Source organism: Massilia sp. AB1 (genome assembly GCF_018119385.1).
Classification (GTDB): domain Bacteria; phylum Pseudomonadota; class Gammaproteobacteria; order Burkholderiales; family Burkholderiaceae_D; genus Telluria.
Map to the genome: position 1 here is coordinate 1 of NZ_JAGKSG010000024.1, position 57671 is coordinate 57671.

Consider the following 57671-nt stretch of genomic DNA (forward strand, 5'->3'; position numbering starts at 1 on the left):
CGCCCCGCCGGGGGGGGGGCCTGGGGGGCGGGCGCGCTGCTGCCGGCGCCGGTCTTGCCCGGCCTGGTGCTGGCCTGCGTCGCGTTCTGGGGCGTGTTCATCAGCGACACCGCGACGCGCGACTTCGCGGCAGGCTGCGACGACCTGGGCGCCGCCGTGCCGGGCGGCGCCCGGCGCCGCTTCCTGCGCCAGTTCCTGGCCGCCGCCGTGCTGGGCTGGATGTTCATGGGCATTGCCGCACTGCGCTGGCTGCCGGATGCGCCCGAGCGGGCGGCCGCGGTCGTGGGCGGCGTGGCGGCGCTCGCCGCCTTCGCCTCGCTGCTGGGCCTGCTGAGCCGCACGCCGCGCCTGTTCCTCGGCCTGTTCCTGTTCGGCCTGTACGTGGCGGTGAACGCACGCGGGATGCCGATGCTGGACGTGGTCGGCTTCAATGGCGCAGCGACGGCGCAGTCGGCAGGGACGATCCTGGCGGCGGGGCTGGCGGCCCTCGGCTTGGGCTACGCGTGGAGCCGGCGCAGCGCGTAAGCCGTTTGCGCAAGCCCGCGTCGCGGCCAAAACGACTTCACTATACTGGCACCTCGCGCATGGCAGAGGGGGCAATGCAATGTGGAAATCGAGCTGGGCAAGGTGGGCGGCGGCGCTGGGCTTCGCGCTCGGCGGCTTCTTCGACGGCATCCTGCTGCACCAGATCCTGCAGTGGCATCACCTGCTCAGCCTGGTGCGCGGGATCGACGACCTGCGCACCCAGGTGCTGTGGGACGGCTACTTCCACCTCCTGATGTATGCGGTCGCGCTGGCCGGCCTCTGGGGCCTGTGGCGCGCGCGCCAAAGCACGGGCGTGGCCTGGGGCTGGCCACTGGTGGGGGCGGTGCTGGCCGGCTTCGGCGCCTGGCACCTGGTCGACGCGGTGCTGTCGCACTGGCTGCTCGGCATCCACCGCATCCGTGTCGACAGCGACGATCCCTTGCTGTGGGACCTGGCCTGGCTGGCCGTGTTCGGCGTGCTGCCGCTGCTGGCTGGCTGGAAGCTGATGCGCCGGGGCGGGCCGGAGCTGCGCGGCTCGGCGGCCGCCATGCTGCTGCTCAGCGCGGCCACCGGCGGCGCCGGCGCCTGGGCCCTGCAGCCGCCTGACGGCCTGGGTTCAAGCGCCACCGTGGTCTTCCGTCCCGGCGCGACGCCGCGGGAAGTGTTCGCCGCACTCGACGCCGTCGACGGCCGCCTGGTCTGGAGCGACCGGAAGATGGCCGTGGTCGTGGCGGCGGTGCCGCACGCGCGGCGCTGGGAACTGTACCGGCATGGGGCCATGCTGGTGAGCGGCGCCGCCGTGCCGGCCGGCTGTTTCAACTTCAGCCGGCCCGGCTGATCACCAGACCGGCGTCGTGTGGCGCCAGGCCGGCAGTTCCTGCACCCGCGCGAACCACGCCAGGAGGTTGGGATAGGTCTCCAGCGGCAGGCGCGCCTGCACCAGGTACATCAGCGGGGCCGCCACCGCGTAGTCGGCCAGGGTCACCGTGTCGCCGACCAGCCAGCGGCGCTGCGCCAGATGGGCATCGGCCACCGCCGCCGCGCGGTGCAGGTCGGCGGCGCCGCGCGCCAGCTCGACCGGGTCCGGCTGGCCGCCTTCGACGATCCGTTTCCACACGTTTTCCCAGGTGAGCACGCCCACCGCCGGCGAGAAATGCTGGCAGGCCCAGAACATCCAGCGGTGCACGTCCGCACGCGCCACCGGCGCTTGCGGGTAGATGGTCTGTCCCGGCGTCCGGTCGGCCAGGTACTGCATGATTGCGCACGACTCCCACAGCACGAGGTCCTGGTCCACCAGCACAGGGACTTTGCTGTTGGGATTCATCTCCTCGAGGCGGCGGCGGTCGCCCTCGTTGCCCAGGTTGATCTCGACCAGGTCGAGGGCGAGGCCCAGGTGCTCGGCCGCCATGGTGACGCGGCGCGAATTGGACGACAAGGGATGGTAGTAGAGCTGCATTGCTGTCTCCTTCAGGTTGGATGCAGCAATGCTAAGCAAAGGCGCTGACAGATCCTGTCAGGAGTGTTCCTCGATGCCGCACTCCTGGCGCCACTGGCGCAGCAACTGGTGGCGCGGCGTCGGATAGCGTTCTCCGCTCGGCTCGGCCTGCACGATGCGGTCGATGCGGAAGTGGCGGATCGCGCCGCGCAGTTCGCACCACGCGGCCAGCACCCGGCGTCCCTGGAAGAAGGCCAGGGCGAAGGGCCAGACGATGCGCTGCGAGGCCGCGGCCTGCTCGTCGCGGTAGTCGATGCGCAGCTTGCACTGGTGGCGGATCGCTTCGCGCGCGGGCTGGATGAAGGGATCGGGTCCGGTCGGCTCCGGCCCGGCGGGCACCCACAGGCTGGTGTCGGCCATGTGGTCGCGCAGGTCGCGCGGGGTGGCGGTGGCGATCTTGGCCAGCGCGCGTTCGGCGGCGGTGCTCAGCGCGGCGTCGCCCTGGTGGCGCACCCAGCGCGCGCCCAGCACCAGGGCTTCGAGTTCGTCGCTGTCGAACATCAGCGGCGGCAGGAAGAAGCCGGTGCGCAGCATGTAGCCGACGCCGGCCGAGCCCTCCACGGGAGCGCCGAGCTGGGCCAGGGCCTTGATGTCGCGGTAGATGGTGCGCTCGGACACGCCGAGCTGCTCGGCCAGCGCGCCCGCCGTCACGGGGCGCCGGTTGCCGCGCAGCGCGTCCATCAATTGGAAAAGGCGTCCTGTGCGGCTCATCGTGCTCCTGTGCGTGGCGGGGAGCGAAGATGATATCGGTCTCGCCGCGGCTGGGCAAGAACTCAGCAGCGTAGAGCCAGGTGCCGGTCGATGAGTGGCGCCACCTGCGCGGCGAAAGCGCAGCCGACATCGTGTTCGCCATGGGGAAAGACCTGCAGTTCCGCCTGCGGCAGCAGGGAGGCCAGGCGCTCGCCGGCCCGAAGGGGACTGATCGGATCGGCGTCGCCCCACAGCAGCAGGGTCGGAATGCGCAGCTCGGGCAAGCTGGCGCTGAGATCCTGCCGGTAGCTGGCGAACCAGTCCGGCAAGCCGGGATGGGCGGCGCGGATGGCAGGGCGCCAGTCCTGGGCGCCCAGGGAGTCCATCGGCAAGCCGCCGGACGTCGCGGTCAGCACCAGGTGGGTGATGAGCTCTGGCTTGCGCAGGCTTGCCAGCAGGGCGACGACGCCGCCCATCGATTGCGCGACCAGCGCGCTGGGTCCGTCGATCCGGTCCAGCAGCCTGGAGGCCAGGTCGTCGAGGCCGCGAATGCCTGGGTCGGTTGGCGCGCCGCCGAAGCCGGGCCAGCTCACGTGCACCTGTCGCGCGGGGTGGGTCAGCAAGCTTGACGCGGGGCGCCAGAACTCCGTCCGGCCGAGCGCGCCCGGCAGGAAATACAGCGTGGAGGGCGCGCCCACTCAGCCGGCCAGGCGGCCGAACACTTCGCGCGCCGCCAGGCCGCCGCCGCCGATCAGCAAGGCGAAATACAGGATGGTGAGGACATTGCTGATGTGGCCCAGCAGCACGCAGACGCCGTCGCGCTGCAGCAGGCCGATGGCGAAGAACAGCAATGCCACGGCCGGGAAGGTGTTGCTGAACGGGATCAGCCCGAAAGGCATCATCAGCAGGACCGCGCCCAGGATCAGGGCCAGGTTGTTCAGGTGCTGGATGGGACCGTCCTTCACCAGCCAATGGATGCGGTCGGGGCGGCTCACCTTTTCCAGCTTGTACAGCAGGGGCAGGGCCTTGCGCAGCACCGGGCGCAGCTTCTTGGTGGCGATATGGCGGTGCTTCAGGCTGGACGGAATCCACAGCTCGCGCCCGAACAGGCGGCTCACGCCGATCAGGAGGATGGCGGCCCCAAACACCGTGCTCACGCCGGGAATGGAAATCGGGATCAGGAACACCAGGGTCAGCAGGGCGGTCAGGATCAGCAGGCCTTCGCTGCCGACACGGTGGATCAGGTCGCTCAGGGTGATGCCGGTGGGCGGGAGGGAGCGGACCAGGGAGCGGAGCTTCTGGGAAAGCGGTTCAGCGTGCATTGCGTGGACTTCCGTCGTGCTTTATCGGGTTCATGGGGCCGGCCATTGCCGGGGCGTGCGCGCTCCGGATTGCCGGCCGACAGTATAGTGGAGCAGGGCCCGGCAGCGTGCGTACGCTTGGCCACGGCGTCACGAAAACCACACAAACGCTGTCAAACAGGACAGGGGCCGTCACTGCCACAGCGAGCGCCACCAGCTGGTCTTGCCGCGCAAGTCCTTCAGGGTCTCGAAGGGCGTGGCCTCGAAGCGTGTGTCGTCCTCGTCGTGGCGGTAGCCGGAGAATTCCTTGGCGAGGATGAGCGGGATGTCCATATGATAATGGCCCTCGAAGTTCTCGCTGTCCATCGGCTCCACCTGCGCCAGCAATTCGTGCACGCGCGCCGGCACTTGCCCCTTGCAGAAGATGTTCTCGGGATCGTCGTCGCTCTCGTAGCGCACTTCCCACACCTGGCGGCCGTCCTCCCACAGCGCGCTGGCGACGAAGCCGGCGTGTTCCTCGATGTCGCAGGACAGGGCCTGGCAGGCGGCGGACAGCCTGGCCATGCTGTCGGCCCGGACGATGCGGTGCCCGCAGCCGCGCGCCGCAACCAGGAAGGCGCCGTCCGGCAGCGGATGGGCGACGACGCCGTCGAAGGGATAGCTGCTTTCTTCGTCCGTATGCGCCAGCTCCAGCCGGGACAGGACCTCGTCCGGCTCCAGCCCCTTTACGGCGACCCAGGACAAGGCGATGCCCATCAGGCGCGCCCCTGCTGCGCCCGCAGGCCGGCGGGTGTCGCGGCACGCAGGAAGGCCGCCACGAAGCCGATCCCTGCGCAGCCCCACACCAGGGCGGCGCCGATCTCGAAGGCCGTGCGCAGTTCCGGGTGGCGCAGAGCCAGCGGCACCAGCACCAGCGCGCGCAGCAGGCAGACCGCCGCGATCCCGGCCAGGACGGGGCGCAGCCAGGGCAGGCGCCGCACGACGCCGAGCGCCGAGCAGGCATAGGCGGCGCACACGCCCATCAGGGCGGCGATGGCGGCGGCGCTGGCCGGGGCCAGCCAGGTGCCTGCGCGCGCGGATGCGACGATCACGGGGGGCGCCCCGAACCAGGCGTACCAGGACGGTCCTCCCGCGATCGCGGCCAGGTGGATGGCCACGCCCAGCGTGGCGATCGCCGCCGCCAGGCTAGGCCAAAAGACGGATGTTGTTTTCATCGCTACAGCATAGCGAATCCCGCGCACCGGAAAATACGCGGTTTGTCACGCCTACTGGGCCGCGATCTGCTGGAGCAGGTAGAGGCGCTGGTACAGCCCGCCCTCGATCCGCATCAGTTCCTCGTGCGGACCCGCTTCCGCGATCCGGCCGTGGTTCAGCACGATGATGCGGTCCGCCTCGCGGATGGTGGACAGGCGGTGCGCGATCGCGATGATGGTCACCTTGCCGCGCAATTCTTCCAGCGCCTGCTGGACGACCTGCTCGGTGGCGCTGTCGATGCGCGAGGTGGCTTCGTCCAGCAGCAGGATGCGCGGCTCGCCGGCCAGCGCCCGCGCGATCGCCACCAGCTGCTTCTGGCCCGAGGACAGGCGCGAGCCGCCCTCGCCCAGCTGGGTTTCGTAGCCCTGTTCCAGCGCCGCGATGAAGCCGTGCGCATGGGCGGCGCGCGCCGCCGCCTCGATGCGCGCCATCGGCAGGCCGCGGCCCATGTCGATGTTCTCGCGCGCGCTGGCGGCCAGGATGAAGGGGTCCTGGGGCACCAGGCCGACTTCGTTGCGGAAGCGCTCGTTGCCGATGCTGGCCAGCGGCAGGCCGCCGATCTCGATGCTGCCCTGGTCCGCGGTGTAGTAGCGCAGCAGCAGCGAGAGCAGGGTCGACTTGCCGCTGCCGGTATGGCCGACGATGCCGAAGAAGGCGCCTTGCGGGATGTCCAGCGACAGGTCGTGCAGCACCGGCTGGCCCGGCACGTAGGCGAAGCCCAGGTGGCGCACCCGCACCGCGGGCGCGTGCGGGTCGGCCGAGGCCTGGGTGCCGGCGCGTCCGGGCGCATGTTCCGGCGCGCCTTCCTCGTCGAGCAGGGCGGCCACGCGCGAGGTCGCGACCACGGCCTGCTGCAGGCCGCTGAACTGCATGGTGATCTGGATCAGCGGCTCGACCACGCGCGCGATGTAGCTGATGAAGGCGTACAGCACGCCGACTTCCACCGCGTTCATCTGGCGCTGGCCGAAGCCGTAGATGACCACAGCCAGCAGCACCACGTTGAGCAGGTCGAGCGCGGGACGCAGCAGCAGGGCGTTGGCGCGCAGCTCGGCCAGGCGCGCGGTGTAGTGGGCGCGGTTGGTGCCCAGGAAGCGCTCGCCGAAGCGCGCCTCGGCATTGCTGGCTTGCAGGACGCTCATGCCGCCGATCGACTCGGCCATCTGGCCGTTGATGTCGCTGCGCAGCGCGCGCGCCTTCGTCACCGCCGGCGCCGACAGGCGCTGGTAGAGCCAGACGATGCCCAGCACCGCCGGCACCAGGGTCAGCACGATCAGCATCAGGCGCCAGTCCAGCCAGGCCATCGCGATCATGGTGCCGACCAGGACGATGCTGCTGTCGAGGATCACGAACAGCACCTGGATGTACAGGGTCTTGACCGCCTCGGTGTCGTTGGTCACGCGGCTGACCAGCTGGCCGGTGATGGCGCGGTCGAAGAAGGCCATCGGCAGGCGCAGCACGTGGCCATAAACCCATTCGCGCAGGCGCTGCACCGAGCGCATGGCCACGCCCGAGAGGCGGATCAATTGCAGGTAGCGGATCCAGGACGACAGCCAGCCGGTCACCACCAGGCCGCCCAGCAGCAGGGCCATGCGCGGCCAGTCCAGCGCGCGCGGCAGCAGGTGGTCGTCGATCAGGGCCTTGCCCATGATCGGGCCGACCACTTCGAGCAGGGCCGCCAGGGACAGCCACAGCACGGCCCAATACAAGTGGCGGCGCTCCGGGTCGGCCGCGCGGCGCAGCAGCCCGAAGGCGCGCCTGGCCTGCACGCGCATGTCGGTCGCTTTCGTGTCAGCTGGCTTCAAGGCTGGCCTCCAGTTGCTGGTAGCGCCACTGGCTGGCATACCAGCCATCCAATGCGAGCAGTTCGTCGTGGGTCCCGGCTTCGACGATGCGGCCGTCGCGCAGGACGATGATGCGGTCGGCCCCGACCACGGCCGACAGGCGGTGGCTGGCGATGATCGCCGCCCGCTCCGGCCTGGCCTGGCGCAGTTCGGCCAGGTGCTCGAGGATGCGGGTCTCGGTGCCGGTGTCCACCGCCGACAGGGCGTCGTCGAGCAGCAGCAGGGCGCTGTCGGCCAGCAGCGAGCGCGCGATCGCCACGCGCTGGCGCTGCCCGCCGGAGAGGGTGATGCCCTTTTCGCCGACCGGGGTGTCGTAGCCCTGCGGGAAGCGCAGGATGTCGTCGTGGATCGCGGCCATCTTCGCGGCCTGCTCGATCTCCGCGCGTGAAGCGCCGGGCCGGGCCAGCGCGATGTTCTCGGCGATGGTGGCCGAGAACAGGAAGGATTCCTGCGGCACCCAGCTGGTGGCCGCACGCAGCGCATTCAAACGATACGCCTCCAGGGGCTGGCCGGCCCAGGTGACGCGGCCCGCCTGCGGCGTGGCCTGGCGCAGCAGCACCCGCAGCAGGGTCGACTTGCCGGCGCCGGTCGGGCCGACCAGGCCCAGGGTCTGGCCCGGTTCCAGCGTGACCGAGACCTTGTCCAGCGCCGGCTTCTCCTGTTCGTGATAGGCGAAGCTCACCTGGTCCAGTTTCAGGGCGCCCTTGCCGACTTCCTCCAGCGTCCCCTTGTCCTCGACCGTGAGCGGAGCGTCGAGCAGGGGCTGCAGGCGCGCCAGGCCGGCGCGTCCGCGCTCGACCAGGGACAGCACCCAGCCGGCCGCGAACATCGGCCAGATCAGCTGGCCCAGGTACATCGTGAAGCTGGTGAGCGCGCCCACCGTCAGTTCGTTCTGCCACACCAGGTAGCCGCCCAGGCCGAGGGTCAGGCCGGTGGCGGCGGTGAGGGTCAGGCCCACCGCCGGCTCGTAGGCCGCTTCCCATTTCTTGGCTTCCAGGCTGGCGGCCGAGGCGTGGCCGGCCAGCTCGGCGAACTGCTGGGCGCTGCGCTGTTCCAGGCCGAGCGCGCGCAGGGTGCGCACGCCGGACAGCGATTCCTGCACGTGGTCGTTGAGGCTGGAAAAGCGCTTGAGGGCGTCGGCTTCGGCGGTGTGGATGTGGCTCGAGATGCGCCAGAAGGCATAGGCCATCAGCGGGAAGGGCAGCAGGGCGATGGCGGCCAGGCGCCAGTCGACGCCCAGGGTCATGATCCCCAGCACCATGAGCAGGGTCAGGGTGCCGTCGAAGCCGGCCAGCATGGCTTCGCCGGCCGCCATCTCGATGGCGTCGATGTCGTTGGTGGCCAGGGCCATCAGGTCGCCGGTGCGCTGGCGCTGGTAGAAGGCTGGGCCCTGGCTGGACAGGCGCGCGTACAGGCGGGTGCGCAGCTCCACGCCCAGCTTGTAGGCGGCCGAATACAGGCGGATGCGCCAGCTCACGCGCAGCACGTAGATCGCGACACCCAGGCCGAGCAGCTGGGCCAGGCCCACCAGCAGCGCGTGCTGGTCCAGGCTGTGCGCGGCCAGGCCGTCGATCAGGGCGCCCACCTTGCGCGGAATGAGGATCGTGCACAGGGCCACGCCCGCCAGCATCACCGCCGACGAGGCATAGGATTGCCAGTGCCGGCGCACGAAGTCGCCGATCAGCCTTGCCAGACTCATTGAAATTCCTAGAATGCTGCCCGAAAAACAAAAGCGGGCCGAAGCCCGCTAGTGTAGTAGGTTTGCAAGAGCGCTGCAGCGCCGGTCGCGTCCGCTTTTACTTGCGGCGCTTGCCGCCCTGGGCAGGCGCCGGCTCGATCTTCGGCAGCTCGACGGCGTCGTTCTCGGGGACCGGCGCGGACAGCGGATGCGGCACCACGGCGGCCTTCGGCACACCCTTGCCGGCCGCCTTGGCGATCGGCTTCGGTTCGGCCACCGGCGCCGGTTCGTCGACCACGTCAATGGTCTCGGCGACCACGGCCGGTTCCTTCGATTCGATGTGTTCCTGGACGTAGGCGGCCAGCTCTTGCGCCTCCGCCTTGACCGGTTCGGGGATGGTCTCGGCGACGGCCGGGGCTTCCTGAGCTTCCGGCACTGGGGCGGGCAGGGCCGCGGGAGCCTGCGTACCGCGCACGGCATAGGACTGGGCGCCGCTGGCAATGCTGAACAGTTCGCGGCCATAGGTGAACAGGCTGCGGAACTGTTCTTCGGCGTGGCTGCGCAGGGCCTGCTGCAAGGTCGGCAAATCCTGCGGGCTGGTGGCGGTGAACAGCTCGCGCACGGCTTGCGAGGAGCGCTCGACCGAGTCGCGCGAGGTGGAGATGTTCAGGGCAAGGACCCGGCTGGCGTTGTCGAGGGCTTGCTTGGTCACGGAACGGAACAGGGCAAATTGCGCCTCCAGCTGGGCGGTGCGTGCTGCGGTCAATTGCTCGGGAAGTGAAGTCATGTGATTTCCTTGTCGGTCAAATTATGGCGCACTGCAATATATCTAGTGTATCCACGATTTGGCGGTGTTGCAACGCACAATATCAAGGTATTTGCTATGGGTAATATTGCGAAGCAGCATGTATTTTTCATATGCATTAAATCAGCTTCAGCTCTGCTGCAAAATCGCTACAATCGGCTATCCCAAGAGAAGGAGTGAGCATGGATCTCGTGATTCGCAACGCTACCTTGCCGGACGGCAGGACTGGTATCGACATCGGCATCGACCAGGGCCGTATCGCCGTCCTGGAAGCCCGGCTTCCCGCCAAAGGCGCCAGCGAGATCGACGCCGAGGGCGACCTGGTCAGCCCGCCTTTCGTGGACGCCCACTTCCACATGGATGCCGTGCTCAGCTACGGCCTGCCGCGCGTGAACCGCAGCGGCACCCTGCTCGAAGGGATCCAGCTATGGGGCGAACTCAAGCCCCAGCTGACCCAGGAGGCGCTGGTCGAGCGCGCCATGCGCTATTGCGACTGGGCCGTCGCGCGCGGCCTGCTGGCGATCCGCACCCACGTCGACATCTGCGACGACCGCCTGCTGGCGGTGGAAGCCCTGCTGGAAGTGCGCCGCCGCGTCGCGCCCTACCTCGACCTGCAGCTGGTGGCCTTTCCCCAGGACGGCGTCCTGCGCAGCCCCACCGCCTTCGCCAACCTGCGCCGCGCCATCGCCATGGGCGTGGACGTGGTGGGCGGCATCCCGCACTTCGAGCGCACCATGGCGCAGGGCGCGGAGTCGGTGCGCCTGCTGTGCGAGTTCGCGGCCGAGCAGGGCTTGCGCGTGGACATGCATTGCGACGAGAGCGACGATCCGCTGTCGCGCCACATCGAGACGCTGGCCCAAGAAACCCTGCGCCTGGGCCTGCAGGGCAGGGTGGCGGGCTCGCACCTGACCTCGATGCACTCGATGGACAACTACTACGTGAGCAAGCTGCTGCCCCTGATCGCGGAAAGCGGCGTGGCCGCGATCGCCAATCCGCTCATCAACATCACCTTGCAGGGCCGGCACGATACCTATCCCAAAAGAAGGGGGATGACGCGGGTGCCGGAACTGCTGGCCGCAGGGGTTGACGTTGCCTTTGGTCATGACTGCGTCCTCGATCCCTGGTACGGCATGGGTTCGGGGGACATGCTGGAGGTGGCGCACATGGGCCTGCACGTAGCCCAGATGACGGGGCTGGAGGCAATGCAGCAGTGTTTCCTGGCGGTGACCGAGACGCCGGCCCGTATTCTCGGTCTTGAAAACTATGGCTTACGGCCGGGTTGCCATGCCGACCTGGTCGTGCTCGATGCGGGCTCGACAGTGGAGGCGATCCGGCTGCGGGCGGCCCGTCGCCTGGTGCTGCGGCGCGGCCGGGTGGTGGCGGAAGGGCCGCGCGCGCACTCGCGCCTGATCTTGCCAGAAAGGCCAGGACTTGTCGATTTCCGCCAGGAATCACGATCTGCGCACGATACGTGAAATTCCCGGCAGTTTGGTGCAGAATAGGCGGCTTTCCTGTTCGGTAACCTCCGCTGACTGCCGTGAAAGACATCCAGATCCGTCCCGCCCAAGAAGCCGATTTCGAGGCGATGTGGAGCATCTTCTGCGCCCACGTCGCCCAAGGTGAAAGCTATACGTTTACGACCGCCACGTCGCGCGAAGCCGGGCATAATTACTGGCTCGGGCCGGGCGTGCAAAGCTATGTGGCCTCCCTCAACAATACGCGCTTGCTGGGCATGTACCGGCTCGTGCCGAACCAGGCCGGGCGCGGCCATCACGTGGCCAACGCCTCGTACATGGTGAGCCCGTCGGCGCAAGGCGTCGGCGTGGGGCGCATGCTGGGCCAGCACAGCCTGGACGAGGCGCGCCGCCAGGGTTACCTGGCGATGCAGTTCAACCATGTGGTGAGCACGAATACCGCCGCCATCCGCTTGTGGAAGCGGCTGGGGTTTTCGATCGTCGGCACCTTGCCCAAGGCGTTCCGCCACAAGCGGCTGGGCTATGTCGACGCCTATGTGATGTACCAGTTGCTCCAGGACCCGGACCACTGGCCGACAGCAGACGAATAATGGAAATACTGCGCACCGAACGCTTGCGCCTGCGCACCATGCAGGAAGACGACGCGAATTTCTACCTGGAATTGGTCAACGATCCCGATTTCATCGCGCACATCGGCGACCGCGGCCTGCGCACCGTGGACGACGCCCGGCGTGCCTTGCGCGAGGGGCCGCTCGCCATGCACGCGCTGCGCGGGCACTCGCTGTATGTGGTTGAGAGGCTCGAGGATGGCGCGCCGGTCGGGCTGAGCGGCCTGATCAAGCGTGACAGCCTGGAAGACGTCGACATCGGCTACGCCTTCCTGCCGCGCTGGCGCGGCCAGGGCTATGCGCTGGAAGCGGGGCGCGGCGTGGTGGGCCATGCGCGCGCCCTCGGCATCCGGCGCCTGGTGGCCATCACCTCGCCGGCCAATGCGGCCTCGATCGGCCTGCTGCTCAAGCTCGGCCTGCGCTTCGATCGCCAGGCCAGCCTGGCGCCCAGCGAGCCCGCGGTCAACGTCTACCTGGCCCAGCTGGCGCCGCTGGACGCATAAAAGCCTGCGCCGGCGTCCAATGCGGCGATGTTAGGATGGCGCTGTCGTCAACCATCGCATGCACAGGAACCGATGCCGATCGCCGAGCCCGCTCCCAACGCGCCTTTCTTTATCGTCCTCAATGCCGGTTCGGGCCATTCCGAAACCGAGCTGCGCCGTTCGACGATCGAGGACGTGATCGGCGGCGCAGGACGCGTCTGCCACCTGGAAGTGGTCGACGAGCCCGAGCGCCTGCACGACATCGCGCGCGCCATGGCGGCGCGGGCCCAGGCGGCGGGCGGCATCCTGGTGGCGGCGGGCGGCGACGGCACCATCAACACGGTGGCGCACGAAGCCGTGCTGGCCGGCTGCCCTTTCGGCGTGCTGCCGCAGGGCACCTTCAACTATTTCGGCCGCACCCACGGCATTCCCGAAGACCTGGCGGAAGCCGTCTACGCGCTGCTGCGTGCGAGTGTGGAATCGGTGCAGATCGGCGTGGTCAACAACAAGATTTTCCTCGTCAACGCCAGCGTCGGGCTCTACCCCAGGCTGCTGGAAGAACGCGAGCACGACAAGCGCCAGTTCGGGCGCAGCCGGGTCGTCGCTTTCTTTTCGGCGATCAAGACCGCGCTGCGTCCCTACCGCCACCTGCGCATCGAACTGGAACTGGAAGGGCAGGTCAAGCGCCTGCGCACCACCACCCTGTTCGTGGGAAATAACCGCCTGCAGCTGGAACAGGTGGGCATGGAAGGATTGACCGAGGCGGTGGAGGAGGGGCAGCTGGTGGCGCTGGCGCCCAAGCCCATGGGCAAGCTGGGACTGCTGGCGCTCCTGGTGCGCGGCCTGTTCGGCAAGCTCGGCAGCGGCGACGTGGTGGCCTTCGCCTTCAAGCGCATGAGCGTGCGCACGCCCCGGCTGTACGGGCGCAAGCGCATGAAGGTGGCGACCGACGGTGAAGTGACGAAGATGCCGATGCCGCTGGAGTTCCGCGCCGTCGAAGGCAAGCTGGCCTTGCTGGTGCCGGGACGGTCGCGCGCGGCGACACGTCCCGTGGCGGGTGAGGCCGCGGTTACCTGACCCGGATCAGACGCAGCCCGTAGATGTCGAAGCGGTTGGACGGCCCTTGCGTGCCGCCCGCCGCGCTGAAGCTGCGGTTGCTCTCCAAATAGCTCATGTTGTAGAAGTCGCTCAGCTCGGCGCGGTAGCTGCCCTTGGCGAGAGTGGCCCCGAGCGGCGTCGAATACACCGTCGGCGTATTCGCCTTGGCCAGCGGCGCATGCGGCAGCTGGATGACGCCCTGGGCGACGATCTTGCCGCGCGCATCCTTCACGGCCAGCCACTTCACCCCGCCGCTGATGCCCAGGTTCACCTGGTTGGCCGCGTTGTGGTAGCGGACCTGGACCTGGTACAGGCCCGGCCGCGTGACCCTGATGCGGTCGACGGCGAAGCGGTCTCCGGGCTGGCCCCAGTTCGCCAGGTGCGGCGCGGCGAAGCGCGCGTTCGGCGGGCTGGGTCGCAGATTGGACTGGATGCGCGCATCCGGCACCTTGATCTCGATGCCGGAATCGACGCAGCGCGGGACGCTGTGGTGGCTGGCATTGCCCGAATCCGGGAAGCGCGCTTCGACCGCATAGCAGGACGTGGCGCCGGCTTGCCGGTCCACCCAACTGCCGGCCGGCAGATCGCTCGCAACGAGCTGGCCGTCGCGGTAGACGCTGTAACGCGCTTCGCCGCTGCCGCCGAAACGGAGGGTGGCGTGTCCGCCCCTGGCCTGCAGGCTGGCGATGACCGGATCTTTCGGCGCGAAGGTGGCGCTGGTTTCCGCATACGGATCGGCATTCACGCGGCGGATGCCGCCCTGGCCCGGCACCAGCCCGCCCAACACGATCTCGATTTGATTCGTCTCCTGCAGCTCCGCCAGGCGCAGCGTGTTCGCGGCGGGCTTGCCGTTCACCAGGATGCGTTCGACCGCGTAGTGGCCGTCTTCGCGGCTCGCGGGCGGCAGCTGCAGGCGCACGTCGATACGGCGGCCATGCAGGCGCAGCTCGCGCAGTGCGATCTCGCTGGAGGCGCCGAACATCTCGCGGCGCAGCTTGGCCGTCACGAAGGGCTGGAGTGCGATGCCTTCGTCCGTGGCCGACACGCCGAACACGTTCTGCACCACCATGCCCAGGTAGGCGCCCACCGACCAGAGCTGGCGCCGGGAATTGATGACCGGTCCGATCAGGGAAGGGTTCTTTTCGTCCAGCAGCAGCGGCTGGCCGGAGAGCCATTCCAGGTTCTCCATGTTCGACATGTTCAGGGCCGCGCCGCGCATCAGCGAATCGTAGGCCGCATCGGCCACCGCGGCATTGCCGCCCTGGACCGCCGCACGCAAGCCGTAGGCCGTCACGAAAGGCCACAGCGCGCGGTTGTGGTAGACCGGCATGCCTTGCTGCTGGGGCCAGATCACGGGCGCGCCCATCGGGCCGTGCGGATAGCGCGCCAGGATCGATTGCGCGCGGCGTTCGTCCGCCACGCCGCTGACGATGGCTAGCGCCTGGCCGAGCCAGTCGAACTTGTGCATCGGCGCGCCGTCGAAGTGGGCGGCGGTGAGGCTGCTGTACATGCCCGCGTCTTCCAGCCACAGGCGCTCGTTGATCGCGCGCTTGAGCGCATCGGCCCAGCCGTCGTAGCGCTGGCCGCGCGCCGCGTCGCCGTGCTCGCGCGCCAGGCGCGCGGCCAGGCGCAGGGCCTGGTAGTGGCCCACGTTGGTCGACAATGCCTTGGCGCTGGCCATGGAGGCCAGGTCGTTCGGGATCCACGCGGCATAGCTCTGGTCGCGCCAGTCGAGGAAAGATTGCTCGCCCGTGTACAGGCCGGTGGCCGCGTCGAAGGCGGCCAGGCGGTCGTTCTCCAGGGTGTTGACGAGGGCCTTGAGCGCCTTCTGCGCAAAGGCGGGACGCTCGGCGGCGGGCAGGGTGCGCAGCACCTCTTCGGCCGCGAAGGCCCAGGTGACGCGGTCGGTGCTGACCGGCCAGCTGCCGCCGCTGCCGGTGTCCTGCACGATCTGCAGGCCGTCAGGGCTGCCGGCCACCTGCGGCGCCTTCGCTACCCCGGCGCGCCAGCCCGAGAGCTTGAAATCGAGCGAGTTGCGCACCCGCTGCGGGTCGAGCAGGGCCAGGCCCAGGTCGGCCGCATACGAGAGGTCGCGGGTCCACACGTAATGCCATTTCTCGCCGGTCTCGAAGCATTCGCAGGGGACCGGGGCGCCGCCGTTGTAGTTGCCGTCCTTGATCTGGCTGACCGAATCCAGGCGCATCTCGGCGCCGGCCAGTGCGAACAGGGCGTCGAAGGCCAGGTTCCCGCTGCGCACGCGCGGCAGGCCGGCCTGTTCGCTGTATTCGCTGGATTGCGGGCCGGGGTCGCGCAGGCTCATGGTGGTCGAGTGGGCGTAGCGGCGCAGCGGCGCACCGGCGTCGGGCGTCGAGAAGCGCGCGCTTTCCTGCTTGCCGTCCCAGGTCGGCCAGGTGAGCGCCGCCACCGCTTCGCGGCCCGCGTGCGGATCGGCCGCGGGACCTGCCTGCGCGGTCTCCAGGCGCTCGACGCGCAGCTTGGGCGCCTTTGCATCCGAGGCGTCGACGATGAAGCGGTAGGTGCCGGTCCGGCGCACGAACAGGTAGTCCTCGGGACCCGGCTGGGTCTCCAGCACATAGGCCGTGCCGGGAGCGACGGTCACGCTTTTGCCGGCGTCCGCCACCCATTCCGCGCTCCAGTCGCCGCTGCCGACCTTGAAAGCGTGGTTGCCGGGACTGACCAGGATATCGGCCTGGTAGATGCCATTGCCCTTGTGGACCAGGGCGTTGTCGGTGCCCCAGCCGTTGAAGGCGCCGCGGATGTACAGCTCGCGCGGCGCATCGGCCAGGGCGCCGCAGGAGGCAGGCAGGGCGGCCAGCAGGGCGGCAAGCGCAAGGATATGCCGTTTCATGGGGCGCCTTTCAATTCCAGGATCACGGCCGCGCGGGCCGGCAGGCGCAGCTCGCTGCGCAGGTCGAACACCTTGCCCGTCAGGACGTCCGTGCCCGAGGCGACGCCGTGCAGCATCTCGCGGAAACGCTCCACGCCGAGCACCATCTCCTTCGGGTTGTTGTTGAGGGCGACCAGCACTTTCCTGCTGTCGTCGTAGCGGAACCAAACGTAGGTATTGTCGCGCGGGCCGTAATGCATCATCTTCCCGTGATGGATCACCGGCTGGCCCTTGCGCCAGTTGACCAGCTTGCGCACGAAGTCCTGCGCCTCGCGCTGCCGCGGCGTGAGACCCTTGCCGGAGAAAGCGTCGATCCTGTCGCCCGCCCACCCGCCCGGGAAGTCGGTGCGGTAGCTGGCGTCGTTGCGCTCCTTGGTGGCGCTGGTCTTCAGGATCTCGTCGCCGCTGTAAAACTGCGGGATGCGCGGCATGGTCATGGTGAACACCAGGTCCATCTTGACCTTGTCCAGGTCTTCGCCGACCACGCTGTACAGGCGCGCCAGGTCGTGGTTGCCGGCGAACAGGACCAGGTTGCCCGGTTCCGGATACAGGTAGTCGAGCGAGAGGGTCTCGTAGACCTCGTTGAAGACATTGTGGCCGTCCTTGCCGGCGAGCGCGCCGCGCATGGCTTCGGCCACCGGGAAGTCCATCAGGCTCGGGGTGGAGGCGGTGTAGCCGTCGAAGTTGGCCTTGCCGCGCTGCCAGCGCGCCACCACCGGCACCTTGGTGCTCCATTCCTCGCCCACCAGGTTCAGGTTCGGGTATTCCGCCATCACGCGTTTCGTGTACTCGCTCAGGAAGGCGCTGTCGGAATAGCCGAAGGTGTCGATGCGCAGGCCCGACAAGCCGGCATACTCGATCCACCAGATGTTGTTCTGGATGAGGTAGTTGGCCACCAGGGGATTCGACTGGTTCAGGTCCGGCATGGACTCGACGAACCAGCCGCGCGTGAAGTTGTCGGCGTCTTCCTTCGCGGCGTAAGGGTCCTGCACGGCGGTGCGGTGGTGCGCGGTGGGCACGAACTTGCCGCCGTAGTTGACCCAGTCCGGCGTCGGCAGGTCCTTCATCCACCAGTGGTGGCTGCCGATGTGGGACAGCACCACGTCCTGGATCAGGCCGATGCCGCGCTGCTTCGCTTCGCGCGACAGGCGCACGAAGTCTTCGTTGCTGCCGTAGCGCGGGTCGATGCGGTAATGGTCGGTGGCGGCATAGCCGTGGTAGGAGTAGGCCGGCATGGCGTTCTCCACCAGGGGTGTCGGCCACAGCTGGGTGAAGCCCAGGCCGGCAACGTAATCCAGCTGCCTGATCATGCCCGCGATGTCGCCGCCGTGGCGTCCGCCGCCGTTCTTGCGGTCCAGCTTGTCGGCCAGGCCGGCCACGCTGTCGTTGGCCGGGTCGCCGTTGGCGAAGCGGTCCGGCATCACCTGGTAGATCGCATCCTTGCTGCTGAAGCCCTGGCGGGTGCGGGAGCCCGGCTCGCGCGCCAGCAGGCGGTAGGTATAGCTCGCCGTGCGGCCGGCGCCCTTGAGCGCGATGTCGAAGCTGCCGGGGCGGGCGTCCTCGCTCACCACCAGGTCGATGAACAGGTAGTTCCGGTTCGGGACCCGGGTCACCTGGGCGATGCGCACGCCGGGATAGGAGAGGGCGGGTTCCAGGTCGGCGATGCGTTCGCCGTGGACCATCAGCTGCAGCTGCTGGTTGTGCATGCCGGCCCACCAGAAGGGCGGTTCGATGCGGTCGATTGCGGGGGATTGGGCGTGGGCGGCAAAGGATGCGCCGAGGAGGAGGGTGGCGAGAAGCTGTCTCATGATGAGGGGGCTTCCATCCCGGCATGTCGCACCGCTTCAGTAGTCAGACTACAACAGCAGGGCAGGCAAATGAAGGAATGAGAGAGCCGCGCGTTGTTGTGTTGCTATGAGAATACTATAGAAACCGCGCCTCTCAAACCCGTTGAGTGACAAGAGATCTAGTCAAAGTACATGTCTTCTTAACAAAATCGGCAAGGCGAACGGCTTGTTTAGGGATTTTGACGAAACAGATGCACCGAAGCGGTGCAAAAAGATAACAAAATGCAACTAAATCGTGCGTTTGTAGTCGTACTACAGCCGTCTGCATGCCCCGTTGTAGCCCAAATACAACGATCAACCCCCTATTTTCAGGCGTATTTTTGAAAAACATGCCAATATCGTAGTAACAAGCAACTCCCGTTGACAGTGCATCTAGTTTTAATACACAATCGTTATCAGAACGACTAAAGCCGTTTGCTTGAGGCTGCCGTGCTGGTAACTGTCGCGCTGTAGTTTCGGGAAAAAAATTATTGGTTCTGATCAGTGAGGGGACAATGAAGATTTTCGCAACCAAGCGTGCCGCCTCGGCCCGCTCCGCATTCCAGCTCAGCCCGGTTGCCGCCGGCTGCGCCGTATTCTTGTCCGCGCTCGCGGGCAGCGTCTACGCACAAGAGACCACCGGCACCACCAACACTGCCCCGGCAGCCGCTCCGGTTGTCGACCAGGCAGCTCCGGCCGAGCCGGTTGCAAAGGGTGTGTCGACCGTGACCGTGACCGGTATCCGCCAGGGTATCGAAGCGGCCATCTCCATCAAGAAGAATTCCACCTCGATCGTCGAAGCCATCTCGGCCGAAGACATCGGCAAACTGCCTGACCAGAGCGTCGCCGAGTCGATCTCGCGCCTGCCGGGCGTGTCGGTCCAGCGTGGCCGCAACTCGGGCAAGGCCGCCGACATCTCGGTGCGCGGCCTGTCGCCGAGCTTCAACGGCACCCTGCTGAACGGCCGCGAAATGGCCTCGACCGGCAACGCCCGTTCGCCTGAGTTCGACCTGTTCCCGGCCGAACTGATGGGTTCCATCGTCATCTACAAGACCCCGGACGCCGCAGTCGTCGGCCAGGGCCTGGCGTCGACCATCGACCTGCGCACCGTCCAGCCGCTGGACTTCGGCAAGCGCGTCATCGCCGCCAACTACAAGAAGAGCCGCCTGGGCGTGAAGCAGCGCGACGGCCTGCCGGAAGGCGACGGCAAGCGTCTGTCCTTCTCGTACATCGACCAGTTCGCGAACCGCACCATCGGCGTGGCCTTCGGCGTGACCTCGTACGAGGAAACCGGCGGCGCCCAGTCGAAGTTCAACTCGTGGGGCGGCTGGGCCGCCGACTTCCAGGATCCGCGCGATCCGGCCAACCCGAACGCCAAGGTCAAGACCCCGGGCGGCTTCGGCTTCGACACGGAAGTCAACAGCCATGAGCGCGACGGCGCCTTCGCCTCGCTGCAGTTCCGTCCGAACCGCAACTTCAAGTCGACCGTCGACATGTTCTACTCGGCCGGCGAGACCGCCCAGAAGAAGACCGGTATCGAAGCGGCCGTCGGCGGCAACAGCGCCGGCACCTACGACCCGAACGGCGTGATGACCAACTACGTCATCAACAACGGCGTCGCCACCAGCGCCACCATCAGCAACTGGGTCGGCGTGGTGCGTAACCACTCGGAAGGCGCGGAAGACGACCTGAAGAGCATCGGCTGGAACAACGAGCTGAAGATCGGCGACTGGACCACCGCGGCCGACCTGAACTGGTCGAAGGCCACCAAGCAGGCTTCGCGCTACGAAACCTATGCCGGTATCCCGGGCAACGCCGCCAAGGACACCATCAGCTACAGCGGCTTCGACGGCGCCAACTTCACCGACGTGAAGTACACCCCGGGCATGAACTACGCCGACCGCAGCGTCGCACGTCTGACCGACGTGATGGGCTGGTCGGGCGGCGTCACGTCGCCGCAGGCCGGCTACCTGGCCATGCCGTACGTGGAAGACGAAGTCAAGGCACTGCGCCTGAGCGCCGGCCGCGACGTCGAGTGGGGCCCGATGGTGCGCACCACCTACGGCTTCAACCACAGCGCACGCGACAAGTCGCGTTCGGGCGACGAAGGTCGCCTGGTGATCAAGGGCGGCGATCCGTACGGCGCGGCCACCATGCCGGGCAGCGGCACCACCATGGCCGGCAGCTCGGGCATCATGGTCGCCTCGTGGGATCCGCGCGGCTCGCTGGGCAGCATCTATGAGCTGGCCAACAAGGTCGACGCCGACATCTACAACAAGTTCTGGGATGTGAAGGAACGCATCAACACCGCCTACTTCAAGGGCGATGTCGAGGGCGAACTGTTCGGCCTGTCCTACCGCGGCAACGTCGGCATCCAGGCGATCCACACCGAGCAGACCGGCGGCGGCTATGCCATCGACCGCGCTCGCTGCACCGGCAACACCGCGGCGACCTGCCCGGCCCAGCGCGTCGAGGAAACCGACAAGTACTGGGATGTCCTGCCGAGCATGAACCTGTCGTTCGACCTGAAGAACGACCAGGTGCTGCGCCTCGGCCTGGCCAAGGTGGTCTCGCGTCCGAACCTGGACGACCTGCGCGCCGGCCAGAACTTCGCGCTGAACACCACCGGTCCGTTCCAGATCATGACCGGCAGCGGCGGCAACCCGTTCCTGAAGCCGTTCCGCGCCAAGCAGCTCGACCTGTCGTACGAGAAGTACTTCGGCAAGAAGGGCTACATCAGCGCCGCCGGTTTCTACAAGAAGCTCGACACCTACATCTACCGCGCTCCGCGTGCGTATGACTTCGGTCCGTTCATCACCCCGACCACCCCGCTGCCGGTCGGCGGTCCGTTCGCCGGTTCGGCCATGGGCCTGATGACCCAGCCGATGAACGGCGACGGCGGCAACATCTACGGCTACGAGCTGGCCGTGAACGTGCCGTTCGAGATGCTGACCAAGTACCTGGACGGCTTCGGTATCATGGTCAACCACTCGGATACCCGCAGCGGCATCGACCTGCCGGAGATCGGCTTCGAGAACGTGAACGGCGACATGGTCAGCATCCCGCTGCCGGGTCTGTCGCGCAAGGTGACCAACCTGCGCCTGTACTACGAGAAGAACGGCTTCCAGATCGCCGCCGCGGCGCGCAAGCGTTCGAACTTCCTGGGTCAGGTGTCGGACTACCAGGACAACGCGCAGCTGACCTTCATCAAGGGCGAGACCATCGTCGACCTGCAGGCATCGTACGAGTTCCAGACCGGCTGGCTGAAGGGCGCAAGCCTGTATGTCCAGGCGCAGAACTGGAACAACGCACCGTTCCTGGAGTACACCGACAATCCGGAAAAGCCGACCAACCGTGTGGATTACGGCCGTACCTACCACTTCGGCGTGAACTACAAGTTCTAAGCTAAACGCGGTACAGTAACAACCCCTGCCGGGCCTCGCGCCTGCCAGGGGTTGTTTTTCTTGAATCCTGGGGCAGGAACATGCAGAACCAAGCAATCAAGGACATTGTCATCGTCGGCGGCGGCACCGCCGGCTGGATGACCGCGGCGGCGCTTTCCACGGTCCTGAATGGCCGCTACAACATCCGCCTGGTCGAGTCGGACGAGATCGGCATCGTCGGCGTCGGCGAAGCGACCATCCCGATGATCCAGCGCTTCAACCGCGTGGTCGGTATCGACGAGAACGAATTCATGCGCGAGACGATGGGCAGCTTCAAGCTGGGCATCGAGTTCGTCAACTGGGGCAAGCTGGGCGACCGCTACATGCACGGCTTCGGGCGCCTGGGTCAGGACCTGGCGACGGTGCCTTTCGACCAGTACTGGCACAAGATGCGCCGCCTCGGCAAGGCCGCGCCGCTCGGGGAATACTCGATCACGCGCATGGCCGCCAACGCCAACCGCTTCATGCCGGCGCGCTTCGACGTGCCGAATTCGCCGCTGCGCGACATCACCTACGCCTACCACTTCGACGCCAGCCTGTACGCGAAATACCTGCGCAAGCTGTCGGAGGCGCGCGGCGTGGTCCGCATCGAAGGCAAGATCAGGCGCGCCACCGTGCGCGAGCCGGACGGCCACATCGACGCGGTGGAGCTGGAGAACGGCACGCGGGTGGAAGGGGAGCTGTTCATCGACTGCTCGGGCTTCCGCGGCCTGCTGATCGAGCAGACCCTGGAGACCGGCTACGAGGACTGGACCCGCTGGCTGCCGGCCGACCGCGCGCTGGCCGTGCCGTGCGAATCGGCGCCGCAGATTACGCCCTACACCCGCTCGACCGCGCACACGGCCGGCTGGCAGTGGCGCATTCCGCTGCAGCACCGCACCGGCAATGGGCACGTGTACTGCAGCCGCTTCATCAGCGACGACGAGGCCGCGGCGACCCTGCTGGCCAACCTGGACGGCAAGGCCCTGGCCGACCCGCGCCTGATCAAGTTCCAGACCGGCATGCGCAAGCTCGCCTGGAACCGCAACGTGGTGGCGCTGGGCCTGGCCAGCGGCTTCCTGGAGCCGCTCGAATCGACCAGCATCCACCTGATCCAGTCGGGCATCCAGCGCCTGATCGACTTCTTCCCGGACCGCGGCTGGAGCGCCGTCGACCGCGACGAGTACAACCGCCAGTCGCGCTTCGACTACGAGCGCATCCGCGACTTCATCATCCTGCACTACCACCTGAACCAACGCACCGATGCGCCGTACTGGATCGAGTGCGCGAACATGGCCATCCCGGACACGCTGCGCCACAAGATGGACATGTACCGTTCGCATGGGCGCGTGGTGCGGGTCGATAACGAGCTGTTCTCGGAAGTGGGCTGGGTGCAGGTGTTCGAAGGGCAGAACATGCCGCTCGACAGCTATCATCCGCTGGTCGACACGCAATCGGAGGAGGATATCGCCGAGTATCTCGAGAGCGTGCGCGATGTGATTGCCAAGTGCGTGGGGGTAATGCCGACGCATGACGAGTACATCAGGAAGATGTGTGCGGCGAAGAAGATGTAAGCGGTTTATACGCTGATCTTTGAACGGCCGCCTGAGGGCGGCCGTTCTTTTTGCGTTCGCGGTTTGCGAGCAAACTTGGGCGGAACAATGCCAGTGGCATTGTTCCGGCCTTCGCCGGGACGACGTGCTGGAGCTAGTGGCAAGCTCAAAAACCGTCGTTCCGGCGAAGGCCGGAACCCAAGTTTCTCAGCGCACCGCGACCATTTCACTTAGTGTTGCCGCAGAGCACATCCCAAATATCCCGGCGTCCCACCCCCGGACCTAGTAAACTACCGCTTTAGCAAAAAGTTCAAGAAAGACCCCCATGTCCGACACCCCCCTCCCGACGTTTTCCGATCTCAACATCTCCGCGCCCGTCCTGAAAGCGCTGAAGGAGGTCGGCTACGAGACGCCGTCGCCGATCCAGGCCGCCACGATTCCGCTGCTGCTGGCCAATCGCGACGTGCTCGGGCAGGCCCAGACCGGTACCGGCAAGACCGCGGCCTTCGCGCTGCCTATCCTGTCGCGCATCGACATCAAGCAGGCCACGCCGCAGGCGCTGGTGCTGGCGCCCACGCGCGAGCTGGCGATCCAGGTCGCCGAAGCCTTCCAGAGCTATGCCGCCCACATCAAGGGCTTCCACGTGCTGCCGATCTACGGCGGCCAGAGCTATGGCCCGCAGCTGTCGGCACTGCGCCGCGGCGTGCACGTGGTCGTGGCCACCCCGGGCCGCGTGATCGACCACATCGAAAAAGGCTCGCTCGACCTCAGCCAGCTCAAGACCCTGGTGCTGGACGAAGCCGACGAGATGCTGCGCATGGGCTTCATCGACGACGTCGAGCACATCCTTCAGCAGACCCCGCCGGAGCGCCAGACCACGCTGTTCTCGGCCACCATGCCCCCGGCGATCAAGCGCATCGCCAAGACCTACCTGCGCGAGCCGGCGGAAGTGACCGTGGCCGCCAAGACCGGCACCGCCGAGAACATCACCCAGCGCTACTGGCTGGTGGCCGGCATGCACAAGCTCGACGCGCTGACCCGCATCCTGGAAGCCGAGCCCTTCGACGGCATGATCATCTTCGCGCGCACCAAGCTGGGCACCGAGGAACTGGCTTCCAAGCTGCAGGCGCGCGGCTTCGCCGCCACCGCCATCAACGGCGACATGGCGCAGCAGCAGCGCGAGCGCACCATCGAGCAGCTCAAGAACGGCAAGATCGACATCCTGGTCGCCACCGACGTGGCCGCGCGCGGCCTCGACGTGGAGCGCATCAGCCACGTGATCAACTACGACGTGCCGTCCGACCCGGAAAGCTACACCCACCGAATCGGCCGCACCGGCCGCGCCGGCCGCAGCGGCGACGCGATCCTGTTCATCACCCCGCGCGAGCGCGGCCTGCTCAAGGCCATCGAGCGCGCCACCCGCCAGCCGGTGGCCCCGCTGGCCCTGCCGACCGTGAAGCAGGTGAACGAGGTGCGCATCGCCAGGTTCAAGGATCAGATCCGCACCACGCTGGCCGAAGGCGGCCTGGATGTGTTCCGTTCGCTGATCGAGGAAATCGAGCGCGAGGACAACGTGCCGGCGGTGGATGTCGCCGCCGCGCTGGCCAAGCTGGCGCGCGGCGACGAGCCGCTGCTGCTGGAAAAGCCGGACCGCGAAGCGCGTCCGCAGCAGACCGAGCGCTTTGAGCGCACTGAGCGCACCGAGCGCGAGTGGGAAGAGCGTCCCGCGCGTCCCGCGCGCGAGCCGGGCTTCAAGAAGGAGCGCGTGGCGCGTGAGGCGGAGCCGGGCATGGCGACCTACCGCATCGAGGTGGGTTATGCGCATGGCGCGAAGCCGGGCAACATCGTCGGCGCGATCGCCAACGAGGCGGGCATTCCGTCCAAGCTGATCGGGCGCATCGAGATCTATGACGATTACTCGACCCTGGACCTGCCGGACGACATGACGCCGGAACTGGTGCAGCACCTGAAGGGCGTGTGGGTGGCGGGGCGCCAGCTCCAGATCACCCGCGACGGCGAGGAAGCGCCGGCGCAGGCGCCGAAGAAGAGCTTTGCGAAGAAGGGTGTGGAGCGCCGCTTGTCCGAGAAGCCGGCGGGGAAGAAGCCTCACCGCAAGGGTAACAGCCAGCAGTGATGACGTCGTTCCCGCGAAGGCGGGAACCCAAGTTTGCGTGTACAACCACTATCGTTAAACGCTGGAGGTACGCAACGAACTTGGGTTCCCGCCTTCGCGGGAAGTCGTAGGCGCCAGTGGCGCGTACGACGTGCTGAGGGAGCTACATTATTTTCTGCTCGCGACCTTCGTATCCCCCGGCGCAAACATCCACAGCAGCGCCTCGCGCAGTTCCCCCGCCCAGAACTTCTCGTTGTGCTCCGCCCCCGGCACGATCTTCAGCACCGTGTTCGCCGCCGGATGCCCGCTCTTGCGCACCACCTCGGCCATGCGCTGGACGTCGGTCACCATCTCCGGTCCTTCCTTCTCGCCCATCAGCATGAACACGCGCGCATCCTTCGGCACCGGCTTCTTCGCCACGAAGTCGAAGGACGGCTGGGCGGTCCAGTATGCCGGCGAGAACACGCCCGCCTTGCTGAATACCTTCGGATACTGCACCAGTGCGTAGTGCGAGGCCAGCCCGCCCATCGAGCTGCCCATGATCGCCGTGTTCGCGCGGTCCGGCAGGGTGCGGTAGTTCTTGTCGATCAGCGGCTTGAGCGTCTTGACCACGAAGTCCGTGTATTCCTTGCCTTCCGCCGCGCCGAAACGCGGGTTGGTCCAGGCATTCAGCTCGGTCATGCGCTTGTCCTGGCCATTGTCGATGCCGACCACGATCAGTTCCAGCTTGCCTTCCTTCGCCAGCGCATCCAGGGTCTCGTCCACCTTCCATTCGCCCGCATAGGCGGTCGCGTCGTCGAACAGGTTCTGGCCGTCGTGCATGTAGAGGACGGGATAGCGCTTGCTTGACGCCGCATAGCCCGGCGGCAGGTACATGCGGATCTGGCGCTTGCGGTTCAGGCCGGGCATCTCGAGCTGGTCGGCGAGCAGGCTGACGCCGGGCAGGGCGGTCGAGACCTTGGCCGGTTCCGGCTTGTCGGCGGCCAGGACGGTGGAGGAAGCGGCCAGGATGGCCAGGCTCAGCGGAACAGCAAGGGTAAGGACGGATCGCATGCGTTGTCTCCTAGATGGGATTTCTCTTCTTGCCTAGTATGTTGTTTAACTACACAGATGTGCATAATTACATCAGTGTGGTGTCAATTCTACTATGATGGCTCTTCGATTGACACCTAGAAATCACCATGTTATTTTGCTACAGATTCATTAGCCGGACTGTAGTTTGAGCACCGGCCCCACCATACACCGCACCACCTAGAGGAGAGCCCGCAAGCTTGCGGGCCAGATTGGGGACACACATGGACATGCAAACCAGCGTGCTCAAGCCGCGCCTGTCGTTCTGGCAGTTGTGGAACATGAGCTTCGGCTTCTTCGGCATCCAGTTCGGCTTCGCACTGCAGAACGCCAATACCAGCCGCATCTTCGCCACGCTCGGCGCCAACCCCGACGACCTGGCCCTGTTCTGGCTTGCCGCGCCGGTCACCGGCTTGCTGGTGCAGCCCATCATCGGCTACCTGAGCGACAACACCTGGCACCCGAAGTGGGGCCGCCGCCGTCCCTTCTTCTTCATCGGCGCCGTGCTGGCCGCGATCGCGCTGTTCCTGATGCCGAACTCCGCCACCCTGTGGATGGCCGTGGCCGTGCTGTGGCTGATGGACGCCGCCATCAACGTGTCGATGGAACCCTTCCGCGCCTTCGTCGGCGACAAGCTGGACGCCTCGCAGCAGACCGCGGGCTATGCGATGCAGACCTTCTTCATCGGCTGCGGCGCGGTGATCGCCTCGCTGCTGCCGACCATCTTCGAATCCATGGGCGTCTCGAACGCCGCCGTGGGCGGCATGATCCCGGACACCGTGCGCTACTCGTTCTACGCCGGCGGCGCGGTGTTCTTCCTGGCCGTCACCTGGACCGTGCTCACCGCCGACGAACTGCCGCCGGCCGACCTGGACAGCTTCCACAAGGAGCGCCAGCAGTCGCGCGGCCTGGGCCACGCGTTCACCGAAATCATCGGCGGCTTCGGCAAGATGCCGCGCACCATGGTGCAGCTGGCCTTCGTGCAGTTCTTCACCTGGATCGCGCTGTTCGCGATGTGGATCTACACCGGCAGCGCCATCGCCGACAACGTCTACGGCACCACCGACGCCCAGTCGACCGCCTACCAGGACGCCGGCAGCTGGGTCGGCATCATGTTCGCCGTCTACAGCGGCGTGTCGGCCCTGGCCGCCTTCATCCTGCCGGTGTTCGCCCGCGCCACCAGCCGCAAGACCGTGCACGCCGTCTGCCTTGCGGTCGGCGGCCTGAGCCTGGCCAGCGTCTTCCTGATCCACGACAAGCACGCGCTGATGATCCCGATGATCGGCGTCGGCCTGGCCTGGGCCTCGATCCTGACCATGCCCTATGCGATCCTGGCGGGCTCGCTGCCGGCCAAGCGCATGGGTTACTTCATGGGCTTGTTCAACTTCTTCGTCGTGATCCCGCAGATCGTCAGCGGCCTGCTGCTGGGCTTCGTCACCAAGCACTTCTTCGCCGGCCACACCGTCAAGACCCTGATGCTGGGCGGCGCCAGCATGCTGCTGGCGGCCGTGCTGACCCTGTTCGTGACCGACAAGGCTGCCCCGGTCAAGAGCACCCCTTAAGCCTGCGCCATCCATTTTGCTCCTGTCGTATCGTAACGTTTTATCAACATCCTCATGTTGCAACGTATGATAGACAGGAGCACAGCATGACTATCCAGACCGTCGCGACCACACCGTTTGCCGGGCAGCGCCCGGGCACGTCTGGCCTGCGCAAGAAGGTGACCGAGTTCCAGCAGCCCGGCTACCTCGAAAATTTCGTTGAAGCTATTTTCCTGACACTCGGCGAAGGCGCCGAGCGTACCCTGGTGGTGGGCGGCGACGGCCGCTACTTCAACCGCCAGGCGGTCCAGACCATCCTGCGCATGGCGGCCGCCCACGGCATCGAGCGGGTGCTGGTCGGCCGCGGCGGCATCCTTTCCACGCCAGCCGTGAGCTGCGTGATCCGCAAGCACGCCGCCTTCGGCGGCATCGTGCTGTCCGCCAGCCACAATCCGGGCGGCCCGGACGGCGACTTCGGCATCAAGTACAACATCGAGAACGGCGGTCCCGCGCCGGAAAAGATCACCGAAGCGATCTTCGCCAACACGCAGACCCTCACCGCCTACCGCATCAGCGATGCGCCGCCCGTCGACCTCGACGTACTCGGGAGCACGCGCATCGAGAACATGGCGGTCGAGGTGATCGATCCGGTCGCCGACTACGCCGGGCTGATGGCGCGCCTGTTCGACTTCGACGCCATCCGCGCCCTGTTCGCACGCGGCTTCAGCATGCGCTTCGACGCCATGCATGCGGTCTCGGGACCCTACGCCCACGCCATCCTCGAGGGCATGCTGGGCGCGCCCGCCGGCACCGTCATCAACGGCGTGCCGCGCGAGGACTTCGGCGGCGGCCACCCGGACCCGAACCCGGTCAACGCGGCCGAGCTGATCGCCCTGATGAACGGCCCCGGCGCGCCTGACTTCGGCGCCGCCTCGGACGGCGACGGCGACCGCAACATGATCGTCGGCCGCGGTCTGGCCGTGACGCCATCGGACAGCCTCGCCATCATCGCCGCCAACGCCACCGTGGCCCCCGGCTACAAGCACGGCATCAGCGGCATCGCGCGCTCCATGCCCACTTCTACTGCCGCCGACCGGGTGGCCGATGCGCTCGGCATTTCCTGCTTCGAGACGCCGACCGGCTGGAAGTACTTCGGCAACCTGATGGACGCCAACCTCGTCACCCTGTGCGGCGAGGAGAGCTACGGCACCGGTTCGCACCACATCCGCGAGAAGGACGGCCTGTGGGCCGTGCTGTTCTGGCTCAACCTGCTGGCCGCGAGCGGCAAGGGCGTGGAGCAGATCGTGCGCGAGCACTGGGCCCGTTTCGGCCGCAACTACTATTCGCGCCACGACTACGAAGCGGTCGACGCCGGCGCCGCCGACCAGATGATGCAGGCGCTGCGCGAGCAGCTGCCCGAGCTGGCCGGCCGCAGGCTCGACGGCCACCACGTGGCCGAGGCCGACGACTTCGTCTACAACGACCCGGTCGACGGCTCGGTCGCCACGCGCCAGGGCATCCGCATCATCATGAGCGACGGTTCGCGCATCGTGTTCCGCCTGTCCGGCACCGGCACCGAAGGCGCCACCATCCGTCTTTACCTGGAACGCTACGAACCCGATCCCGCGCGCCACGACCTCGACACCCAGGAAGCCTTGCGCCGCCTGGCCGAGATCGCGGACGACATTTCCGGCCTGCGCCGGCGCACCGGCCGGGAGAGCCCGACCGTGATCACCTGACCATCCACCCACCACACAGGAAACCCGCATGAAACTTCCCGTCCTTGCCGCCTCCCTGCTGCTGGCCTTCGGCGCCGTCCACGCGCCCATGGCCGCTGCCCAGACCGCGCCCGCGCCAGCCAATGCGCAGGCCAAGCCTTTCGTCTGGGAGAACGCGACCGTCTACTTCCTGCTGACGGACCGCTTCAACAACGGCAACCCGGCAAACGACGGCGCCTACGGCCGCAAGCAGGACGCGGCCAAGCTGCGCGGTTTCATGGGCGGCGACCTGGCCGGCGTCACGGCCAAGATCCGCGAGGGCTACTTCAAGAACCTGGGCGTGGACGCGATCTGGATCACGCCGCCGGTCGAGCAGATCCACGCCGGCACCGACGAAGGCACGGGCAAGAGCTACGGCTTCCACGGCTACTGGGCCAAGGACTTCACGGCGGTCGACGCGGCCCTCGGCACCGAGGACGACATGCGCACCCTGGTCGACACCGCCCACGCCAACGGCATCCGCGTGATCCTGGACGTGGTGATGAACCACACCGGCCCGGTCACGGCGCAGGACCCGGCCTGGCCGAAGTCCTGGGTGCGCACCGGCCCCAAGTGCACCTTCAAGGATGCGCGCACCACCCAGGATTGCACCCTGGTCGACAACCTGCCGGACTTCCTCACCCACAGCAACGCCGCCGTCGAGCTGCCGCCGATGCTGGCCGCGAAGTGGAAGAAGGAAGGGCGCTACGAGCGCGAAGTGAAGGAACTCGACGCCTTCTTCAAGCGTACCGGCTACCCGCGCGCGCCGCGCTTCTACCTGGTCAAGTGGCACGCCGACTGGGTGCGCAAGTACGGTTTTGACGGCTTCCGCGCCGACACCGTCAAGCACACCGAAGCCAGCGTGTGGAAGGAACTGAAGAAGGAAGCCAGCCTGGCCTATGAAGACTGGAAGAAGGCCAATCCTGCGAAAACGCTCGGCGATACGCCGTTCTGGATGGTGTCCGAAGTCTACGGCTACGCCATCGGCCACGGCCACAAGTACGACCTGGGCGGCGGCGACTTCGTCGACTACCTGGCCAACGGCTTCGACAGCATGATCAACTTCGCCATGAAGTCGGATGCGGCCCAGGGCTACGAAAAGCTGTTCTCCAGCTATTCCAGCATCCTGCACGGCGACATGAAGGGCTATTCGGTGCTGAACTACATCAGCTCGCACGACGACGGCGGCCCCTTCGACGCCTTGCGCGTGCGTCCTTTCGAGTCCGCCAACAAGCTGCTGCTGGCGCCGGGCGCGGCCCAGATCTACTACGGCGACGAGACCGCGCGCCTGCTCAAGATCGAGGGCGCGGTGGGCGACGCCACGCTGCGCTCGTTCATGAACTGGGACGAACTGGCGGCCAACGCCCAGCGCGGCACCACGCGGGTGGGCGAGGTGCACGAGCACTGGGCGCGCCTGGGCCGCTTCCGCGCGGCGCACCCGGCGGTGGGGGCGGGCGTGCACCAGATGATCCATCACAGCCCTTATACCTTCAAGCGTACCTGGAGCCAGGGTGGCCACAGCGACCGCGTGGTGGTGGCGCTCGAACTGCCGGCCGACAAGGCGGTGGCGATTCCGGTGGGCGGCGTGTTCAACGACGGGCAGACTGTGCGCGACTGGTACTCGGGCAAGACCGCCGTGGTCAAGGACGGCAAGGTGCAGTTCGACAGCCGCAGCCCGGTGGCGCTGATCGCGCAGGACTGATCTGTCGTAAAACCGCCCCTGGTGGGGTAGGGGCGGGTGCGTGCGGGGCAGGTGGTGTGCGCAGAAACTTGGGTTCCGGCCTTCGCCGGAACGACGTTCTTAAGTCGCCGGTTGAGATTGTTTGCCTTAGTCCGCACCCCTTGCACGTCGTTCCGGCGAAGGCCGGAACCCAAGTTTGCGTGCACAGCCACGGCACTACCTAGCAACCCCACCGGTTTTTCTGTCCAACGATCAATGGTATCCTACCGCGATGACCGTCGATCCCACCCCCGAACTGAAACCCACCCGCGCGGCCTTCGCCGACGGCCCGCGCCTGCTGGCCGACATCGGCGCGACCCATGCGCGCTTTGGCCTGGAAACCGCACCCGGCGTGCTGAGCAAGGTCGCGGTGCTGCGCTGCGACGAGTATTCCGGCATCGTGCCGCTGCTGGACGCCTACCTGGCGCAGATCCAGGGCACCCGCATCCTGCACGCCGCCTTCGCGCTGGCCAACCCGATCAGCGGCGACACCATCCGCATGACCAACCGCGACTGGCAGTTCTCGACCGACGAGGTGCGCCGCACGCTCGGCCTGTCGACGCTGCTGATCGTGAACGACTTCACCGCGCTTGCGATGGCGCTGCCGGGCTTCCAGCCCAAGGACTTGCTGCAGGTCGGCGGCGGCGCGCCGCAGAGCCATGCGGTGGCCGGTCTGCTCGGCCCCGGCACTGGCCTGGGCGTGTCGGGCGTGATCCCGACCATGGACGGCTTCGTTACCCTCGGTTCCGAAGGCGGCCACGTCAACTTCGCCCCGGCCGACGAGCGCGAGTTCGCCATCCTGCAGTACGCCTGGCGCGAGTGGCAGCACGTCTCGAACGAACGCCTGATCTCCGGCCCCGGCATGGAGATCATCTACCGCGCCCTGGCCCAGCGCAACGGCGTCAATGCGCCGCCGCGCGACGCGGCCGCCATCGTGGCCGGCGCGCTGGAGGCGGACGACCCGCTGTGCCTGGAAGTGCTGGAATGCTTCTGCGGCATGCTGGGCGGCGCGGCCGCCAACCTGGCGGTGACCCTGGGCGCCTTCGGCGGCATCTTCATCGGCGGCGGCATCGTCCCGCGCATCGCCGAATGGTTCGCCACGTCGCCCTTCCGCGCCCGTTTCGAGGCCAAGGGCCGCTTCACCGACTACCTGGCGCAGATCCCGACCTACGTGATCATGACGCCCAACCCGGCCCTGTACGGCGTGTCGACGATCCTGTCCGAGCACCTGCGCGGCCGCAGCGGCGCCAACACCCTGATGGACCGCGTGCAGCAGCTGCGCCACGAACTCTCGCCGGCCGAACAGCGCGTCGCGGCGCTCGTCATCGAGCATCCGCGCAAGGTCCTGTCCGAACCGATCGCCGAGATCGCGCGCCTGGCCGACGTCAGCCAGCCGACCGTGATCCGCTTCTGCCGCTCGCTGGGCTTCCAGGGCCTGGCCGAGTTCAAGCTCAAGTTCGCCGGCAGCCTGACCGGCACCATCCCGGTGCGACACAGCCAGGTGCGCATGAGCGACAGCACCCACGACCTGTCGGCCAAGGTGATCGACAACACCGTGTCGGCGATCCTGAAGTTCCGCGACCAGCTCGACGTGCACGCCATCGACCGCGCCATCGAGATCCTGCGCCGTGCGCGCCGGGTCGAGTTCTACGCGATGGGCAATTCGCGCGCGGTGGCGCTGGACGCCCAGCACAAGTTCTTCCGCTTCCGCATTCCGGCCGCGCTGTACGGCGACTCGCACCTGCTGAACCTGGCCGCCGGCCTGCTCGGGCCGGGCGACGTGGCGATCGCGATCTCCACCGCCGGCCAGCTGCCCGAGCTGCTGGAGGCGGTCGACACCGCGCGCGCCGCGGGCGCCGAGGTCATCGCCATCACCAGCAGCAAGTCGGCGCTGGCCAAGAAGGCCAACGTCTGCCTGGCGGTCGACCATACCGAGGACAGCACGACCTTCCTGTCGATGATCTCGCGCATCCTGCAGCTGCTGCTGGTCGACATCATGTCGGTCGGGATCTCGCTGGGCGCGCAAGGTGAGGGCAGCCAGGCCGACATCGAAGAGCGCAGGCTGCTGATCTCGCACCTCGACATCTGAGCGCGCACGGGAGCGTGCCGGTCATCGACGCGTCACATCCCGTCATTACATTTGCTGCACGATCAACTCGATGGAGTGCAACGTGCAGCAACGCTTCTTGCCGTCTTTTTCTCGCCTGATTCCTCTCCTGGCCACCGCCGCGGTCCTCGCCGCTTGCGGCGGCAGCGACAGTCCGGACCTGCAGAATCCCGGCGCCGCCTGGCCGCCCATGCCGACCGTGACCGGCCACCGCGGCGCCTCCGCGCTGCGCCCGGAGCACACGCTGGCGGCCTACCAGAAGGCCATCGAGGACGGCGCCGACGTGGTCGAGCCGGACCTCGTTTCCACTAAAGACGGCGTGCTGGTGGCGCGCCACGAGAACGAGATCTCGGGCACGACCAACGTGGCGACCCTGTCCCAGTTCGCTGCGCGCAAGACCACCAAGAGCATCGACGGCGTGGCGGTGACCGGCTGGTTCACCGAAGACTTCACCCTGGCGGAACTGAAGACCCTGCGCGCCCGCGAGCGCATTCCGGCCAACCGTCCGGCCAACGTGAGCTACAACGACCAGTTCGAGATCCCGACCCTGCAGGAAGTGATCGACCTGGTGCGGCGCGAAGGCGAGGCGCGCGGCAAGGTGATCGGCATCTATCCCGAGACCAAGCACCCGACCTACTTCAAGTCGATCGGCCTGCCGATGGAGAGGCGCCTGGTCGATACCTTGCTGGCCAACGGCTATCGCGGCAAGCAGGCGGCGGTGTACATCCAGTCCTTTGAAACGGCCAACCTCAAGGAACTGCGGACGATGACGGACATGCGGCTGGTGCAGCTGATCGATAGTCCAGCGAATGCGCCTTACGATTTCGTCGCGGCGAAGACCGGGCGTACCTATGCCGACCTGATCACGCCGGCCGGGCTGAAGGAGATCGCGGCCTACGCGGACGTGGTGTCGCCCTACAAGGAGATCATCATTCCGCGCACGGCGGCGAACGAGCTGGGGACGCCGACGTCGTTTGTCGCCGACGCGCATGCGGCGGGGCTGAAGGTGCATACCTGGACGCTGCGGCCGGAGAATCCCTTCCTGCCGCTGAGCCTGCGGGCAGCGCCGGTGACGTCGCCGAACCAGCGGGGTAATGCGGTTGCCGAGATCCTGGCGTATCTGAATGCGGGGATCGATGGGTTCTTTACTGACGATCCGGCGGTAGGAAGGGCTGCGGTGAATGCGTTTCTTAAAAAATGAAGTAGGCGGCTGAGCGTGCAAACTTAGGTTCCGGCCTTCGCCGGAACGACGGTCTTGGGGCTAGTGGCAAGCTCTCGCACGTCGTTCCGGCGGAGGCCCGAACCTAAGTTCACCAAACGAAACCGTCAGCGTAAATAAGGCGCAACGTTACCGGCAACCCGCTCGATCTCTTCCTTCGTCAACGGCAATGCCTTGAACGCAGCCCACGCTTCGCGCGGATGCATGTTGGTCGGCGTGACCGCATCCGACCCATACAGCACCTTGTCGACCCCCACCATCCGGATCCGCTGCACCATCGCGCGCGCGTGCTCCGGCGTGATATCGGGCGTGGCGATCGACGCCACGTCGAAGTAGAGCTGGCGCGTATTCGGATCGCGCCGCGCCGCCGCCTCGGCGAACACGCGCATCACCTCGTTGGCCGGCGGGTCTTCGTAGCCCGGACCGGCGCCGGCGAAGTGCGCCACCTGCACAGTAATGTCGGTCGCCAGCGGCATCAGCTGTTCGAGGAAGGCGCGGGCCTGGGCCTCGCCATACGGGCGCTTGAGCGAGATCGAGGCGCGCAGGTGGATGGCGATCGCCATGCGGTGGCGGTTGGCCGCGCGGAAGACCTCTTTCAGCCTGGCGATGTGTTCCGGCTTGTCGAGCTGCACATCAGAATTCCCGAAGTGCATCTTGATCCCGTGCCGCAGGTGCTTGTGCGCGGCGCAGCGTTCCAGCTCGGCCAGCGCGTAGTCCTTGAGCGGATTGAAACCGCAGAAGGCGCGCAGGCGGTCCGGGTACTTGGCCACCTGGGCGGCGGTCCAGTCGTTCTCCGCCTTGACCTTGCCGTACTCGTCCTCGATCACGCGCGAGGGCCGCCCGAACATGTAGGCCACCGACATGACCGCCGCGCGGCGGATGCCCGCCTTGTCCAGGTGGCCGACCAGGTCGTCGGCCGACAGCAGCTGCGGCCCGGTCGGGCCGGGCTTGATCAGGTCGATGATGGGCGGGCTGAACAGGTGCTGGTGATGGTCGGCGGACGGCTGGGCGGCGACGGCCAGCGGAAGGGCGAAGGCAAGGCCGGCTGCAAGGCGGCGGAACAGCGAAGGCATGGCGGGTCCTGGGCAAGATTGGATGATCCAGCCTAGCGCCGGATTGCTAGACTGTCCATTACAAATGGATACATACGGTGCCTGCCGGCAGCGCGGCGTCGCAGCGGTGCGTCACCGGCCGGGGGCTTCTGTTATGGTTTTGGCATCCAGACATCGATAGCGAAGGAGGCGGCATGGAACGATACCTGATCGTTTACCGAGGATCGACCGTCGACGAGGCGGAAGGCCCGCAACACGACCCCGCACGCTGGGACGCGTGGTTCAGCGCGCTCGGTTCCGCCCTGGTCGAGCGCGGCGGCCTGGCGCACAGCAGCGTCGAGGTGCCGAGCCGCCTGCGTGGCCCGAAGCTCAACAGCGCTTCGCTCTCGGGCTATTCGGTGATCATGGCGGCGGATTTCAACGACGCCGTGCGGCTGGCGGAGGAATGCCCGATCTTCGACGAGAAAGGTTCGGTCGAGATCGCGCGGCTGACGAGCCAGCAGTAACTCAGACGAAAGGGGTGAGGGTGATGCGCAGCAGCTGGGAGTATTCGCTGACCCCCATCGCCTTGGCCATGTAGCTGGCCGCCCCCAGCAGGGAGGCGCGCATGCGGTCGGCCTCGACCGGCACCTCGGTCATCACCACGGCCGGGACATCCTGCAGGTGCGGCACCGAGCGGATGAACTTCAGCACTTCGAAGCCGTCGATCTTCGGCATGCGCACGTCGAGCAGGATCAGGCCGAAATCGCGGGATGTTGGCGCGCTCGAGGACGCGCCCAGAATTTCGATCGCTTGCTCCGCATCCGGGATGTGCACGACGGGATTCGTGATCCCGCATTGACCGAGAGCCAGGATGGTGAGGTCGGCATCGAGCTGGCTATCCTCGATTAATAGAATCGTATCGCACATCCGAACGATTGTATTCCGCACAACAGAAGCGGCGCGCACGATTGCGGATCGTTCGGCGCGCCGGCTGCTTTGCGCTTATTCGGCCACGAACACCACCGCCGTACGCGGCGGCACCGTGAAGCTGCCGCTGGCGCTGTCGAAGCGCGCCTGTTTCGCACGCTGGTCGGCCGCTCCCTGCGCCAGGTGGACTGGATGCAGCACCAGGCGCTTGCCGCGCAGGGTTTCGTCCGTCACGACATGCTCCACCTTGTCCACGTTCACCAGGTAGCTCAAGCCCGCGAAACGCGCGCCCGGGTAGCCCTTGCCGTCCAGCCAGGCCGCCAGCACGGTCGCTTCCTGCTGCGGGCCGGTGTTGAAGAAGCGCAGGCGCTGGACGATGTCCTGGCTGGTACGCAGGCGGAACAGGGTCGAGCTGGCGCGGATGCGCAGCAGGTCGCGGAAGGCGTCGCGCGCGAAGGCGATGTCGGCGGGCGCCGGCTTGATCGCGGTATTCGCCAGGTAGGGCTTGAGCAGCGCCCAGTCCTTGCCGTTGTCGTCCTGCGGCGGCAGGCCGGTGCCGAAGTAGTTGTCCTGGTAGCTCCAGTCGATGCGGTTGAACCAGTCGCCCGAATTGAAGCTGTTGCGGTCCAGGGACTTGGAGCGCAGGGTGTCGATGCCCGCGTGATAGTAGGCCACGCCCTGGCTGAAGGCATTGATCGCCATGCCCAGCACCTGCACGCGCGCGCGCTCGGCGGCCGGCGTGTCCAGCGGGAGCTTGAGCACGTTGGCGTCGAACAGGGTCTGGTTGTCGTGGTTCTCGACGTAGTTCACCACTTCGCCCGGCTGGCTGGCGTAGCCGGCCGGCTGGTTGCCGTAGGCGATCTCCTGCAGCGGTCGCACGCGGTCGTCGAAGCTGCGCAGCGGGTAGGGACGCACCGAGCCGGCCAGGCCGACGCGGATCAGGTCCGCGGCGCGCAGCAGGTCGGCCTTCTGGTGCTTGCCGCCCTGTGCGTTCGGATCGTAGACCAGGCCGTTGATGTAGCCCTGGCGGCTGACCATCGCTTCGCCCGAGTCACCGGCCGAGCCGCCGCGCACGGCGTCGCGCGCGCGGTCGCTGAAGGTGCCGATGCCGGAGCCGTTCAGCGACAGCTGCGAGGCCTGCACGAAGCGCGCGCCGTCCGCCACTTCGCCGAAGTTCCAGCCTTCGCCGATCAGCTGCACCTGGCGGCCCGCGGCCTTGTTCACGCGCTGCTGCAGGCGCTCCATCGCCGCACGCGGCTGGTGGCCCATCAGGTCGAAGCGGAAGGAATCGATCTTGTAGTGGCGGGTCCAGAGCTCGGCCGAGTCGATCATGAGCTTGGCCATCATCGTGTTCTCGGTGGCCGTGTTGTCGCAGCAGGTCGAGCGCTCGATCGCTCCGAGAGCGTTGAGACGGTGGTAGTAGCCGGGCACGATGCGGTCCAGGACCGACTTCTCGTTCTGGCCGGCGATGAAGGTGTGGTTGTAGACAACGTCGGTGCCGACGCGCAGGCCGGCCTTGTGCAGGTCCATCACCATCTGGCGGAACTCGAGCACGCGGCGCGCACCGTCGCCCGGGTCGCTGGAATAGCTGCCTTCCGGGGCGTTGTAGTGATAAGGATCGTAGCCCCAGTTGAAGCAATCAAGATCGGCGGTCTTGCGCACCAGGGCCTGCTGGCTCTCGCCGTCCGGCGCACCGGACGGCTGCGGCACCGCGCAGTTCTGCTCCGGCACGCTGCCCAGGTCGTAGACCGGCAGCAGGTGGATGTCGGTCAGTCCGGCCTTGGCCAGCGCCGCCAGGTGCTTCATGCCGTTCGACCCGGTCTCGCCGAAGGCCGTGTACTTGCCGCGCTTCGCTTCCGGCACGCTCGGGTCGTTGATCGAGAAGTCGCGCACGTGCAGCTCGTAGATGACCATGTCGGTCTGGGCCTTGACCGTGTTCGGGGCGCGCGTCTTGTCCCAGCCTTTCGGCTTGAGCCTGGGCGAATTCAGGTCGGCGATGTAGCTGCGCTTGGAGTCGGTGGTGAGGCTGATGGAATAAGGATCGGTGACGAGGTTGCGCACCACACCCATGCCGTCGACCACGACGTCGACCGCGTATTTGTAGTAGCTGCCGGACAGGTCGCGCGCGACCCGGGCGCTCCAGGCGCCGGTGCGCGGGTCCGGCTTCATGTCCTGCACGGCGCTGGCGCGGCCGGTGGCGCTGTCGTAGGTGCAGACGGCCACCTGTTGCGCAGTCGGGGCCCACAGCTTGAAGGAGGTGGCCTTCGCCGTGGGCGTGGCGCCGAGGTCGCCGATCTTCCCGGCGGCGGCGTACAGGTCGTCGAGGGCGCCCGCCACCTGCAGGCGGGTAGCGGCGCGCACCGTGCCGTCCGGGGCTTCGTGGACCAGCACCAGCTGTTCGCGGTGCAGGGCGGGCAGCCTGGACAGGTCGGCGTCGCGCACCGTCAGCACGGGGCCGCTGGTCACGTATTTGAAGCGCTCGGCGGCGGCCCTGGATGCGGGGATGGCCGCCACCTCGAGCGCCACGAAACCGGCCGCACCCTCGACCTTGGCGCCCGGCTTCGCAAGGATGCCGGCGGTGGGGGAGTGGTAGAGGCGGTAGCTGCCGTTGAGCGGGCTGCCGGGCCAGCGGATCATGTGGCGGTCGAGCCAGACGGCGCGGGCTTCCAGGGTGGCGCTGGAGGCGTGCAGGACTTGCTGGAAGGACGGGTTGTCGCAGGCGTCGAGCGGGACCGCGGCGTGGGCCGAGGAGGAGAGGGCGAGTGCGCCCAGGAGGGTATAGCGAAGTTGTTGGCTCATCTTGTAGGGTTGGCGGGTTCCCCGCCAACGCGTTCAAGTGGCGGGGACCTGCCTACGGAAAGGGCATATTGAGGTGGTTGAACGCGTCGGCGGCGGAGCCGCCAACCCTACGGATTACGCGCCGGCGCCGCGGTAGTGGTCGACCATCTTGTAGCGCGTCGCATACCAGCCGAAGACGGCCGCCGCGAGCAGCGCGAAGCCGGCGAAGAAATACATCTGGAACGCGATGACGCCGACGCCCGAAGTCTCGATGTGGGCGATCACGGCCTCGTTCTTGACGCCCGCGTTCACGATCAGCACCCACAGGTTGCCGACGGTGACGGCCAGGTACCACAGCGCCATGATCACGCCCTTCATCGAGGCCGGAGCCTGGCTGTACGCGAATTCCAGGCCGGTGGCCGAGACCAGCACCTCGCCCAGGGTCAGCAGGGCGTAGGGCAGGATCTGCCAGGCGATCGAGACCGGGTCGCCCGCATCGAGCTGCACCTGCAGGTTGCCGACCACGACCCAGGCCGCCGCCGACAGGGCGATGCCGGTCGTCATGCGGCGCAGCGGGGTCGGCTCCAGGCCGATGGCGCGCAGCAGCGGGAACAGGGCGAAGTTGTTGAAGGGGATGAGGATCATCACCAGCAGCGGGTTCAGGGCCTGCATCTGGGCCGGGATGATGGTGAAGGTCGAACCGAACAGGCTGACTTCGTTGCTCATGGCGTTGGCCTGCACGATCCAGGTCGAGGCCTTCTGGTCGAACAGCGACCAGAACGGCGTGACCAGGCCGAACACGATCAGGATGCGCAGCACGGCGCGCACGCCATCCACCGCTTCGGCGGGATGCTGGGCGCGTGCCCGCTCCAGCTGCATCGAGGCGCCGATGCCCACGAACGCCAGCAGCAGCACCAGCGCGGTGCAGGCGGCGATCACGAAGCCCCACTTGGGCGTCATGGCGAGCGAGACCACGGCGGCGATGGCGCCGACGGCGGCCACGATCAAACCGGGGCGGCCCTGGCCGGGCGCCTGGGCCAGCAGGGCGGTGCGCACCACGCGCAGGAAGGAATGCGGATTGCTCGGCGCCGGCGGCACGTGCACGTACTTGCGCTTGCCGCTCCACAGGACCATGGTGGCGATGAACATCAGGATGCCCGGGATGCCGAAGGCCACCGAGGGACCGTAGTCGCGCAGGAAGATCGGCATCAGCAGCGAAGCGAAGAAGGAGCCGAAGTTGATGATCCAGTAGAAGGCGTCGAACACCACCTTGGCCTTGTCCTTGTTGGTCTTGTCGAACTGGTCGCCCACGAACGAGGCCACCAGCGGCTTGATGCCGCCCGAGCCGAAGGCGATCAGGAACAGGCCGAAGTAGAAGCCGTTGACGCTGTCCTCGAACAGGGCCAGGCAGGCGTGGCCGGCGCAGTAGATCAGGCTGAACCAGAAGATGGTGTTGTACTTGCCGTAGTAGCGGTCGGCCAGCCAGCCGCCCAGCAGCGGGAAGAAGTACACGCCCATCATGAAGGTGTGGAAGACGTGCTTGGCTTCGCCGGCGCGCTCGGATTCGGCCACGAACAGCAGCAGGGTCGAGATCAGGAAGGGCGTCAGGATGTTGCGCATCCCGTAGAAGCTGAAGCGTTCACAGCCCTCGTTGGCGATGATATAGGGGATCTGCCGCGGCATGCGCCCGGCGCTGCCCGTGGAGACGGTGGTGGTGGCGGTGGCTGGTGAAGTCATGGCTTCGTTTTCCCGTTTTTGCGAAACAAACGCGATCCTATGCCGAGGCTGAGCTACTTTGCAATAAAAATATCTTGCCGACACCTCAGGTAGCGCAGATGTTACGTAGTTTAGTTACGCGGCATGTGTTGCGTCGATGCAAATAATATTTGCAAGTTGTTGAAATTAAACGAATAAATGTGATTTAAGCTCGTGAGGCCTGAATTGTAAAGTTTTCATACCTCATGTATATTCGCTAGAAATTCCAACCGGACCTCAGCCATGACCCAGACCAATCCGAACTGGTGGCGCGAAGCCATCATCTACCAGGTTTATCCGCGCAGCTACCTCGACACCAACGGCGACGGCGTGGGCGACCTGGCCGGCATCACCGAAAAACTCGACTACATTGCCAGCCTGGGCGTGGACATCGTCTGGCTGTCTCCTTTCTTCAAGTCGCCCATGAAGGACTTCGGCTACGACATCGCCGACTACTGCGACGTCGACCCGCTGTTCGGCACCCTGGCCGACTTCGACCGCCTGGTCGCCAGGGCCCACAGCCTGGGCCTGAAGATCATGATCGACCAGGTGATGTCGCACACCGCCGACACCCATCCCTGGTTCGTCGAGAGCCGCTCCAGCCGCGAGAACCCGAAGTCGGACTGGTATGTCTGGGCCGATCCGCTCCCGGATGGCAACCCGCCCAATAACTGGCTGTCGGTCTTCGGCGGCTCGGCATGGCAGTGGGACACCCGCCGCAAGCAGTACTACATGCACAACTTCCTGGTGAGCCAGCCGCAACTGAACTTCCACAACCCGGAAGTGCAGCAAGCCCACCTGGACGCCCAGCGTTTCTGGCTCGAGCGCGGCGTCGACGGCGTGCGCATGGACGCCTGCGTGTTCCACTTCCACGACCGCCAGCTGCGCAGCAATCCGCCGGCCCTGGTGCGCGACACTTCGACCGTCACGGACGTGAACCCCTACGGCATGCAGGCGCACATCTACGACAAGACCCAGCCCGAGAACATCGCCTTCCTGCAGAGGGTGCGCGCCCAGCTGAACGAATTCGGCGCGGTCTCGATCGGCGAAGTCAGCTCGGACGACGCGCTGGAACAGATGGCCGAGTACACCGAAGGCGGCGACAAGCTGCACATGGCCTACAGCTTCAACCTGCTCACGCCGGTGTTCACTGCGGCGCATATCCGCAAGCAGGTCGAGGAATTCAACGAGCGCGTCAAGGACGGCTGGGCCTCCTGGTCGGTCGGCAACCACGACGCCATCCGCGTCATGACCCGCTGGGGCGGTTCCAACCCGACGCCTGCGCTGGGCAAGCTGGTGCTGGCGATGCAGCTCTCGCTCAAGGGCACGCCTTGCCTGTACCAGGGCGACGAACTGGCGCTGGTGGAAGCGGACGTGCCTTACGAACTGCTGCAGGATCCTTATGGCATCACCTTCTGGCCCGAGTTCAAGGGCCGCGACGGCTGCCGCACCCCGATGCCCTGGACCGGCGAGGCGCCGAACGGCGGCTTCACGACCGGCAAGCCATGGCTGCCGGTGGCCGAGCCTCATCTGGCCGCCAACGTCGAGCAGCAGGACAAGGATCCGCAGTCGATGCTGAACTTCCAGCGCCGCTTCATCGCCTGGCGCCGCAGCATGCCGCAGCTGACCCGCGGCGAGATCGACTTCTTCGACGCGCCGGAACCGGTGCTGGCCCTGCGCCGTCACGCCGAGGGCATGGACAGCGTGCTGGCCGCCTTCAATCTGTCGGACCGCGAAGTCAGCTTCGACTGGCCGGAGACTGCCGGTGCTTCGGTGCTGGATACGCACGGCCTGCAGGGTGATGCGAAAGGGGGCAAGGTAACCTTGCCGCCTTACGGCGCCTGGTTCGGCAGCGTAGCGAGCCGCTGATGGGCAGCCAGCAAGAGCAGGATAAATTTGCCCGTGCGGCGTTTGCCGACGGTCCGCGCTTGCTGGCAGATATCGGGGCGACCCACGCGCGCTTCGCGCTGCAGACCGCACCGGGCCAGTTCCGCTCGGTGAGCGTGCTGCGCTGCGACGACTTCCCGGGCATCGTCCCGCTGCTGCGCCACTACCTGCAGGACCACGCGGACGTCACCTTGCACCACGCCGCCTTCGCGGTGGCCAACCCGATCAGCGGCGACTACGTGCGCATGACCAACCGCGCCTGGGAGTTCTCCACCGACGCGGTGCGGCGCGAGCTGGGCCTGTCGACCCTCCTGATCGTCAACGACTTCACTGCGCTCGCCATGGCGATCCCGGGCTTCGCCCAGGAAGACCTGATGCAGGTGGGGCAGGGCAAGCCGGCTTCGAACGCCGTGATCGGCGTGCTGGGACCGGGCACGGGCCTCGGCGTGTCGGGTGTGATTCCGACGGCGGACGGTTTCGTCACCCTCGGTTCGGAGGGCGGTCACGTGAACTTCGCGCCGGCCGACGAGCGCGAATTCGCGATCCTGCAGTACGCCTGGCGCGAGTGGCAGCACGTCTCGAACGAGCGCCTGATCTCCGGGCCGGGAATGGAAATCATCTACCGCGCGCTCGCGCAACGCAATGGCGTGCAGGCGCCGCCGCGCACGGCGGCCGCCATCGTGGCCGGCGCGCTGGAAGCGGACGATCCGCTGTGCCTGGAAGTGCTGGAATGCTTCTGCGGCATGCTGGGCGGGGCGGCGGCCAACCTGGCGGTGACCCTGGGCGCCTTTGGCGGCATCTTCATCGGCGGCGGCATCGTGCCGCGCATGGGCGAGTGGTTCGCCCGTTCGCCGTTCCGCGCGCGCTTCGAGGCAAAGGGGCGCTTCTCGACCTATTTGCAGGACATTCCGACCTACGTCATCACGACGCCGAACCCGGCCTTTCATGGCGTCGCGACCATCCTGGCCGAGCACCTGCGCGGCAGGAGCGGCGCCAACACGCTGATGGACCGCGTCCAGCAGCTGCGCCACGAACTCTCGCCGGCCGAACAGCGAGTGGCCACCCTGGTCATCGAGCAGCCGCGCCTGGTGCTCAACGAACCGATCGCCGAGATCGCCCGTCTGGCGGATGTCAGCCAGCCGACCGTGATCCGCTTCTGCCGCTCGCTGGGCTTCCAGGGGCTGGCCGAGTTCAAGCTCAAGTTCGCGTCCAGCCTGACCGGCTCGATTCCGGTGCGGCACAGCCAGGTGCGCACCAGCGACAGTACGCACGATTTATCGGCCAAGGTGATCGACAACACGGTGTCGGCGATCCTGCGTTTCCGCGACCAGCTGGACGTGCGCTCGCTGGACCGCGCCATCGAGCTGGTGAGCAAGGCAAGACGGGTCGAGTTCTACGCGATGGGCAATGCGCGCGCGGTGGCGCTGGATGGCCAGCACAAGTTCTTCCGCTTCCGGATTCCTACGGCGCTGTATGGCGATGCGCATCTGTTCAAGCTGGCCGCCGAGCTGCTGGGGCCCGGGGATGTGGTGATCGCGGTGTCGAATTCGGGGAATCTGCAGGAACTGCTGGACGCGGCGGATGCGGCGCGTGCGGTGGGCGCGGACGTGATCGCGATCAGCAACAGCCAGTCGCCGCTGGCGCGCAAGGCCACGGTCTGCCTGGCGGTGGATCATGCGGAGGACAGCACCAGCTTCCTGTCGATGATTTCGCGCATCCTGCAGCTGCTGCTCATCGACATCATGGCGGTGGGGATTTCGGTGGATGGCCAGCATGGGCAGGGCGAGGAGCCGCATCGGCTCTTGATCTCGCACCTCGATAGCTGAAATACGATTAGTTAGCCTATGAACGTCGTTCCGGGACTCGGCGTCCCCCTCGGCCGGAACCCAAGTTTGTGTGCGCTATCGAGACGCTAAACTTGGACCCCGGCCTTCGCCGGGGAGACGGTTTTTCGGCTAACTGGAAAGGTTCAATCCGCGCTCTTGAGCTCCACCCGCTTGATCTTGCGCCGCCACTCCTGCACGCTCAGGAGCGTATCCGTCTCCGCATCCTCGACCAAAATCTCATCCCCCGTCTGCGACACCAGGAAGCTCTCGCGCCGGCGCACGTCCTCGGCGCGGTTCTCGACAAAAGTCAGCTGGTAGTACTTCTTGCCGTTGATCTCACGCGGAATAGGATCGTCCTCGATCACCGCGCCGTGCGCCTTGCCGCCCGAGCGCTTTTCGATCTGCGCCGACCAGGCCTTCAGTTCCGGCAGTTCGAGCAGCGAGTTCATGGCCTGCTCTTTCGTGCGCACTGCCGGCGCAGCCGGTTTCTCGGCGGCCGGTTGCGGCGGCGCCTCGCGCTCGGCGCGCTTGCAGCCGGCAAAGGCACAGGCGAGCGCCAGCGATACGGCCAGCAGGCGCAGGGAAGAGGGAAGAGCGGCGCGATCGGACATGAGAAGCCTCGTAAGGTGAGGCGGTCATACTAAACGATGCCTGTCCGCGCGGCAACAGATGAGCTGGCTTGGTCTAGCGGAAGTAAAAGCTGCCGTGGACCGAGACACCGGGCTCGACGTAGACCGGACGCGGCCGCACGTACACCGGTCGCGGCTCCACGTAATAGACCACCGGTTCCTCATAGCGGTAGCGGTCGTGATAGGCATGGCGCGGCGCGCGGCATTTGCGCTTTTCCTTATAGTCGCCATTGCGCTTGAATTTGCGCTCGACCTTGCAGTGGCCGTCCCAATAGGTTTCCTTGTATTCGCGCTGGTAGTGGCCGTGGCCGCGCTCGTGCTTCCACGAATCGGCACTTGCCGGAGCCTGGACGGCGAACAGCAGGGCGGGCAGCAGGAACATCGAGAGTGGTTTCATGAATCGTCCCGGTCTGATGGATGTCTTTTCGCCAATGTAGCCGCCGATTGCGAATCTTGCCGTCACCGCGACGAAACAGATGTAAGCAAATGTGTCGACCGGGTCAGGCCGGCAGCACGGTCTCGCTGCGCAGGAAGTCGAACATCGCCTTCATGCGCCCGAGGTAGCGGGTGTCCGGATGGGCCAGCGCCCACAAGCCGATGTCCAGTTCGGGCAACGGCCCGTCGACGATCACGGCCTGCGGATGCCCGCGCAGCACCGCGAGCGGCACGATCCCCACTCCCATCCCGTTCGCGATCGCGCCGCCGACCGCCAGCAGGTTGCTGAGCCGGTGGCGCGGCGCCAGCTTGGGAAAATGCTGGCGCCGCCAGTGCTGGGACGGATGGTCGGGCAGGCTGTCGTCGAGCGCGATCCAGTCCATCTCGCTGACATGCCGGCCTTCCGGCTGCCGGGCCAGGTAATCCTTGCTCGCGTAGACCGCCGAACGCATGGTGCCGAGCCGGATGCCGACCAGGTGCTCGGGCGGGGCAGAGGTCACGCGGATGGCGATGTCGGCATCGCGCTGGCTCAGGTTGGCGAGCACATTGGTGGTGACCAGATCCAGGCCAATGTGCGGATAAGCGGCGCTGAAGCGCGGCAGCACCGGCAGCAGGACGCTGTGCAGCAGGGTGTCGGTCATGGTGAGGCGCAGCGCGCCGGAGGGCTCGGCGGCCTGGTCGAACGCCGCTTCGCGCGCTTCCTCGAGCTGGGCTTCGATCCGCTCCGCGTGGCTGGCCAGGGTGCGTCCGAGTTCCGTCGCCACATAGCCCTGGCGGCCGCGCTCGAACAGCAGCTCGCCGATGTCCTTTTCGATGCGCTTGATCGAGCGGAACACCGTGGACGTGTCGACCTTCAGTCGTTCGGCCGCTCCAGCCAGCGTGCGGCCGCGGTGCAGGGCCAGGATGATCTCCAGGTCGGGCAAGCCGAGCTTCGATTGCATCTTTGCATACGGTGGTTTCATGGATGCCTATTTTACTTGCGTTCATGCATAGATAAAGTCATCCCATCTCAACCAGCGACCCAAGGAGCCATCATGAACGACTCTCGTACCTTATCGACCGCCGCACTGCTGCTGCGTCTCTTCCTCGGCGCCGTGTGGCTGGCCCACGCTTGCCTGACCCTGGCGGCCTTCCTGGCACCCGGCATCGCCGTCTTCCTGGCGGAGCAGGGGATGCCCACCCCCTTGACCTGGCCGGCGGGGCTGCTGGAGCTGGCGGGCGGACTGCTGCTCCTGTTCGGCTTCCATGGCCGCGCGGCGTCCTTCGCCATGCTGGCCCTGCTGGCCGATGCGCTTCCCGGCCCGGCCGGCAACGGCTACGCGCTGTTCCTGGCGGCCGTCTCGGTCATCCATCTCCTGGTCGGCGACGGCGCCGGCGCCTTGCCGGCGAAACCGGTGGCGCGCCGCGATGCCGCGCCTGTACGCGCCTAGCCTGCACAAAGCAGAAAGCCCGCAAGGCGCGAACCTTGCGGGCTTTCTTGTGGAGGATGGCGCGGTTGCCCGCGCCTGGCCGCCGGGGGCAAATTACATCATGCCGTCCATGCCGCCCATGCCACCCATACCGCCCATGCCGCCCATACCGCCGGCCGGCTTGTCTTCAACGACTTCCGAGACCATGCAGTCGGTGGTCAGCATCAGGCCGGCGATCGATGCTGCGTTCTGCAGCGCCGAGCGGGTGACCTTGGCCGGATCCAGCACGCCCATTTCGACCATGTCGCCGTAGGTGCCGTTGGCGGCGTTGTAGCCGTAGTTGCCCGAGCCGTTCAGGACGGCGGCGACCACGACCGACGGCTCTTCGCCGGCGTTCTGGACGATCATGCGCAGCGGCTCTTCCATGGCGCGCAGGACGATCTTGATGCCTGCGTCCTGGTCCGGGTTGTCGCCCTTGATGTCCAGCGAAGCGCGTGCGCGCAGCAGTGCCACGCCGCCGCCCGGGACGATGCCTTCTTCAACGGCGGCGCGGGTTGCGTGCAGCGCGTCTTCCACGCGTGCCTTCTTCTCTTTCATCTCGACTTCGGTGGCTGCACCGACGCGGATCACGGCAACGCCGCCGGCCAGCTTGGCCACGCGCTCTTGCAGCTTTTCACGGTCGTAGTCCGAGGTCGCTTCTTCGATCTGGACGCGGACCATCTTGACGCGCGCTTCGATCGCTTCAGCCGAACCGGCGCCGTCGATGATGATGGTGTTTTCCTTGCCCACTTCGATGCGCTTGGCCTGGCCCAGTTCCTGCAGGGTCACCTTTTCCAGGGTCAGGCCGACTTCTTCGGCGATCACCTGGCCACCGGTCAGGATGGCGATGTCTTCCAGCATGGCCTTGCGGCGGTCGCCGAAGCCCGGAGCCTTGACGGCGACGGTCTTCAGGATGCCACGGATGTTGTTGACCACCAGGGTCGCCAGGGCTTCGCCTTCGATGTCTTCAGCGATGATCACCAGCGGACGGCCGGCCTTGGCCACTTGCTCCAGCACCGGCAGCAGGTCGCGGATGTTCGAGATCTTCTTGTCGCACAGCAGGACGAACGGATTCTCGTGGACGGCGACTTGCTTGTCCGGGTTGTTGATGAAGTACGGCGACAGGTAGCCGCGGTCGAACTGCATGCCTTCCACGATGTCCAGTTCGTCGTTCAGCGACTTGCCGTCTTCGACGGTGATGACGCCTTCCTTGCCGACTTTTTCCATCGCCTCGGCGATGCGCTCGCCGATCGAGGTTTCCGAGTTGGCCGAGATGGCGCCAACCTGGGCGATTTCCTTCGAGGTGGTGGTCGGCTTGGCGATCTTCTTCAGCTCTTCGACGGTCGCTGCGACGGCCTTGTCGATGCCGCGCTTCAGGTCCATCGGGTTCATGCCGGCGGCAACGAACTTCATGCCTTCGCGGACGATGGCTTGTGCCAGCACGGTCGCGGTGGTGGTGCCGTCACCGGCGTTGTCGCTGGTCTTCGAAGCGACTTCCTTGACCATCTGCGCGCCCATGTTCTGGAGCTTGTCTTTCAGTTCGATCTCTTTGGCGACCGAGACGCCGTCCTTGGTCACGGTCGGGGCGCCGAACGAGCGCTCCAGCACGACGTTGCGGCCTTTCGGGCCCAGGGTGACCTTGACCGCGTTGGCCAGGACGTTGACGCCTTCAACCATCTTGGCGCGTGCGATATCGCCAAACACTACTTCTTTAGCTGCCATGTTCTGTATCTCCGAATGATTCGTGAATGTGTGTCAGGGAGGGGATTACTGTGCCACGACGGCCATGATGTCTTCTTCGCGCATCACCAGCAGTTCTTCGCCGTTGACCTTGACGGCCTGGCCGGAGTACTTGCCGAACAGGACGCGGTCGCCGACCTTCACTTCCAGCGGACGAACCTGGCCGTTATCCTGCACTTTGCCGTTGCCGACGGCGAGCACCTCACCCTGGTCCGGCTTCTCGGCGGCTGCATCAGGGATGATCAGGCCGGATGCGGTCTTGGTTTCCTGGTCGAGACGCTTCACGATAACGCGATCGTGCAGAGGACGAAGGTTCATGCAAAACTCCTTATCTTTCAATGGTTTGACTAGCTATCAATTGCCCCCGCATCAGGTTTTGTCGCCTGACTGCGTCGGCTGCAAAGAGTTGTTAGCACTCTCTACTAACGAGTGCTAATTATAGGGACGATAATTTGTCATTTCAAGCCACAGTGTGGCTTGTTTAACTGATCTTTTTGCGATGGCACAATCTAATGGAGGGATGTGCCCGCTCCTGGCACTTGCCTGACTGCCAAGCCGGGCAGGGTACACCCTGCTGCGCTTTCATGCCGCACGCATGTGCCGCAGAGTTCGCCGCACCGGCTGGTATTGACATTTGTGCAGCGATTCGGTTGACGGAAAAACCATCTCAGTCCTATAGTGTCGAATGATTTCCGAATTCCAAGACCTCTCAGACAAAATCGACCGGCTCGCCCAGCTGACCCAGTCGCTGCGTGCCGAGAATTACCTGCTGCGCCAGGCCAACCACTTGCTGAGCGTCGAGAACGTCGCCTTCAAGGAGCGGCTGCAGGAAGCCCAGCGCCGCGTGGAAGCGCTGCTCGGGCAGCTGCCGCCGGCCCCTGAGGCGGACGAGGGCGGTGCGGACGAAAGCGAGGCCACCCAATGATCCATCTCGACGTCACCATCATGGGCCAGCCCTACCGCCTGGCCTGCCGCGAGGGCGAGGAGCGCACCCTGCGCGAAGCCGTCCATTACCTCGACGGCAAGATGTGCGCGCTGCGCGATTCGGGCAAGGTCAAGGGCACGGACCGCATCGCCGTCATGGCCGCGCTGTCGGTCGCGGCCGAATTCCTGTCGGTGAAATCGCCCCAGGGCCCGCTGTCGGACATGTCCATCCTCGAAGTCAAGCAGAAGCTGGAAGCCATGCACACGGTGCTGGATAAGGCCCTCGCTCCGCAGGAAAATCTGTCCTGACGGTCAAAACCGTTTGACATGCCGGGCCAAGGGAGTAAACTGCGCACTACCCTGCGGTGTTCGAGATTTGCCATATATTCCTTGAACCATTCTTACGCATAGGTTGTGGAACACGTTCGATGGGCGTGAGCGTCGCTAGTCCGACGAACCCGAAATTGATCTGACCGCGACCACCTTGAACCGTTCTGGTTCGGGATGCCGGCAGAAACGGCACAGGCGGGGCAACAATACACAGGCGGTTGCGCACTCGGTACGCAACCGCTTTTCTTTTGCGCGCCGCCACCGGCGCGTTTGTTTTTGTCAGGAGGCGCCATGCGCTATTGGCTGCTCAAATCCGAGCCGGACGACATCAGCATCGACGACATCGCCGCGGAACCGGCGCGCAGCTTCGCATGGACCGGCATCCGCAATTACCAGGCAAGGAACTTCCTGCGCGAGATGCAGGTGGGCGACCTGGCCTTCTTCTACCACTCCAGCTGCGCCGAGATCGGCATCGCCGGCGTCGTCGAGATCGTCGGCACCACGTATCCGGACCCGACCCAGTTCGACGAAAGCAGCCGCTATTTCGACCCCAAGGCCACGCCGGAAAACCCCAGGTGGCTCTCGGTCGAGATCCGCTACGTGAAGAAGACCCGCCTGCTGCCCCTGGGCGAGCTGAAAAGCCATCCCGAGCTGGAGGGGATGAAGCTGCTGGCGAAAGGCAGCCGCCTGTCGGTCTCGCCGGTGGAAGCCGCCGAGTGGCGCTTCATCGAAGGCTTGTTCAAGGCCTGAGGCCCGATCAAGCGGCCTGCTTGTCCTCGGGCACAGGCTTGGTGACGTCCTGGAGCACCTGGCCGTTCTGCAGCACGATCACGCGCTGCGCCATGTTGATCGTCTCCGGGCGGTGGGCCACGATGATGCGGGTGAGCGGGATCTTGGCGATCGCCTGGTTCACGGCCTGCTCGTTCCACACGTCCAGGTGGCTGGTCGCTTCATCCAGCACCAGGATCTTCGGATTCTTGTACAGCGCGCGCGCCAGCAGGATGCGCTGCTTCTGGCCGCCCGACAGGCCGGTGCCGATGTCGCCGACCAGGGTGTTGAAGGCCATCGGCATGGCGGCGATCTCGGGCGCGATGGCGGCCAGTTCGGCGCAGCCGTAGACGCGCTGCATGTCGACCAGGGGATCGAAGAAGCTGATGTTGTCGGCGATCGAACCGGCGAACAGGGTGTCGTCCTGCATCACCGTCCCCAGCATGTGGCGGTAATTCCCCAGCCCGAGCGAACCGAGGGGCACGCCGCCCACGCGGATCTCGCCGCCGGTCGGCGTGAGCAGGCCAAGCAGCAGCTTCATCAGGGTCGTCTTGCCGCAGCCCGAAGGGCCGGTGATCGCCACGCACTGCCCGGCGGGGATACTGAGGTTGAGGCCGCGCACGACCTCGGGTTCGCTGTCGGAATAGCGGAAGCTCAGGTTCTTGATCTCGATCGCCGGCATGATGTGGCTGGCGTCGACCTCGGCGACCTCGTCGTCGCGTTCCGCTTCGGCCAGCACGATGTCGGCCACGCGCTCGCCGTGCAGGCGCATCATCCGCAGTTCGAACAGCTTGTCGATCAGGCTCGCCATGCGCTGGCTGAACTGGTCCTTGTAGCTGATGAAGGCGAACACCATCCCGATCGAGAACTCGTTACTGAGCACGGCCAGGGCCGCGAGCCAGATCACGATCACGCGTTCGCCGCTGAACAGCAGGGTGTTGGCGGTCTGGTAGGAGACCGACAGCTTGGCGATGCGCAGCTGGGCGTTGAATTCATCGGTCAGCGAATTCATCCAGCCCGAACGGCGCTCTTCGCTGCGGCCGAACAGGCGGATGCTCTGCATGCCGCGCACCGTCTCCATGAAATGGCTTTGCTGCTTGGCGGCGTGGATGATCTGTTCCGAGTTGGCGTCGCGCAGCGGGCGGTACATCGACCAGCGCAGCAGCGCGTACAGGACCACCGCCACGCAGGCCACGGCCGCCAGGGTGGTGCTATACAGGAGCATCATGATCAGGGTGCCCAGCACCAGCACGCCGTCGATGACGCCTTCGACGAACTGGGTCGTGAGGCTGGTCTGGATGCGCTGGATCGAACTGAAGCGCGACACGATGTCGCCGGTGTGGCGCTTCTCGAAATAGGGCAGGGGCAGCTTGAGCAGGTGGGCGAAGGCGTTGCCCAGCCATTGCAGGTTCAGGCTGGTGGACAGCACCGTGGTGACCCAGGAGCGGACCGCCCCGATCGCGGTCTGCAGCAGCACCAGCAGCAGGAAGCCGCAGCCCAGCACCGTGATCAGGTCGCGGTCCGAGGCCAGCAGGGCTTCGTCGACGATCCACTGCATGTAGAAGGGCGCGATCAGCGCGCACACCTGCAGGGCCAGGCCGAGCGCCAGGATCTGCAGCAGGCCGCGGCGCAGGCCGACCACCCGTCCCATCAGCGAGATCAGCGAGAATTGCTGGCGTTCTTCCCTGGCTTCGAACTGCGCGGTCGGCGTCAGCTCGAGCGCGATGCCGGTGAAGTGCTTGGCGAATTCCGCCATCGGCATGCGCCGTTCGCCCACGGCCGGATCGTGGACCACGACATGGCTGGCCGACACCGACTTGAGGACCACGAAGTGGTTCAGGTCCCAGTGCAGGATGCAGGGCAGCTTCAGTTCCGGCAGGTGCTGCAGGTCCAGCTTGAGCGGGCGCGTTTGCAGCGACAGGCCGGTGGCCATGGCCATCAGGCCCTTCAGGTTGACGCCCTTCATCGACACCGCGAAACGGCGGCGCATGCTCGGGATGTCGATCTGGTGGCCCCAGTAGCTGGCGACCATGGCGACGCAGGCGAGGCCGCATTCGGCGCCCTCGGTCTGCAGCAGCACCGGCAGGCGGCGGGTGTTCCAGAAGGCTAGCTGGGAAAGAAGAGGAAATTGCATACTCGATGGCGATCACGCTGGGCTGGACGCGGCGCACTCGCCGCGGCCAGCGGATGATTGAGAAAAGCTTGTGTGATTACAGGCGGCCTGAAATGCTGAACAGCGGCTCCAGCACCCATTCGTAGAGCTTGCGGCGCTCGAGCAGCACGCTGGCGTCGACCAGCATGCCCGAGCGCAGCGGCATCGGCGCGCCGTAGGCCTGGACAGTTTGCTTGTCGAGCTCGAGGCGGATGCGGTACACCGGCTCGGACTGGGATGCGCCCGGCAGCGCCGCCGCCGAGGTGGGCAGCTCGTCCGGACGCACCGAGGTGGTGGCCACTTCGCGTACCCGGGCCGGATGCTGGCCGAACTTCTGGTAAGGGAAGGCCTGGTAGCGCAGCAGGGCCGTCATGCCCGGCTTGATGAAGCCGACCGCATGCGAAGGCACGTACATTTCCGCTTCCAGCTTGCTGCCGTCCGGGAGGATCGAGGCCAGCGAGGTCGCGCCGCCCACGGTCTGGCCGAGGTTGGCCGTGATCGCGGTGACGGTCCCGCTCAGGTGCGCGCGGATCGGGATCTCGCGCCGCGCTTCGTTCTCGGTCAGGTCCTGCTCGAGCGTGGTCGCGTTGCGGCGCAAGGCGTTCTCGTCGCGCAGCGCCTGCACCGCGATGTCCTGTTCCTCGGCCCGGGTGGCCGTCAGGTCGCGCCGGGTGGCGGAGCGAACGCGGTCGATTTCGAGCAGGCGCTGGCGCTGGTCGAGCAGTTCGGCTTCGCGTTCTTGCAACTGCGCCGCCGAGATGTAGTTGGTCGCCTTCAGCTGGGCGAAGCGCGCCACGGTCTGCTCGGACAGGGAGATGCGCTGCTTCTGCATCAGGGCCTGGTTGTCGAGGCGCTGGATCTCGCCTTCGAGGTCCTTGGCGCGCTGCTGCAAGGCGGTGCGGCGGTGCCCGGCCTGCACTTTCGCCTGCTGCAATTCGGTACGGAAGCTGTCGCGGCGGCGCACCAGCAATTCGGAGATCAGGGCTTCCGTGGAGCGTGGATCGGCGCTGCCGCGCTCGCTGGACACGACGAACAGGATATCGCCTTCGCGTACCTGCTGGCCTTCCTTGATGCGGACTTCGCGGATGACGCCGGCCTGGTTCGAGTAGACCCGGGTGACGCCCGCGGCCGGGGCCAGCATGCCCTGGATGTGAGCCTTGCGGGTGGTCTCGAAAAAGGCGAAGAAGGCGATCAAGAGCAGGGCCAGGGTGACGAACACGCCGGTCAGGACCGCATGGCTGACCGGGCGGGTCAGGATGACGGTGCCGTACTGGCGCACCATCACATGCTCGACGGCCTGCTGGCGGAACAGCGTTTTGGCTACAGGCTCGGAAGGCTGCTTGGCAGTTTCGGAAGGCTGCTTCTCTGGTGAGTCTTTCGCATCATCATGCGAGGTGCTGACGGTGTCGCGCAAAGCAATGTCTCTCAAAAACTCGCATCCAACGAATCCGATCAGGACCGCCGCTGCGTATTAGCGTTATGTCCCGAGTATGGCATTCGCTAATAAAACATCGCAAGGAAGAAAAGCCAGATACAACAGTTTTAGCCTCAGGTTATGCGGAGGGGATCGGAATGAAGGAATGCGATGCGTGCCGGGATGGCGAAATGAACCGTCATGCATATTTCAGCGCATTTACGCTGGCGCCTGTGAATACAAGGGGAATTGCAAATGGCATGGTTGCAATAGAACCTGGCAGTCTTGGCGCGGATCGCCCGATGCACCGGGTGGTACACTGTGCCTCGGGCATATTCAGCTTGTCTCGCCGATGCCGGTCCTTATGCATCATCATTTCCCCCGCCGGATAAACCGCTTATTCGCCTGGCGCTTTCTTCATATTTCAATTTTATTGGTGTATTAATGCTTGCAAGTCTATTTGTCGAACCATCGCCTGCGGATCACGCTCCGGCAGCCAAGGGAATGTGATGGACGTCTGGTTGATTCTGGCCCTGCTGGCGATGGGCACTTTCGGCGGCTTCGCGGCGGGCCTGCTTGGCATCGGCGGCGGCATGATCCTGGTGCCCTTCATTACCATGATCTTCACGGCGCGCGGTTTCTCTCCCGACCTGGTGGTGCACATGGCGATCGCGACCTCGCTAGCCACCATCCTGTTTACCTCGCTGTCCTCGATGCGCGCGCACCATGCGCATGGGGCGATCCTGTGGCGGGTGGTGAAGCTGCTGGCGCCGGGCATCCTGGTCGGTTCCTGGATCGGGCCGTGGATCGGCAAGCAGATGAATTCCTCGGTGCTGGCGATTTTCTTTGGCGTGTTCGTGGCCTTCTCGGCGACCCAGATGCTGGTCGGGAAAAAGCCGGCAGGGACGCGCGAGCTGCCCAAGGCGCCGGGGATGTTCGCGGTGGGTGGCGGGATCGGCGTGCTGTCCGGGATCGTGGGGGCGGGCGGGGGCTTCATGTCCGTGCCCTTCATGACCTGGTGTAACGTGCGCATTCACAATGCGGTGGCCACCAGCGCGGCGCTCGGGTTCCCGATTGCGCTGTCGGGGACGCTGTCGAATATCTATTGGGGGTGGGGAGAACCGGGGCTGCCGGCGTATTCGCTGGGCTTCATCTACCTGCCGGCGCTGGCCATCATCGTGCTGGCCAGCGTGACCATGGCGCCGCTGGGGGCGAGGACGGCGCACAAGATGCCGGTGCGGCAGCTGCAGAAGGTGTTTGCGGTGATTCTGTATGCGCTGGCGGCGTATATGTTCTGGAAGGCGGTGAGCTGAAAGCTTATTGGCAGCTCTACGAACTTGGGGGGGACAATGCCACTGGCATTGTCCCCCCCAAGTTGACTTTAAGCGTGCACCGCCCGATTCCCCGGCTGCTTGTACGCCCACGCCAGCATCACCAGCGCCGCGATAATCATCGGCAGCGACAGCATCTGCCCCGAGGTGATCGGCAGCCCCGCCACGCTGATCTCCCAATCCGGCACCCGGAAATACTCGGTAAAGAAGCGCGCGCACCCATACAGCAGCGTGAACAGCGCACCCACCGCGAGACGCGGGCGCGCCTTGCGCGCGAACGGCCACAGGATCAGGAACACCAGCACGCCATCGACCAGGCACTGGTAGATCGGCGACGGATGGCGCGGGCCTTCCACGCCCGGCCACAGCATGGCCCAGGGCAGCGAAGGATCGGCCAGGCGCCCCGGCAGCTCCGCATTGATGAAGTTGCCGATGCGGCCAGCCGCGTACCCCAGCGGCACCATCGGCGCGATGAAGTCGTACACGTCCAGCAGGTTGCGCTTGCGCCGGTGCGCCCACAGCGCCATGGCGATCAAGACGCCCAGGAAGCCGCCATGGAAGGACATGCCGCCTTTCCAGACCATGAAGATCTCGAGCGGATGCTCGAGGAAGTAGAGCGGCTGGTAGAACAGCACTTCGCCCAGGCGCCCGCCCAGGATCACGCCCAGCATGCCATAGAACAGCATGTCGTCCAGGTCGTCCTTGGTCCAGCCTTGCGCCGCGATGTGCGGCTGGCGGATGCGCAGGCGGCCCAGCAACAGGAACTGGGCGAAGGCCACCACGTACATCAGGCCGTACCAGTGGATGTCGACCGGGCCGACGGAAAACGCGATCGGGTTCGGCTGCGGGTGAACAAGCATAGTCAGTCTTTCGATTCAGTCTCAAACAAGAGGTTCAAAAAGCCCTTGAGCACCGGGGACGCATTGTCGCGCCGCCAGGCCAGGCCGGTCTCGGCCAGCGGAGTGGCGTCCAGCAGGGCACGGTATTCTACGCCGGGACGCATGAGGTTCGACACGGATTGTGGCACAAGTGCCAAGCCCATGCCGCCGGAGACCAGGCTGACGATGGTCTGCATCTGGATCGCTTCCTGCCCGATCACCGGCGTCACCCCGGCCGCCCGGAAGCAAGCGAGGATGGCGTCGTGCAGGGCCGGGGCCACCGCGCGCGGGAAGATCACCAGCGGCAGCGGCGGCAGGTCGCGCAGGCGCACCGGTCCTTCCCCGCGCAGCGCTTCCAGCCCGCTGGGGGCGCACAGGATCAGCGGCTCCTCGACGATGCGGCGGTACTCCAGCAAGTCGTCGGGCGGCAGCGGCGGAATCACGAAGCCGGCGTCGATGCGGCCCTGCAGCAGCTCCTCGAACTGGACGTCCGAAGTCGCTTCCTGCAGCACCATGCGCACCGCCGGGTAGGCGGCGCTGTAGCGGCGCAGGACGGCCGGCAGCACCGACAGGCCAGCGGTGGTGACGAAGGACAAGCCAAGGCGTCCCGCCTCGCCCGAGGCGACCCGGCGCACCAGCTCGGGCAGGGCGCCGGCTTCCTCCAGGATGCGGCGCGCCTCCGGCAGCAGGGCGCTGCCGGCCGGCGTGAGCGTGACCTGGCGCCGGTTGCGCAGGAACAGGGGCGCGCCCAGCAGCTCTTCCAGGCCGGCGATGCTCTGCGACAGCGGCGGCTGGGTCATGTGCAGGCGCGCGGCGGCGCGGCCGAAGTGCAGCTCTTCGGCGACGGTGACGAAATGGCGCAGCTGGCGCAGTTCCGGAGTCATCGATACGTACAGTGTATGGATTGAGGGCGGTGATTCGAACAG

The 57671-nt window shown here is 66.3% G+C and carries 46 protein-coding genes, 1 other RNA gene and 1 pseudogene; 23 read left to right on the top strand and 25 right to left on the bottom strand.

Annotated elements, in window-relative coordinates:
• Nucleotides 1–525, top strand: a pseudogene (locus J8847_RS14730) (hypothetical protein); the annotation flags it as partial.
• 79 nt (nucleotides 526–604) lie between these two features.
• Nucleotides 605–1363 (top strand): DUF2243 domain-containing protein, encoded by a 759-nt coding sequence (locus tag J8847_RS14735; protein WP_211525472.1) that lies wholly within the window; start codon nucleotides 605–607, stop codon nucleotides 1361–1363.
• Here J8847_RS14735 and J8847_RS14740 read toward each other — a convergent pair whose 3' ends face one another.
• From J8847_RS14740 to J8847_RS14780, 9 genes are all read right to left on the bottom strand, one after another.
• Nucleotides 1364–1981: a glutathione S-transferase family protein gene (locus J8847_RS14740; RefSeq protein ID WP_211525473.1), complete on the bottom strand. Its 618-nt coding sequence runs from the start codon at nucleotides 1979–1981 to the stop codon at nucleotides 1364–1366. It lies immediately after the preceding gene.
• A gap of 57 nt (nucleotides 1982–2038) precedes the next feature.
• Nucleotides 2039–2731: a YafY family protein gene (locus J8847_RS14745; protein WP_211525474.1), complete on the bottom strand. Its 693-nt coding sequence runs from the start codon at nucleotides 2729–2731 to the stop codon at nucleotides 2039–2041.
• Between the two features lie 62 nt (nucleotides 2732–2793).
• Complete coding sequence (locus tag J8847_RS14750; protein WP_211525475.1) at nucleotides 2794–3408, bottom strand: alpha/beta fold hydrolase; 615 nt, start codon at nucleotides 3406–3408, stop codon at nucleotides 2794–2796.
• The gene (locus J8847_RS14755; RefSeq protein WP_211525476.1) at nucleotides 3409–4032 is read right to left on the bottom strand and encodes an exopolysaccharide biosynthesis protein; all 624 of its coding nucleotides are present in this window, start codon (nucleotides 4030–4032) and stop codon (nucleotides 3409–3411) included. It lies immediately after the preceding gene.
• Between the two features lie 171 nt (nucleotides 4033–4203).
• A complete protein-coding gene (locus tag J8847_RS14760; RefSeq protein ID WP_211525477.1) occupies nucleotides 4204–4767 on the bottom strand; it encodes a hypothetical protein in 564 nt (187 codons plus the stop codon).
• The gene (locus tag J8847_RS14765; RefSeq protein WP_211525478.1) at nucleotides 4767–5225 is read right to left on the bottom strand and encodes a hypothetical protein; all 459 of its coding nucleotides are present in this window, start codon (nucleotides 5223–5225) and stop codon (nucleotides 4767–4769) included. The genes J8847_RS14760 and J8847_RS14765 overlap by 1 nt, the downstream gene beginning before the upstream one ends.
• A 51-nt stretch (nucleotides 5226–5276) precedes the next feature.
• Nucleotides 5277–7037: an ABC transporter ATP-binding protein gene (locus tag J8847_RS14770; RefSeq protein ID WP_211525527.1), complete on the bottom strand. Its 1761-nt coding sequence runs from the start codon at nucleotides 7035–7037 to the stop codon at nucleotides 5277–5279.
• Between the two features lie 16 nt (nucleotides 7038–7053).
• Nucleotides 7054–8805: an ABC transporter ATP-binding protein gene (locus tag J8847_RS14775; RefSeq protein ID WP_211525479.1), complete on the bottom strand. Its 1752-nt coding sequence runs from the start codon at nucleotides 8803–8805 to the stop codon at nucleotides 7054–7056.
• A 97-nt stretch (nucleotides 8806–8902) separates the two neighbouring features.
• Nucleotides 8903–9571, bottom strand: a complete 669-nt coding sequence (locus tag J8847_RS14780) for a phasin family protein (protein WP_211525480.1) — start codon at nucleotides 9569–9571, stop codon at nucleotides 8903–8905.
• A gap of 200 nt (nucleotides 9572–9771) precedes the next feature.
• Here J8847_RS14780 and J8847_RS14785 point away from each other — a divergent pair, with 200 nt between their 5' ends.
• The 4 genes from J8847_RS14785 (at nucleotide 9772) to J8847_RS14800 (ending at nucleotide 13231) form a co-directional block, all read left to right on the top strand.
• Entirely contained in the window at nucleotides 9772–11064 is a 1293-nt protein-coding gene (locus J8847_RS14785) for an amidohydrolase family protein (RefSeq protein WP_211525481.1), read from the top strand.
• Between the two features lie 62 nt (nucleotides 11065–11126).
• Nucleotides 11127–11654 carry a GNAT family N-acetyltransferase gene (locus J8847_RS14790; protein ID WP_211525482.1) on the top strand — a complete coding sequence of 176 codons (528 nt, stop codon included), beginning with the start codon at nucleotides 11127–11129 and terminating at the stop codon, nucleotides 11652–11654.
• The gene (locus J8847_RS14795; RefSeq protein ID WP_211525483.1) at nucleotides 11654–12175 is read left to right on the top strand and encodes a GNAT family N-acetyltransferase; all 522 of its coding nucleotides are present in this window, start codon (nucleotides 11654–11656) and stop codon (nucleotides 12173–12175) included. Before J8847_RS14790 ends, J8847_RS14795 begins: the two co-directional genes overlap by 1 nt.
• A 72-nt stretch (nucleotides 12176–12247) precedes the next feature.
• Nucleotides 12248–13231 (top strand): diacylglycerol kinase family protein, encoded by a 984-nt coding sequence (locus J8847_RS14800; protein WP_211525484.1) that lies wholly within the window; start codon nucleotides 12248–12250, stop codon nucleotides 13229–13231.
• Here the strand turns inward: J8847_RS14800 and J8847_RS14805 are convergent.
• Complete coding sequence (locus tag J8847_RS14805) at nucleotides 13224–16121, bottom strand: esterase (RefSeq protein WP_211525485.1); 2898 nt, start codon at nucleotides 16119–16121, stop codon at nucleotides 13224–13226. The genes J8847_RS14800 and J8847_RS14805 overlap by 8 nt on opposite strands.
• On the bottom strand, nucleotides 16118–17968 hold the full coding sequence (locus J8847_RS14810; RefSeq protein ID WP_211525486.1) for a glycoside hydrolase family 13 protein: 1851 nt from the start codon (nucleotides 17966–17968) through the stop codon (nucleotides 16118–16120). The genes J8847_RS14805 and J8847_RS14810 overlap by 4 nt, the downstream gene beginning before the upstream one ends.
• 533 nt (nucleotides 17969–18501) lie before the next feature.
• Between J8847_RS14810 and J8847_RS14815 the strand changes: the two genes are divergently transcribed.
• The 3 genes from J8847_RS14815 to J8847_RS14825 all read left to right on the top strand — a co-directional run bounded on the left by J8847_RS14815 (nucleotide 18502) and on the right by J8847_RS14825 (nucleotide 25095).
• Nucleotides 18502–21390 (top strand): TonB-dependent receptor, encoded by a 2889-nt coding sequence (locus J8847_RS14815; protein ID WP_211525487.1) that lies wholly within the window; start codon nucleotides 18502–18504, stop codon nucleotides 21388–21390.
• Between the two features lie 80 nt (nucleotides 21391–21470).
• Nucleotides 21471–22982, top strand: coding sequence for a tryptophan halogenase family protein (locus tag J8847_RS14820; RefSeq protein ID WP_211525488.1), 1512 nt, complete (start codon nucleotides 21471–21473; stop codon nucleotides 22980–22982).
• A 304-nt stretch (nucleotides 22983–23286) separates the two neighbouring features.
• Complete coding sequence (locus J8847_RS14825) at nucleotides 23287–25095, top strand: DEAD/DEAH box helicase (protein WP_211525489.1); 1809 nt, start codon at nucleotides 23287–23289, stop codon at nucleotides 25093–25095.
• A 147-nt stretch (nucleotides 25096–25242) separates the two neighbouring features.
• On the opposite strand, the gene J8847_RS14830 is transcribed toward J8847_RS14825, so the two are convergent.
• Nucleotides 25243–26127 carry an alpha/beta hydrolase gene (locus J8847_RS14830; protein ID WP_211525490.1) on the bottom strand — a complete coding sequence of 295 codons (885 nt, stop codon included), beginning with the start codon at nucleotides 26125–26127 and terminating at the stop codon, nucleotides 25243–25245.
• Between the two features lie 242 nt (nucleotides 26128–26369).
• Between J8847_RS14830 and J8847_RS14835 the strand changes: the two genes are divergently transcribed.
• From J8847_RS14835 to J8847_RS14855, 5 genes are all read left to right on the top strand, one after another.
• Nucleotides 26370–27707, top strand: coding sequence for an MFS transporter (locus J8847_RS14835; RefSeq protein WP_211525491.1), 1338 nt, complete (start codon nucleotides 26370–26372; stop codon nucleotides 27705–27707).
• An 86-nt stretch (nucleotides 27708–27793) separates the two neighbouring features.
• Nucleotides 27794–29425, top strand: coding sequence for an alpha-D-glucose phosphate-specific phosphoglucomutase (locus tag J8847_RS14840; RefSeq protein WP_211525492.1), 1632 nt, complete (start codon nucleotides 27794–27796; stop codon nucleotides 29423–29425).
• A gap of 28 nt (nucleotides 29426–29453) precedes the next feature.
• Nucleotides 29454–31145, top strand: coding sequence for an alpha-amylase family glycosyl hydrolase (locus J8847_RS14845; RefSeq protein ID WP_211525493.1), 1692 nt, complete (start codon nucleotides 29454–29456; stop codon nucleotides 31143–31145).
• Between the two features lie 250 nt (nucleotides 31146–31395).
• Nucleotides 31396–33252 carry a glucokinase gene (locus J8847_RS14850; RefSeq protein ID WP_211525494.1) on the top strand — a complete coding sequence of 619 codons (1857 nt, stop codon included), beginning with the start codon at nucleotides 31396–31398 and terminating at the stop codon, nucleotides 33250–33252.
• A 70-nt stretch (nucleotides 33253–33322) separates the two neighbouring features.
• On the top strand, nucleotides 33323–34471 hold the full coding sequence (locus tag J8847_RS14855) for a glycerophosphodiester phosphodiesterase (protein ID WP_211525495.1): 1149 nt from the start codon (nucleotides 33323–33325) through the stop codon (nucleotides 34469–34471).
• 125 nt (nucleotides 34472–34596) lie between these two features.
• Here J8847_RS14855 and J8847_RS14860 read toward each other — a convergent pair whose 3' ends face one another.
• Nucleotides 34597–35562 carry an amidohydrolase family protein gene (locus J8847_RS14860; RefSeq protein ID WP_229512856.1) on the bottom strand — a complete coding sequence of 322 codons (966 nt, stop codon included), beginning with the start codon at nucleotides 35560–35562 and terminating at the stop codon, nucleotides 34597–34599.
• A 173-nt stretch (nucleotides 35563–35735) separates the two neighbouring features.
• Here J8847_RS14860 and J8847_RS14865 point away from each other — a divergent pair, with 173 nt between their 5' ends.
• On the top strand, nucleotides 35736–36047 hold the full coding sequence (locus J8847_RS14865; RefSeq protein WP_211525496.1) for a hypothetical protein: 312 nt from the start codon (nucleotides 35736–35738) through the stop codon (nucleotides 36045–36047).
• A 1-nt stretch (nucleotide 36048) separates the two neighbouring features.
• Here the strand turns inward: J8847_RS14865 and J8847_RS14870 are convergent, their stop codons facing one another.
• The 3 genes from J8847_RS14870 to J8847_RS14880 all read right to left on the bottom strand — a co-directional run bounded on the left by J8847_RS14870 (nucleotide 36049) and on the right by J8847_RS14880 (nucleotide 41001).
• Entirely contained in the window at nucleotides 36049–36450 is a 402-nt protein-coding gene (locus J8847_RS14870) for a response regulator (RefSeq protein ID WP_211525497.1), read from the bottom strand.
• A gap of 75 nt (nucleotides 36451–36525) precedes the next feature.
• Complete coding sequence (locus J8847_RS14875; protein WP_211525498.1) at nucleotides 36526–39249, bottom strand: alpha-1,6-glucosidase domain-containing protein; 2724 nt, start codon at nucleotides 39247–39249, stop codon at nucleotides 36526–36528.
• A 114-nt stretch (nucleotides 39250–39363) separates the two neighbouring features.
• Entirely contained in the window at nucleotides 39364–41001 is a 1638-nt protein-coding gene (locus tag J8847_RS14880) for an oligopeptide:H+ symporter (protein ID WP_373999910.1), read from the bottom strand.
• A 225-nt stretch (nucleotides 41002–41226) separates the two neighbouring features.
• Here J8847_RS14880 and J8847_RS14885 point away from each other — a divergent pair, with 225 nt between their 5' ends.
• Both J8847_RS14885 and J8847_RS14890 read left to right on the top strand, forming a co-directional pair.
• The gene (locus J8847_RS14885; protein ID WP_211525499.1) at nucleotides 41227–42852 is read left to right on the top strand and encodes an alpha-glucosidase; all 1626 of its coding nucleotides are present in this window, start codon (nucleotides 41227–41229) and stop codon (nucleotides 42850–42852) included.
• Complete coding sequence (locus J8847_RS14890) at nucleotides 42852–44696, top strand: glucokinase (RefSeq protein ID WP_211525500.1); 1845 nt, start codon at nucleotides 42852–42854, stop codon at nucleotides 44694–44696. Before J8847_RS14885 ends, J8847_RS14890 begins: the two co-directional genes overlap by 1 nt.
• 143 nt (nucleotides 44697–44839) lie before the next feature.
• Here J8847_RS14890 and J8847_RS14895 read toward each other — a convergent pair whose 3' ends face one another.
• The 3 genes from J8847_RS14895 to J8847_RS14905 all read right to left on the bottom strand — a co-directional run bounded on the left by J8847_RS14895 (nucleotide 44840) and on the right by J8847_RS14905 (nucleotide 46701).
• Nucleotides 44840–45307 (bottom strand): hypothetical protein, encoded by a 468-nt coding sequence (locus tag J8847_RS14895; protein ID WP_211525501.1) that lies wholly within the window; start codon nucleotides 45305–45307, stop codon nucleotides 44840–44842.
• A gap of 73 nt (nucleotides 45308–45380) precedes the next feature.
• The gene (locus J8847_RS14900) at nucleotides 45381–45722 is read right to left on the bottom strand and encodes a hypothetical protein (protein WP_229512860.1); all 342 of its coding nucleotides are present in this window, start codon (nucleotides 45720–45722) and stop codon (nucleotides 45381–45383) included.
• Between the two features lie 103 nt (nucleotides 45723–45825).
• A complete protein-coding gene (locus J8847_RS14905; RefSeq protein ID WP_229512862.1) occupies nucleotides 45826–46701 on the bottom strand; it encodes a LysR family transcriptional regulator in 876 nt (291 codons plus the stop codon).
• A gap of 93 nt (nucleotides 46702–46794) precedes the next feature.
• Here J8847_RS14905 and J8847_RS14910 point away from each other — a divergent pair, with 93 nt between their 5' ends.
• On the top strand, nucleotides 46795–47190 hold the full coding sequence (locus J8847_RS14910; protein ID WP_211525503.1) for a DoxX family membrane protein: 396 nt from the start codon (nucleotides 46795–46797) through the stop codon (nucleotides 47188–47190).
• 93 nt (nucleotides 47191–47283) lie between these two features.
• Here the strand turns inward: J8847_RS14910 and groL are convergent, their stop codons facing one another.
• Both groL and groES read right to left on the bottom strand, forming a co-directional pair.
• Nucleotides 47284–48930: a chaperonin GroEL gene (gene groL / locus J8847_RS14915; RefSeq protein WP_211525504.1), complete on the bottom strand. Its 1647-nt coding sequence runs from the start codon at nucleotides 48928–48930 to the stop codon at nucleotides 47284–47286.
• 45 nt (nucleotides 48931–48975) lie between these two features.
• On the bottom strand, nucleotides 48976–49266 hold the full coding sequence (groES, locus tag J8847_RS14920) for a co-chaperone GroES (protein ID WP_005665652.1): 291 nt from the start codon (nucleotides 49264–49266) through the stop codon (nucleotides 48976–48978).
• Between the two features lie 367 nt (nucleotides 49267–49633).
• Between groES and J8847_RS14925 the strand changes: the two genes are divergently transcribed.
• The 4 genes from J8847_RS14925 to J8847_RS14940 all read left to right on the top strand — a co-directional run bounded on the left by J8847_RS14925 (nucleotide 49634) and on the right by J8847_RS14940 (nucleotide 50952).
• Nucleotides 49634–49873, top strand: coding sequence for a hypothetical protein (locus tag J8847_RS14925; protein ID WP_211525505.1), 240 nt, complete (start codon nucleotides 49634–49636; stop codon nucleotides 49871–49873).
• Nucleotides 49870–50181: a cell division protein ZapA gene (locus J8847_RS14930; protein ID WP_211525506.1), complete on the top strand. Its 312-nt coding sequence runs from the start codon at nucleotides 49870–49872 to the stop codon at nucleotides 50179–50181. Before J8847_RS14925 ends, J8847_RS14930 begins: the two co-directional genes overlap by 4 nt.
• 45 nt (nucleotides 50182–50226) lie before the next feature.
• A non-coding RNA gene (gene ssrS / locus J8847_RS14935) (6S RNA) lies at nucleotides 50227–50408 on the top strand.
• 85 nt (nucleotides 50409–50493) lie between these two features.
• A complete protein-coding gene (locus J8847_RS14940) occupies nucleotides 50494–50952 on the top strand; it encodes an EVE domain-containing protein (RefSeq protein WP_211525507.1) in 459 nt (152 codons plus the stop codon).
• A gap of 7 nt (nucleotides 50953–50959) precedes the next feature.
• On the opposite strand, the gene J8847_RS14945 is transcribed toward J8847_RS14940, so the two are convergent.
• Entirely contained in the window at nucleotides 50960–53104 is a 2145-nt protein-coding gene (locus J8847_RS14945; RefSeq protein WP_211525508.1) for a peptidase domain-containing ABC transporter, read from the bottom strand.
• Nucleotides 53105–53180: 76 nt separating this feature from the next.
• Nucleotides 53181–54551 carry an HlyD family secretion protein gene (locus J8847_RS14950; RefSeq protein WP_229512864.1) on the bottom strand — a complete coding sequence of 457 codons (1371 nt, stop codon included), beginning with the start codon at nucleotides 54549–54551 and terminating at the stop codon, nucleotides 53181–53183.
• A 494-nt stretch (nucleotides 54552–55045) separates the two neighbouring features.
• Here J8847_RS14950 and J8847_RS14955 point away from each other — a divergent pair, with 494 nt between their 5' ends.
• Entirely contained in the window at nucleotides 55046–55849 is an 804-nt protein-coding gene (locus J8847_RS14955; protein ID WP_211525509.1) for a sulfite exporter TauE/SafE family protein, read from the top strand.
• A 68-nt stretch (nucleotides 55850–55917) separates the two neighbouring features.
• On the opposite strand, the gene lgt is transcribed toward J8847_RS14955, so the two are convergent.
• The gene (gene lgt, locus J8847_RS14960) at nucleotides 55918–56727 is read right to left on the bottom strand and encodes a prolipoprotein diacylglyceryl transferase (protein ID WP_211525510.1); all 810 of its coding nucleotides are present in this window, start codon (nucleotides 56725–56727) and stop codon (nucleotides 55918–55920) included.
• A gap of 2 nt (nucleotides 56728–56729) precedes the next feature.
• Nucleotides 56730–57629 carry a LysR family transcriptional regulator gene (locus J8847_RS14965; protein ID WP_211525511.1) on the bottom strand — a complete coding sequence of 300 codons (900 nt, stop codon included), beginning with the start codon at nucleotides 57627–57629 and terminating at the stop codon, nucleotides 56730–56732.
• Nucleotides 57630–57671 lie beyond the last annotated feature (42 nt).

Coding starts and splice junctions, on each gene's coding strand:
- J8847_RS14735 (WP_211525472.1), top strand. CDS start 605: ATGTGGAAATCGAGCTGGGCAAGGTGGGCGGCGGCGCTGGGCTTCGCG.
- J8847_RS14740 (WP_211525473.1), bottom strand. CDS start 1,981: ATGCAGCTCTACTACCATCCCTTGTCGTCCAATTCGCGCCGCGTCACC.
- J8847_RS14745 (WP_211525474.1), bottom strand. CDS start 2,731: ATGAGCCGCACAGGACGCCTTTTCCAATTGATGGACGCGCTGCGCGGC.
- J8847_RS14755 (WP_211525476.1), bottom strand. CDS start 4,032: ATGCACGCTGAACCGCTTTCCCAGAAGCTCCGCTCCCTGGTCCGCTCC.
- J8847_RS14760 (WP_211525477.1), bottom strand. CDS start 4,767: ATGGGCATCGCCTTGTCCTGGGTCGCCGTAAAGGGGCTGGAGCCGGAC.
- J8847_RS14765 (WP_211525478.1), bottom strand. CDS start 5,225: ATGAAAACAACATCCGTCTTTTGGCCTAGCCTGGCGGCGGCGATCGCC.
- J8847_RS14770 (WP_211525527.1), bottom strand. CDS start 7,037: ATGCGCGTGCAGGCCAGGCGCGCCTTCGGGCTGCTGCGCCGCGCGGCC.
- J8847_RS14775 (WP_211525479.1), bottom strand. CDS start 8,805: ATGAGTCTGGCAAGGCTGATCGGCGACTTCGTGCGCCGGCACTGGCAA.
- J8847_RS14780 (WP_211525480.1), bottom strand. CDS start 9,571: ATGACTTCACTTCCCGAGCAATTGACCGCAGCACGCACCGCCCAGCTG.
- J8847_RS14785 (WP_211525481.1), top strand. CDS start 9,772: ATGGATCTCGTGATTCGCAACGCTACCTTGCCGGACGGCAGGACTGGT.
- J8847_RS14795 (WP_211525483.1), top strand. CDS start 11,654: ATGGAAATACTGCGCACCGAACGCTTGCGCCTGCGCACCATGCAGGAA.
- J8847_RS14800 (WP_211525484.1), top strand. CDS start 12,248: ATGCCGATCGCCGAGCCCGCTCCCAACGCGCCTTTCTTTATCGTCCTC.
- J8847_RS14805 (WP_211525485.1), bottom strand. CDS start 16,121: ATGAAACGGCATATCCTTGCGCTTGCCGCCCTGCTGGCCGCCCTGCCT.
- J8847_RS14810 (WP_211525486.1), bottom strand. CDS start 17,968: ATGAGACAGCTTCTCGCCACCCTCCTCCTCGGCGCATCCTTTGCCGCC.
- J8847_RS14815 (WP_211525487.1), top strand. CDS start 18,502: ATGAAGATTTTCGCAACCAAGCGTGCCGCCTCGGCCCGCTCCGCATTC.
- J8847_RS14820 (WP_211525488.1), top strand. CDS start 21,471: ATGCAGAACCAAGCAATCAAGGACATTGTCATCGTCGGCGGCGGCACC.
- J8847_RS14825 (WP_211525489.1), top strand. CDS start 23,287: ATGTCCGACACCCCCCTCCCGACGTTTTCCGATCTCAACATCTCCGCG.
- J8847_RS14830 (WP_211525490.1), bottom strand. CDS start 26,127: ATGCGATCCGTCCTTACCCTTGCTGTTCCGCTGAGCCTGGCCATCCTG.
- J8847_RS14835 (WP_211525491.1), top strand. CDS start 26,370: ATGGACATGCAAACCAGCGTGCTCAAGCCGCGCCTGTCGTTCTGGCAG.
- J8847_RS14840 (WP_211525492.1), top strand. CDS start 27,794: ATGACTATCCAGACCGTCGCGACCACACCGTTTGCCGGGCAGCGCCCG.
- J8847_RS14845 (WP_211525493.1), top strand. CDS start 29,454: ATGAAACTTCCCGTCCTTGCCGCCTCCCTGCTGCTGGCCTTCGGCGCC.
- J8847_RS14850 (WP_211525494.1), top strand. CDS start 31,396: ATGACCGTCGATCCCACCCCCGAACTGAAACCCACCCGCGCGGCCTTC.
- J8847_RS14855 (WP_211525495.1), top strand. CDS start 33,323: ATGGAGTGCAACGTGCAGCAACGCTTCTTGCCGTCTTTTTCTCGCCTG.
- J8847_RS14860 (WP_229512856.1), bottom strand. CDS start 35,562: ATGCCTTCGCTGTTCCGCCGCCTTGCAGCCGGCCTTGCCTTCGCCCTT.
- J8847_RS14865 (WP_211525496.1), top strand. CDS start 35,736: ATGGAACGATACCTGATCGTTTACCGAGGATCGACCGTCGACGAGGCG.
- J8847_RS14870 (WP_211525497.1), bottom strand. CDS start 36,450: ATGTGCGATACGATTCTATTAATCGAGGATAGCCAGCTCGATGCCGAC.
- J8847_RS14875 (WP_211525498.1), bottom strand. CDS start 39,249: ATGAGCCAACAACTTCGCTATACCCTCCTGGGCGCACTCGCCCTCTCC.
- J8847_RS14885 (WP_211525499.1), top strand. CDS start 41,227: ATGACCCAGACCAATCCGAACTGGTGGCGCGAAGCCATCATCTACCAG.
- J8847_RS14890 (WP_211525500.1), top strand. CDS start 42,852: ATGGGCAGCCAGCAAGAGCAGGATAAATTTGCCCGTGCGGCGTTTGCC.
- J8847_RS14895 (WP_211525501.1), bottom strand. CDS start 45,307: ATGTCCGATCGCGCCGCTCTTCCCTCTTCCCTGCGCCTGCTGGCCGTA.
- J8847_RS14900 (WP_229512860.1), bottom strand. CDS start 45,722: ATGAAACCACTCTCGATGTTCCTGCTGCCCGCCCTGCTGTTCGCCGTC.
- J8847_RS14905 (WP_229512862.1), bottom strand. CDS start 46,701: ATGCAATCGAAGCTCGGCTTGCCCGACCTGGAGATCATCCTGGCCCTG.
- J8847_RS14910 (WP_211525503.1), top strand. CDS start 46,795: ATGAACGACTCTCGTACCTTATCGACCGCCGCACTGCTGCTGCGTCTC.
- groL (WP_211525504.1), bottom strand. CDS start 48,930: ATGGCAGCTAAAGAAGTAGTGTTTGGCGATATCGCACGCGCCAAGATG.
- groES (WP_005665652.1), bottom strand. CDS start 49,266: ATGAACCTTCGTCCTCTGCACGATCGCGTTATCGTGAAGCGTCTCGAC.
- J8847_RS14925 (WP_211525505.1), top strand. CDS start 49,634: ATGATTTCCGAATTCCAAGACCTCTCAGACAAAATCGACCGGCTCGCC.
- J8847_RS14930 (WP_211525506.1), top strand. CDS start 49,870: ATGATCCATCTCGACGTCACCATCATGGGCCAGCCCTACCGCCTGGCC.
- J8847_RS14940 (WP_211525507.1), top strand. CDS start 50,494: ATGCGCTATTGGCTGCTCAAATCCGAGCCGGACGACATCAGCATCGAC.
- J8847_RS14945 (WP_211525508.1), bottom strand. CDS start 53,104: ATGCAATTTCCTCTTCTTTCCCAGCTAGCCTTCTGGAACACCCGCCGC.
- J8847_RS14955 (WP_211525509.1), top strand. CDS start 55,046: ATGGACGTCTGGTTGATTCTGGCCCTGCTGGCGATGGGCACTTTCGGC.
- lgt (WP_211525510.1), bottom strand. CDS start 56,727: ATGCTTGTTCACCCGCAGCCGAACCCGATCGCGTTTTCCGTCGGCCCG.
- J8847_RS14965 (WP_211525511.1), bottom strand. CDS start 57,629: ATGACTCCGGAACTGCGCCAGCTGCGCCATTTCGTCACCGTCGCCGAA.